The organism is Actinoplanes sp. NPDC000266 (assembly GCF_042899005.1).
Lineage (GTDB): Bacteria > Actinomycetota > Actinomycetes > Mycobacteriales > Micromonosporaceae > Actinoplanes.
Genome location: NZ_JBIAZI010000019.1, coordinates 98,871 through 154,681, shown reverse-complemented (window position 1 = coordinate 154,681; position 55,811 = coordinate 98,871). Strand labels below are relative to the sequence as shown.

Below are 55,811 nucleotides of genomic sequence, written 5' to 3'. Positions count from 1 at the left end.
CCTCACCGGGGATCAGGACCAGGGCGCGCGTCCCGACCGGGATGACGACGTCGAGGCGGAGCTGCCCGTCCGCGCGCTCCCAGGAGACCGAGGCTTCTCCGTACGGCGTGAGGTGGCGGGCCGAGGCGTGGGTGAGGTGCCTGCTCGGCAGCGGCCGCACCTCGATGAGGCGGTAACCGGGCTCGGCCGGGGCCAGTCCCGCGACCCGGCGGTGCAGCCAGTCGGCGACCGCGCCCAGCGCGTAGTGGTTGAACGAGGTCATCTCGCCCGGGTTGATCGAGCCGTCCGGGAGCATGCTGTCCCAGCGCTCCCAGACCGTGGTCGCGCCCATGGTCACCGGGTAGAGCCAGGACGGGCATCCGGTCTGGAGCAGCAGCCGGTACGCCAGGTCGGCCTCGCCCGCGTCGGCCAGCGCGTCGGTCATGAGCGGCGTGCCGACGAAGCCGGTGCTGATCCGGAACCCGGAGGTACGGACCAGATCGGCCAGCCGCTCCGCCGCGTGCTTGCGCTGCTCCTGGGTGGGCAGCAGCGCCCACTGCAGGGCCAGCGCGTACGCCGTCGGCGCGTCGCTGAGCACCCGGCCGCCCGCGGTGACGTACTCCCGGGCGAATGCCTCCCGCACCCGCTCGGCCAGCTCGCCGTACTCCCGCGCCACCTCGGCGTCGCCCACCGCGAGCGCGGCCTTGGCCACCAGCGAGGCCGAGTACGCCAGATGCGCCGTGGCCACCACGTCCGGGTCGGCCTTGGCCCGGAACGGGTCGGCCGGCGGCGCGGCCGGGTCGAGCCAGTCGCCGAACTGGAAGCCGCCGCTCCACAGCAGGTCGGCCCCGGCCAGGCCGGAGATCCGGTCGACCCAGGCCCGCATGCTCGGCAGCTGCCGTTCGAGCAGGCCCACGTCGCCGGTGCGCTGGTAGAGCACCCACGGCACGACGGTCGCGGCGTCGCCCCAGGCCGCGGCGGCCGGGCCGGGCTGGCGGATCACGTCGGGCACCACGTGCGGGACCGAGCCGTCCTTCTGCTGCTCGGCGGCGAGGTCGGCCAGCCAGTTGCCCAGGAAACCGGCCGTGTCGAACAGGAACGTCGCGGTCGGCGAGAAGACCTGGATGTCACCGGTCCACCCCAGCCGCTCGTCGCGCTGCGGGCAATCGGTCGGCACGTCGACGAAGTTGCCGCGCATGCCCCAGACCACGTTCTCGTGGAAGCGGTCGAGCAGTTCGTGCGACGACGAGAACCAGCCCGTGCGGCGCAGGTCGGAGCCGACCACGACCGCCTCGACGTCCTCCGCGCGCAGCCCGCCGACACCGGTCACCTCGGCATAACGGAAGCCGTGGAACGTCAGATTCGGTTCAAGAACAACTTCATCGGAGCCTTCCAGGATGTACGAGTCGGTGGCGCGCGCCGTGCGCAGCGGGCGCACGCCGAGCTCCCCGTCCTCGAGCACCTCGGCGTGCCGGACCACGATCTCGTCGCCGGCCGCGCCGCCGCGCGCCGTCAGCCGGACCCAGCCGACCAGGTTCTGCCCGAAGTCGACCAGGGTCCGGCCGGACGGCGACGTGCTGACCTCGACCGCGGGCACGACCTGGGTGATCCGCACGGGCGGGCCGTCCGGGGCGACCAGCAGCGACAGGTCGGCGTCGACCACGTCGACCGGCGACTCCGGGCCGGGCTCGCGGCGCCGGTCGACGCTCTGGCCGTCGTACAGGTCGTCGGCGGTCACCGAGCTCTCGCGAGCGGTCCACGAGCCGTCGGTGGCGAGCACGTGCACCGCGCCGTCGGCGGTGACGACCTCCAGTTGCGCCAGGAGAGCGAGCCGGTCCCCGTACACACCGTGCTTGCCCTGAAATCCGAGGCGGCCGCGGAACCAGCCGTTGCCCAGGAGCACCTCGAGGCGGTTGGTCCCGGCCGTGACCAGGCCGGTGACGTCGTGGGTCTGGTAGCGCAGGCGGTGTTGGTAGGCGGTCCAGCCCGGGGCGAGCTGTTCGTCACCGACCCGCTTGCCGTTGACGTTCGCGATGTAGAGGCCGTGCGCGGTGACGTACAGCCGGGCCCGGACGACACCCTCCGGGATGTCGACGACGCCGGTCAGCAGCGGGGCCGGCGCGCCCCAGGCGCCGATCTCGCGCGGGCTGACGAAGCGGGCGGTCCAGTCGTCCGGGCTCAGCAGGCCGGCCTCGACCGTGCTCGGCGCGCTCCACTCGCTCCACGTGGTGTCGTCGCCGGCCCGGACCCGTACACCTGCTTTGTCGCGAGCCGCGAGAGGCGCACCCGGCCAGGGCACCAGGATCTGGTCGCCGGAGGCGACCGCGAAGGTCTCGGCCGAGCCGTCGCGCTCGATCTCGATCTCGTAGCGGGTCTGCGCATAGCCCTCGGGGGCGTGAGGCACCTGCCAGGAGAGGCGCGGCGTGGCCGAGCCGATGCCGGTCACGGGACCGGGGTGATGGTCGAAGCGGAGGTCGGTGGGTGCGGCGATGTCCGGCATTTCTCTCCATAGCGTGTGCATGAAACGATTCAAAGGCAGCCGGGACGATCCGGTGATCGATGTTTCGGACTGATGGCGAAACCGTTTCGCTTGGCACCGATCGTGCGTTGTGGCGCAGGCCACGGCATAGCCCGAGATGAACCGGAGGTAGCACGAAATTCACCTGGGGCCTACGGTGAGGCATGACCGACGAGCCCCCCGTCGAGACCACCGGCACGCTGCTGCACTTCATCGAGGGATCAGCCGTGTGGGCCGGGCACTACCTGCACGAGGACGCCCATCCGGTGCACACGCACAGCTTCGTCGAGATCGCGGTGATGACCGGGGGCAAGGGCACCCACCACAGCCTGGCCGGCCGCCACGAGCTGAGCGTGGGCGACGTGGTGCTGCTGCGGCCGGGCGTCTGGCACGGCTACGAGCAGTGCGAGGGCCTCGACCTCTACAACTGCTGCTTCTCCACCGAGCTGATGCAGCGTGAGCTGGCCTGGACCAGGCAGGACCCGCAACTCGGTCATCTGCTGTGGACGGGGCCGTACTCGGGGCAGAGGCGCGGCATCCTCTACGCCCATCTCGAGCCGGACGAGCTGGCCGGATCGCTCGAACACCTCGACGGCCTGCAGAAGCTGCGCTCCCAGCCGCCGGCCCGGTACAGGGGCGACCTGGTCGGCCGGCTCGTGCTCTTCCTCAGCACGCTGGCCCGCGTCGTGGCCGAGTCCGACGACCTGGCCGGCGACGCCGACGGCATCCACCCGGCGGTCCTCGACGCGATGCGGATGATGGAGGCCCGCCCCGGCCATCAGTGGACGCTGACCGAGCTGGCGGCCGAGCTGCATCTCGCGCCCGGATATCTGGTGCGCCTGTTCAAATCGGCCACCGGCCTGCCACCGATGGCCTATCTGTCACGGCACCGCGTCGAGCTGGCGGCGGCCCGCCTGCTGCACACCGACCAGCCCATCAACAAGATCGGCGAGTCGGTGGGCTGGCCCGACCAGAACTACTTCGCCCGCCGTTTCAAGTCCCACTACGGACTGAGCGCCTCGACGTACCGGTCGCGCTTCACCCGTACCGTCAAGCGGTGAAAAGCCTTTCCAGCTGGGCGTCGAGCGCGCCGAGAGCCCGCTCCGGCGTGTACTGCCCGCCCAGCAGATAGAGGCCGAGGCCTTCCATCAGCGCGAGCAGCGCGGCCGCGGCGTTCACATCGCCGCCGGGCAGCAGACCGCCGAGGAAACCGAGGAGTTCCTCGGTCTCGCCGCGCAGGGCCGGCTGCGGGCGGACCGCGGTGTACGCCAGGAAGGCCAGCGCCACCCGGCCGTCCTCCCGGCTCGCCTCGTCGAGCGGAAGCAGAGCGGTGAGCATCGCCCGCACGAGGTCGCGCGGCCGCGGGTCTCCCCCGAGCCGGGCGATCGCCTCCTCGACCCGCCGCTGGCTGCGCTCCTTCACCACCGACAGCGCGAAGGTCATCATCTCGTCCTTGGTGCGGAAGTAGTGCTGCACCATGCCCGCGCTCACGTCGGCCGCGGCCGCCACGTGCCGCAGGCTCACCGCCTCGAGCCCCTGCTCGGCCGCCACCCGCATCAGCGCGTCGGCGATGAGCCGGCGGCGCTCGGTGTGGTCGACCTTCTTCGGCATGCCAGCGATGCTTTCACGCCGCCGCTCGAACGAACTCATCAGGTTCGTCGACATAAATCCGGATGTTCGCCCTCTCCTGGTTGATCACGGCGATGTCCACGCTGGTCTGCCCGCCCATGACGATGTGCACCGCTTCGTCGTCGACCTGCCTCGACTTGTTCGACGGCAGCGACCGGTAGCGCTTGCGCACCGACACCACATCCGCCCACGGCACCGTGAAGTCGACGCCGTTGCCCAGCCGCACCCGGATCCCGTCGTCGGTGATGAGATGCGGATGCCGCTTGAGCCCCGCCGCGAACCCGATCATCCAGAGCACTCCCCACACCCCGAGCACGAGCATGATCCACCGCGCCGGCTCCCACGGCACGACCTTGCGCACGATCAGATCGAAGATCGGGATCTCCACCACCGACAGCCCGATGAACACCCCCAGGATCGGCTTGACGACCCCGTGATAGCTGTACGCCTTCTCGCCCTCCCCGAGGCGCACGGGCCGGCGCAGCACCCACGCGAACAGGTTGCGCCACATCGCCGCCTCCACGGCCAGAATCCGTCTCATCCCCTCGTCACCGTCCCCGCTCGCCCGTCGACCGTCACGACCTCACCCGTCCGGATCCGCTCGGTGGCTCCCGGCACGCAGATCACGGCCGGGATCCCGTACTCCCGGGCCACCGTCGGCCCGTGCGCCATCACCGCCCCCGTCTCCGTGACCAGCGCCGCCGCCGTCAGGAACAGCGGCGTCCAGCCCGGATCGGTGGTCGCGGTCACCAGAACCTCACCCGGCTCGACGTACGCATCGGCCAGATCCCGCACGATCCGCGCCTTTCCCGTCACCCGCCCGGCCGAGGCGGCGACCCCGCGCAGATCCGCCCCGCCGTCGGCCGGCAGCGTCGCCTCGACGTCGGTGCCGTCGGACAGCAGAGCCACGGGTACGACCCGGCGCCGCATCTCCCGGCGGTACAGGGCCTTGCGCGCGGCGATCTCGCCCGCGTCCGGCACGGTCCCGTCCAGCTCGTCGAGCGTGACGAACATGATGTCGGCCGGATCCTCGAACAGCTCAGCGCCGATCAGAAGCAACTGGCGCCGCATCTGCTGAAGCCGGTAGAGCCCGGCGAACTTGCCGGCCTCCCGCAGACCCGCGAGCTCCCGCGCCCGCCCCAGCAGAAACCCGGCGAACCGGTTCCGGCCGCGCACGTCCCGCAGGGCCCGCTCGGCCCGTTCCCCCGCGAGCGCGAACCGCCGGTCGGGCGCCTGATCCGGATCGCCGACCCGCAGATAATTCTGGAGCGCGGCGAAGACCGGCGCCGGATCCTCGGCCCATCGCGGGACACCGATGTCGACCTCGGCCGCCCCGCGATGCCCGTACTCGCTCAGAAAAGCATCAAGCCCGATCTCCGGCAGAGTGCCCGCCGCCCAGCGCCCGGCCAGCTCGGCCGGCGACGCACCGAGCAGCAGGTCGCGATGCTCCCCCAGCCGCTGCGCGAGCCGCCACAAGGCGAGATCCATCTCGATGGTGACGTTGTGCGGCATCCCGCCCAGAACCGTGTAGACGTCGTCCTTGCCCTCGTCCTTGAGGAGATGTTCCGGCACGGTGGCCGCGAGCATGCCGGCCGCGATCGGCCAGACGAGATCCCCGGGCGTCTCGGCGTCATCCCACTCCCGAACAAGTCGCAGCCGCTCGGCCACGGTTCCATGCCCGTTCTCCGATGACGCCGCCCGGAGACGTTCGACGGCCTCCATCGCCCGTCGGCGTGCCGCGGCCGGGCGGGCGAGGGCGCGGGCGATGCCGAAGACGGCGCCGGCCGCCGTGCCGAGCGACGGCCCGCCCCGGCGCTTCGCACGGCCCGGGACAGGCGCGAACCGCGGATCGTCGAGAAGATGCCGTACGGCGGCCTGAGCCCGCGGCCCGAAGTCGACGGCGAGAAGCTTGACGAGCCGCGTGCGGGCCTTCGGATCCCGGACGAGATCGGTCATGTCCCCGTAGAGGCGGCCACCGATGTCGGTGATCGTGACGTTCAGGCCGAGCGGCTTGAGCATCGCGGTCACCAGAGCCTTCAGCGTCGACATGCCCATCGGCGTGACCGGCTGGAGCATCCCCTGCACGTGACCGAACTCCAGATAGACCCGAAGATCCCCGGTCACCGGCGGAAGCGGGAACAAAGTAGTGATCGCCCGGGACTGCAGGAGCCAGAGCTCACCGGCCGCGTCGAAGGCCCACTCGACGTCCTGCGGAACGCCGAAATGCGATTGAAGGCGCTCCCCGACGACACGCAAGGTGGCCAGGGCGGCACTCGGCAGGCAGCCACCGCCGTCGGGGGTGAGGGGCTCCGCCCCCAGAACGTAATGATCGACCGGCCCGGAACCGTCCACGACGGCCGGTCCGGAGCCGGCTGCCGCGTCGACCGTCATCTCGGAGCGGTTTCCGGTCAGGGGGTTGGCCGTGAACAGCACCCCGGCGACGTCAGCATCGACCATGCGCTGCACGACAACCGCAAGATCCCCGCCAACACCACCACCGCAGGCCCGCCCTCCCTGGGGGAGCCCCCGTCGGTCAGTCTGGCCGAAAAACGGGGATCTTGCCGGCGGGGCTGTGGACAACTCATGACTGTGGACAGCCGAGCGGTACGCGGCGGCCCGCTCGCTGGCCGCTGAGCTGCGACAAGTCTCGATGGCCCCAAGCAGTGCGTCGACACCTTCGACGTCGAGCAGGGTTTCGTACTGGCCGGCGAAGCTCGCCTCGAGCCCGTCCTCGTCGGGTGCGCTCGACCGCACGGCGACGCGGCCGCCACCCAGCGCCTCGTACGCCTCGGCGATCTCCGCACGCGGCAGCACGCCGGCCTCGGTCGTGACGCAGAAGCCGGGCGGGACCTGCTCGCCCAGGCGGATCAGATCGCCCAGCGCGGCGCCCTTGCCTCCGACCAGCGGGCGCAGGGCCGCGGAGCAGTCCGCGAGCGCGATGACCAGCACCGTCGTACCCCCGATTCTTTGCATTGCAGTCGTATTGAAACCACCATAGCTCGGATGCAATACGACTGCAATGTCAAAGCTTGGTGTCAACACGCGGTTCACCGCGACGAAACGTTGACTCCGTGCAGGATGCATTTGTACGTTGTGTGCCTCGCTGGTTGTGGCGGCCGCCACGCCATCGACGCGCGCTCCGGTGGTGGCGGATTCCTTCGCTTCCGCCACCACCGGTGAAGCCCCTCCGGTGAAGCCCCTCCGGTGCGGCCAGTGCCGGTGCGACCACTGCCGGCAGTGCCACTCCAAAGAACACCACTCCAAAGAACGCCACTCCAAAAAACGCCTCTCCCAAGAAGGCCTCTCCCGGCAAGGCCATCGCCAAGAAGGCCACTGCCGGCGAAGCCGATGCCGGTGAGACGTGAGCTGGTGGAAGGCGAGCCGGCGGAAGGCGGTCCGGCGCGGCAGGGCACACCGATGGAACGCGAGCCGGTCAATGGGAGGCGGAACGCCGGTGACAGCAGCGGAAAACCCGGTTGGAGCATTTTGCGGGGAAACCGGAACCTCGGCGCCGCCCGGATCGTCTGATCCGGCATGACTCGTCTCCGCAATACCCTCATCGCCGCCGCCACTCCGCTGGCGCTGCTCTGTGCCTGCGCGCAGCCGGACGGGGCGGGGGCGGCGCCTACCCAGTCCGACGCGCAGGCCAGCGCCCCCACGTCCGGAGAGGGGGCGAACTACCTCGTCGCGCGCACCGAGTCGTACGGCGGCTTCGTCCCGCCCGACCGGACCGTCGGGTCCCTGCCCGCCGTCAGTGTCTACGCCGACGGCCGGGTCATCACCGAAGGGCCCGTCCCGATGATCTATCCGGGGCCGGCGCTGCCCAACGTGCAGGTCAGCCAGATCAGTCCCGAGCAGGTTCAGGAGCTCACCCGGCAGGGCGCCTCCGCCGGCGTACAGAACGGCACCGATTTCGGCCGGCCCAACGTGGCCGACGCGCCCACCACCCGGGTCACCGTCCGCACCGAGCAGGGCACCCAGTCGGTGGCCGTCGAGGCGCTGCGCGAAAGCCAGGCCAACGACCCGATGCTCACCCAGCCGCAGCGTGACGCCCGCAAGAAGCTCTCGGGCTTCGTGACGACCCTGACCGGCCTGTCAGGTGCAAGCGGGAGCAAGAATTACGAGCCTGAGGAGATGGCGGCTCTCGCCCGCCCGTACACCGATCCCGGCGGCACCGATCCGAAGAGCCCCGAGATCGCCTGGCCCGGTCCCGCGCTGCCGGGGCAATATCTGAACGCCGCCTTCAAGATCGGCTGTGTCACCGTGAGCGGCGCCGAGCTCGACAAGGTGCTCACCGCGGCCGAGAAGGCCAACGCCATGACGCCGTGGACGTCCGGCGGCGCCAAGTATCTGATCACCTTCCGCCCGCTGCTCCCGGACGAGTCGGGCTGCTCGACCTTCACGGTCACCAAGGGCAACCGATGACGCCGATCGGCGACCCGATCGAGCCGGACCCGGACGACGACCGGAACGACGCAGGGCCGGGACAGGCGGCGCCCGTCCCGGCCCGGCCGGCGTGCCGGCCCGTCCTTACTGAACGCCGAGGAGATCCACGACGAAGATGAGGGTCTCGTTCGGCTTGATCACACCGGCCGCGCCGCGCGAGCCGTAGCCCAGGTGCGGCGGGATGGTGAGCTTGCGGCGCCCGCCGACCTTCATGCCGACCACGCCCTGGTCCCAGCCGCCGATGACCTGGCCGCCGCCGAGCGGGAACTCGAACGCCTCACCACGGTTGTACGACGCGTCGAACTCCCGGCCGGTCGAGTGCGCCACGCCCACGTAGTGGACGCTGACGTACTGGCCGGGCTTGGCCTCGGGGCCGTCACCAACGGTGATGTCCTCGATCACGAGCTCGGCGGGCGGCTCGCCCTCGATCGGGCCGACGTCGGGCTTGTCCATGAGTTCTCCTTCTTGTTTCGTCGAACCCGCCCACTCAATCACAGCGCCCCGGAAGCACCGACGGTGACGTGCTGAACGACTCACGCCGATTCTCCGTATAGCTCGGGGTGAGGATCTCCCGTCTCGCGGCGTGCGCTCTCGCCGCGGCACTCGTCTGGCCGGCCGCGCCGGCTTCCGCGCACGGCGCGCCGACCACACCGATCAGCCGGACCGCCGCGTGCGCGCGGGGCGGCGAGGACACGGGCAGCGCCGCCTGCCAGGCCGCGAAGAAGGCCAACGGCGGCGGTTTCGGCTCGTTCGACAACCTCCGGATCGCCGATGTCGGCGGCCGCGACCGCGAGGTGGTGCCGGACGGCGAGCTGTGCAGCGGCGGCCTGGACGCCTTCAAGGGCCTCGATCTGCCGCGCGACGACTACCCCGCCACCAAGGTCACCGCCGGCGGTTCGCTGAGCGTCCGTTACCGCGCCACGATTCCCCACGCCGGACAGTTCCGGATCTTCATCACAAAAAGCAATTACGACCCCTCCAAGTCGCTGGCCTGGGACGATCTCGGAACCAAGCCGCTTCTCACGGTCACCGATCCTCCGCTGACCGGCGGCGCCTACGCGATGAAGGTCAAACTGCCACAAAGGACCGGACGGCACATTTTGTACGTCGTCTGGGAGACCTCCAGCACGCCGGACACCTACTACTCGTGCTCGGATCTCGTGTTCCCCGCAGCGGCGCCGGCGGCCCCCGCCACAACAAAGGCGACAAAAGCCCCCACGAAAGCCAAGCCCGCAGCGACCAAGCCCGCAGCGACAAAAGCACCGGAGACGACGAATCCGACGACTGACGTGCCCGCGCCCGCGCCGACGCAAGCGCGGGCCGTCCCGGTCGCGGACACCAGCAAGGTGACACTCGGTCACCAGATCATCATCGGTGCGTTGGTGCTCGGCTTCGGCGCCGTGGCGTACGCCGTGGTCACCGGCATTCTCCGCAGACGCCGCGAAAACCGTTGAACCCCACCGGGAACCGCTTCGTACTGATGGTCGTCGACAGCAGGTCCCGTGCCCCCAGGGGACAGACGAAAGGCCGAGCATGAGTCGAGTTGGCTACGGAGAGGCGTCACTCGGAGCCGCGGACCCGGACGCGGAGAGCTCCGACCTGTACGCCTTCGTCAGCCCGGACGCCCCGGAGACCGTGACGATCATCGCGAACTACGGGTTCCTCAACCTCGAGTTCGGCGATGACGTCCTCTACGAGATCCACGTCGACTACAACGGCGACGCCCGGCCCGACCTGACGTACCAGTTCCGGTTCCGCACCGAGCTGCGCAACCGCAACACGTTCCTCTACAACACCGGCCCGATCGAGTCGCTCGACAGCGAGAACTGGAACCGGCGCCAGTTCTACTCGGTGACCAGGGTCGACGCGTACGGCAAAAGCACCGTCCTGGCCACCCGGCTGCCATGCCCGCCGCGCAACCTCGGGGACAGCTCCACCCCCGGCTACGACGCCCTGGCCGCCGCCGCGATCGCCGAGCTGCCCTCCGGCGAGCGGGTCTTCGCCGGCCAGCGGGCCGACGCGTTCTTCGTCGACCCGGCCGCCGTCTTCGAGATCGGCGGCAACACCCGGGCCCTGGCCACCGGCCCGGCCACCGTCAACAGCATCGCGATCCAGCTGCCGCATCCGGGCCGGATGATCGGGGTCTGGACCACCGCGAGCCGCCGTGAGCTGCACAGCAGCGGTGACGACGTGCTGGTCGGCCCGATGGTCCAGGTCGCGCGGCGGGCCAACCCGCTGTTCGCCGAGCTGTTCGTCCCGGCCGCCGACCGGGCCCGCTGGAACGGCATGCCGCCCTCGGACGACAAGCGTTTCGCCGACCTGGTCGAGCACCCCGACCTGGCCGTGCTGCTGCCGGTGGACCACCCCGGGCAGTTCCCGCGCCTCGAGGGGCTGGCCGCGCGGCGGTCCGACCTGGTCGCGATGCTGCTCACCGGCATCCCCGACGGGCTGGTCGACGGCCTGCGAACCTTCACCGGTGATGTGCAGGCCGACATGCTGCGCCTGGACACGACCGTTGCCCCGCCGGGCGAGGAGAACCCGTTCGGCCTGCTCGGCGGCGACTTCGCCGGCTTCCCGAACGGACGCCGGATCGGCGACGACGTCACCTCCATCATGCTGCGCGCCATCGCCGGCGCCACGTTCCCGATGGTCGACGAGACGTACGAGCCGGACGAGGCCGCCACCCGGGCCGGCGCCGACGCTCGTGGCCGTACGCACGACGTGACCTTCCCCTACCTGCGGGCCCCGGAGGTTTTGCCGTGACGCGGTCCGGGCACGGAATAGCCGTGCTCAACATCGGTACCGGTATCGGCGCGCTCGTCATTCGAACGCCGGGCTGCATGCATGGTCATGACATCGAGATCAGCCCGGTGGAGGACCCCGCGCTGCGCACGCAGGCCACGGTCCGTGCCCGCTACGTGCGCGGCGGCGTCAACTACACCGTGGTCGTCGACTGCCTGCGCGAGGGCCGCTACACGATCTGGCGCGACCCGGTGACGCCACTGGCGGAGATCGATGTCCGCGGCGACCGGGTCGCCGAGTTCACCTGGCCGGTGACCGCGCTCGCGGCGTGACCTGTGCCCGGGGCTCAACCGGTCTAGGGTGGACGCCATGGTGGGCGTCAGACAGTCCCGCCCGGTCGCTCCGGGCCTGGACAAGCCCGTGCACGTCTCCCTGTCGACCACCGACATGGACGAGGCGCGGGCGTTCTGCCGCAAGCTGTTCTACGGGCCGTTGCAGGTCAACCCGACCGGCGACGTCTCGCGGTTCGCGTTCAGCGGCGACGTGGTGATGCTCGGCCCGATCACGCTCGGCGAGATCAGCTACGGCTCCGACATCCACGTCACCATCTCCGATCTGGAGACGGCCTATCACGTGCTGGCCCCGGTGACCGGCACGCTCCGGTCACGCCATCGGGGCACGGTGGTGATGGCCGATCCGACGCGGGCCGCGGTCTACCGGCCGGTCGGCGACATCGATCTGGACTGGCCGGGCAGCTGCCGGCTGCTGAGCGTCAAGGTGGAGCGGGCGGCGCTGGAGCGGGAGCTCGACGCGACCCTCGACCAGCAGATCGTCTCGCCCTTGCTGCTCGGTGCGAGCTTCGACCTGATCGACGGCCCGGGGCGGACGTGGGCGTCGCTGGTGCGGCTGCTGCTGGCCGAGCTGCGCCACGCCGACGGGCTGGCGGCCCAGCCGCGGATGGCCGCCCGCTGGCGTGACCTGCTGGTCAGCGGCCTGGCGATGACGGTGGAGCACCCGTACGGCGAGGAGCCGGCCGGCATGCAGGGGCCGAACCGTCCGCGCACGGTGAAACGGACGCTGGACGCGATGCACGCCGAGCCGTGGCGGCCGTACACGGCGAACGATCTGGCGGCGATCGCCGGCGTCGGGGTCCGCGTGCTCCAGGAGGCCTTCCGGCAGCACGTGGGCATGTCCCCGCTGACGTACCTGCGCCGGCTGCGGCTCGACGGGGTGCACGCCGAGCTGTCCCGCTCCGACCCGTGGCAGGTGAACGTGTCCGAGGTGGCCTACCGCTGGGGTTTCACCCACCTCGGACGGTTCGCGGGAGCGTACAAGGCCCGATACGGCGTACCCCCGTCTCAGACCTTGCGGGAACGCCGTTAGAGCTCCACCTTCTGGCCCTTGCCGATGACGACCACGCCGTTGTCGGAGACCGTGTAGAGCTTGCGGTCCCGGTCGAGGTCGACGCCGATCTGCGCGCCCTCGGGGATCACCACGTTCTTGTCGATGATGGCGTTGCGGATGATCGAGCGGCGGCCGACCGACACGCCCTCCATCAGCACCGCGCCCTCGACGTGGGCCCACGAGTTGACCCGTACGTTGGGTGAGATCACCGAACGCTCCACGAGCGAGCCCGACACGACGACACCGGGCGAGATCATCGACTCGATGGCGCGGCCCTGACGGTCGTCGTAGCCGTGCACGAATTTCGCCGGCGGCCACGAGCCGTAGTTCGTGAAGATCGGCCACTCGTGGTTGTACAGGTTGAAGATCGGCAGCGTGGCGATCAGGTCCATGTGGGCGTCGTAGAACGAGTCGAGCGTTCCCACGTCGCGCCAATATCCGCGGTCGCGGTCGGTGCTGCCGGGGATGTTGTTCTCGCGGAAGTCGTAGACGTTGGCCTCGCCGCGCTCGACGAGCATGGGAATGATGTTGCCGCCCATGTCGTGCTTGCTGTCGGGGTCCTTCGCGTCCTTGGTGACGGCCTCGCAGAGGGCCTTGGTGGTGAAGACGTAGTTGCCCATCGACGCGTAGATCTCGTCCGGCGCGTCGGGCAGCCCGTCGACCTCCTTGGGCTTCTCGCGGAAGGCGCGGATGCGCTTGCCGTCCTCGGCCACGTCGATCACGCCGAACTGGTCGGACAGCGATTTCGGCTGGCGGATGCCGGCCACCGTGACCGCGGCGCCCGAGGCGATGTGGTCCTGGACCATCTGCTTCGGGTCCATGCGGTAGATGTGGTCGGCGCCGAAGACGATGACGTAGTCGGGCGACTCGTCGTTGATCAGGTTGAGGCTCTGGTAGATGGCGTCGGCCGAGCCGGCGAACCAGCGCGGGCCGAGGCGCTGCTGCGCGGGCACCGGGGTGACGTAGTTGCCGAGCAGCGTGGACATCCGCCACGTCTTGGAGATGTGCCGGTCGAGCGAGTGCGACTTGTACTGCGTCAGCACAACGATCTTGAGGTAGCCGCCGTTGGCGAGGTTCGACAGAACGAAGTCGATCATGCGGTAGATCCCGCCGAACGGAACACCGGGCTTTGCCCTGTCCGCCGTCAGGGGCATCAGGCGCTTGCCCTCACCACCGGCCAGAACGATTGCAAGGACCTTGACAGCCATGGAAGGACGCTAACTTTCCGCCAGCTCGAACGCCAGCCGAAGAGGGCAACTCGCCGTGATCGTCCCGGCGGACGGCCAGGATACCTGATCTTGAGCATCGATGGGGAGGGAGTACTAGGCTGCGGGGGTGCTTCGAGTCGACCTGATTACGCGTGAATATCCGCCGGAGGTGTACGGCGGCGCCGGCGTACACCTCGAATATCTGACCCGCGATCTGCGGGCCCTGGCCGACGTCCGTGTGCACTGCTTCGGCGCCCCGCGCACCGAGCCGGGCGTGACCGCCTATCCCGAGCCGGCCGAGCTCGCCGGGGCCAACGCGGCCCTGCGGACGATGGGGGTCGACCTCGAGATCGCGGCCGGCACCGAGGGCACCGACATCGTGCACAGCCACACCTGGTACGCCAACTTCGCCGGCCACACCAGCAAGCTGCTGCACGGCGTCCCGCACGTGGTCACCACGCACAGCCTCGAGCCACTGCGCCCGTGGAAGGCCGAGCAGCTCGGCGGCGGCTACGCGCTGTCGTCGTTCTGCGAAAAGGTCGGCATCGAGCACGCCGACGCGATCATCGCGGTCTCCGGCGGCATGCGGCGCGACGTCCTGGCCGCCTATCCGTCGGTCGACCCGGACAAGGTGCAGGTCGTCTACAACGGCATCGACACCGAGATCTACCAGCCCAACCGCGGCACCGACGTGATCGAGCGCCTCGGCATCGACCTGAGCCGGCCCAGTGTGGTCTTCGTCGGCCGCATCACCCGGCAGAAGGGCCTGCCCTATCTGCTGCGGGCCTGCCGCCTGCTGCCCGCCGAGACGCAGATCGTGCTGCTGGCCGGCGCGCCCGACACCAAGGAGATCGCGGCCGAGGTCGAGGGCCTGGCGGGCGAGCTGCGCGCGGCCCGCGACGAAAAGGGCGTCATCTGGGTGCAGGAGATGCTGCCCAAGCACGAGGTCGTCCAGGTGCTCACGCACGCCACGGTCTTCGTGTGCCCGTCCATCTACGAGCCGATGGGCATCGTCAACCTCGAGGCCATGGCCTGCGAGACGGCCGTGGTGGCGACCGCGACCGGCGGCATCCCCGAGGTGGTCCGCGACGGCGAGACCGGCATCCTGGTGCCGATCGAGCAGGTCGACGACGGCACGGGCACGCCGATCGATCCCGAGCAGTTCGTGGCCGACCTCGCCACCGCGATGACTCAGCTGATCGAGGACCCGCAGCGGGCGGCGCAGATGGGCCTGGCCGGGCGGCGTCGCGCGATCGAGCACTTCAGCTGGTCGCACATCGCCGAGGAGACCCTCAAGGTCTACCGATCCGTTCTCTGATGATGTCGCGCGCGACCGCCCGGCCACTGAGCCAGGCGGTCTGCACGCGGGGGCGGCCGAAGGCGTCGCCGCAGAGATAGACGTTGCCCCGGCGGGCGAAACCGTCACGCCCGGTCCGGGGCTGGGCCAGGGGCCACCGGAACAGCTCGACCGTGGGCTCGTCGGTGATGCCGAGCAGCTCGCCGGCCGCGCGGGCGAGTGCCGCCTCACCCCCGTACTCAAATTCTTTGAAGTAGTTCGCCGTTGAATGCGCGACGAGCACCGGGGCACGATCGCCGCGACGGTCGCCGTCGTCGCAGAGCGTGGCCAGCACCGGATGATCGTTCACGAAGGCGCCGGCGAAATCGGGCCAGGACCTTCGGGGGTACGTCAACACGGCCGTCAACACCGGCGACCAGGACTGTTCCCGGGCCTCGGGCAGGTCGGCCAGCTCCAGCGCCTGCGGCCCCGGCATCGCCAGCACCACGACGTCGGCCTCCGGCAACTCCGTCACCTCGGCCCCGAGCGTGACGTCGAGCCCGTCGGCCAGATCTTTGGCCAGGCTGCGCAGGCCACCCGGCGCCGACCAGCGCATCGGCGCGCCGCCGTGCTGACCGCGGAACGTGTCGGTCCATGGGTGGGCGAGCCCGGCGATGCGCCACGACTGGAGCCGGCCCTGGAACGACGGGTCGTCGGCGGTGACGTAGGCGGCGCCGACGTCGACCGGGCGCCCCGCGCGGGTGACACTCGCCAGGCGTCCCCCGACCACGTTGGCACGTTCGAGGACGCGCGTGGGCACACCCGCCGCGACCAGCTCACGAGCGCACGCCAGCCCGCCGATACCGGCACCCACCACCACGACAGTCACACCCCGGAACTCTACGTGCGGCACACTGGTCCCCATGCTCCGCGTCCGCCGCCCACCCGTACGACTGACCCTGACCCTCGCCGCGGTCCTGTTCGCGACCGCTGTGCTAGGGCTGGGGCTCCTGCGAGCGGCGACGTACTCCGCGCCGGCCGCCTATTCGGCCCCGGTCCCGCCGGAGCCCTCGGCCCCGTTCACCGCCACCGGCTCTTGCGGGGTCTATCCGACCAAGGCCACCCGCGAGCTGCGCGGCATGTGGCTGACCACGGTCACGAACATCGACTTCCCGAGCAAGCGGGGCCTGTCCGAGGCGCAGGTCAAGGCCGAATATCAGGGCTGGCTCGACGTCGCGGTGGCCCAGCGGCACAACGCGATCTTCGTGCACGTGCGGCCCTCGGGCGACGCCTTCTGGCCCTCGGAGTACGCGCCGTGGTCGGAGTGGCTCACCGGCAAGCGGGACGGCAAGTCGCCCGGGTGGGACCCGATGGCGTACATGGTCGACGAGGCCCACAAGCGCAACCTCGAGTTCCACGCCTGGTTCAACCCGTACCGCGGCACCCAGCCCGGCCCGGTCGGGCCCGGCGCCGACTTCCGCAAGCTCGCGCCCAACCATCCGCTGATCCAGCACAGCCAGTGGGCCATCGCCTTCCCCAAGGGCAAGGCCGGGCGGCTCTACTTCGACCCGGGCATTCCCGAGGCGCGCAAGTTCGTCGAAGATTCGATGCTCGAGGCGGTCGAGAAGTACGACGTGGACGGCGTGCACTTCGACGACTTCTTCTACCCCTATCCGGTCGCCGGCCAGGACTTCCCCGACGACGCCAGCTACGCCAAGTACGGCGCCGGCCGGTCGCGGGCCGACTGGCGGCGCGACAACGTGAACACGCTGGTCCGCGAGATGAACACCCGGATCAAGGAGCTCAAGCCCTGGGTCAAGTTCGGGATCAGCCCGTTCGGCATCTGGCGCAACAAGTCGACCGACCCCACCGGGTCCGATTCCAAGGGCCTGGAGGCGTACGACGCCATCTACGCCGACACCCGCAAGTGGGTCCAGCAGGGGTGGCTCGACTACATCGTGCCCCAGCTGTACTGGACGATCGGCTTCGACAAGGCCGACTACGCCAAGCTGCTGCCGTGGTGGGCCGACGTGGTGAAGGGCAGCAAGGTGCAGCTCTACATCGGCATGGCCGACTACCGGGTCGGCGAGGAGGGCGACTGGAGCGACCCGGCCCAGCTCGACCGGCAGCTCGCCATGAACGACGAGTACGGCGTGCTCGGCCAGGTGCACTTCAGCGCCAAGCAGATCCGGGGCGACCGGCTGGGCGCGGTGACCCGCTACCGGGACAAGCACTACGCGGCGCCGGCTCTCGTGCCGGTGATGAAGCAGTTGCCGGCTTCACCGCCGCCGGCGCCGAGCCTGACCGGGGCGAAGCGCGCCGACGACGGGTCGGTGCACTTCCAGGCGCAGAGCTCGGGCACGAGCTGGGCCCTCTACCGCGTGAACGGCAAGACGGCCGACCTGGTGGCCACCGGCCGCGGCGGCACCGAGGTCGTCGACCCGGCGCCGCCGTCCGGACCGGTCACCTACTGCCTGGCCGGGGTGGACCGCTCGGGCAACGAGGGCGGCGTCAGCGCGCCGATCGCCGTCGCCGCGTAATCCCACAGCCGGTCGGCCGCGACCGGGTCGACCGACCACTCGGCGACGCCGAACATCGGCTCGGGCCCGCCCGGCACGACCTCGGCGATCTGGTTGTCCTCGTCGAGGTAGACCCCGGAGACCCCCGCGAGCAGCGGGGAGGCGGCCAGCAGGACCTCGCCGGCGGCGCCCTGCTCGGGGGTCTTGTAGCCCTCGGCGTGGATCAGGTTGCCGTGCTCGTCCATCGCGCCCATGGCCCGCATGGTGGCCGGGTCCATGTGACGCTGAAGGTTGGTGTGGATGCGGCCCGGCGCCATCGCGGTGGCGGTGATGCCCCGGCGGCTCAGGGCCACGGCGAGCAGCACCTCGGCCGCCTTGGACTGGCCGTAGGCGACCCACGGGTCGTACGGGCGGCGCTCGAAGTGCGGATCCTCGAAGTCGACGCCGGCCCGCAGCTGAGCGCCGGAGCTGACCAGAACGACCCGGGCGTCGGGGGCCAGGTCCTCCCGCAGCCCGGCGACCAGCGCGAAGTGGCCGAGGAAGTTGGTCGCGAGCTGAAGCTCCCAGCCGTTGGAGGCCAGGCGGCGCTCCGGAACGGCCATGATCCCGGCGTTGGCGATCACCGCGTCGAGACTGCCTGTCCACTTTTTCGTGAAATGAAGCACCTTAGTGACATCGCCCAGGTCGAGCTCCTGCCGCGCCGGGGTGATGACCTCGGCCCCCGCCTCCCGCAGCGCTGTCGCCGCGGCCCGGCCCAGACCCGATCCGCCGCCGGTGATCAGGATGCGCTTGCCGGTGAGGTCGACGCCCGCGAGCACCTCGGCGGCGGTGCTGGTGGCGGTGAACGGGATGGTGATTGCTGTCATGACCAGAGTCTGCGCCCAGATCGCTGGACGATGAATAGTTCAGGGTCCAGGATAGTTTCGTGAGCGTCCAAACGGCCGATCCTCTACAGGATGTCCTCGCCCTGGTGGGCACGACCAGCCAGCTGTCGGTGGGCTTCGCCGCCGGCGGCGACTGGGCGGTGGCTTTCGCGCCGCCTCCGGCGGTCAAATTCAATGCCGTACGCCGGGGAAACTGCCTCCTTCTCGTCGACGGGTTCACCTACCACCTGTCCCCCGGCGACTGCTTCCTGCTGACCCGCCCCCGAGCGTTCACGCTGGCCAGCTCCCCCGACATCCCTCCGGTCCCCGCGGGCCCTCTGTTCGCCGTCGCCACCGACGGCACAGCCCGCGTAGGGACAGCCGACTCCGTCTTCATCCTCGGCGGCCGGTTCGGCTTCGGGGAGCGCGCCGAGGAGCTGCTGCTGAACGCCCTGCCGCCGGTGGTGCACGTGCCCGGCGACTCCCCGGCCGCCGCCACGGTGCGGTGGGCGCTCGACCAGATCGACGCCGAGCTGCGCGACCACCCGCCCGCCGCCGGCCTGGTCACCGACCACCTGGCCCAGGTGATGCTGATCCACCTGCTGCGCCTGCACTTGAGCGCCCACCCGCCCGCCGGCTGGCTGTCCGGCCTGTCCGACCCGGTGGTGGCCCCGGCCCTGCGAGCGATGCACGCCCGCCCGGCCCACCCATGGACCGTCGCCGAGCTGGCCGCCGTCGCCGCCGTGTCCCGCTCCACCCTGGCCGCCCGCTTCAAACAGACGGTCGGCCAGGGCCCTCTCGACTACCTGACCCACTGGCGCATCGAGCTGGCCTCGGCCCGCCTGCGCCGCTCCGAGGGAACCGTGGCCGCCATCGCCCACCACGTGGGGTACAGCTCCGAGAGCGCTTTGAGCACCGCCTTCAAACGCGTCACAGGCACGTCCCCCCGCGACTACCGGAGCCGTTATTGATGCTCCCGTTCATCTTCCTCGACGTCGACGGCGTCCTGCTCCCCTTCGCACCCCGCCCCATGTCAGCGCCCGACCACGCCCGAACAACGCCCCGCCGGAACCTGGCGCCCGCCGGCCCCTTACCGACCCACCTCAACCCCACACCCGGCACCGCCCACCCCCGGCCGGCCCATCCCAGCCCAACACCCGACACCGACCACCTCCCGTCGGCCCACCCCAGCCCCTCTCACCTCTTGCCGGCCCACCCCAACCCCTCTCACCTCTTGCCGGCCCACCCCACCCCCGCGCTTGACACCACCCATCCCCTGCCGACCCACCCCGCGCCCGACACCGCCCACCTCGACTCCACGCCTGACCCCAACCGCACCTGCCGCTGTCCTAGCGGCGCGGAAGGTGGAGGCGCGGAAGGTGGAGGCGCGGAAGGTGGAGGCGCGGAAGGCGGAGGCGCGGAAGGCGGAGGCGCGGAAGGCGGAGGCGCGGAAGGCGGAGGCGCGGAAGGCGGAGGCGCGGAAGGCGGAGGCGCGGAAGGCCTGGGCGGACCAGAAGGCCCGGAAGACCCGGCAGGGGCGGAAGGCCCGCCAGGAGCACAAGGCCAGCCAGGAGCAGAAGGCGCGGAAGACCCGAAAAGTGCGGAAGGACCGGAAGGCAGGGAAAGCCGGGCTGGCACGGAAGACCCACCACACGCGAAAGCCGCGGAAGACCCGCCAGACACGGAAGCCGCGGAAGGCCGGGCCGGCGCGGACAGCCGGGCCGGCGCGGACAGCCGGGCCGGCACGGACAACCGGACCGGCACGGACAACCGGGCCGGCACGGACAACCGGACCGGCACGGACAACCGGACCGGCACGGACAGCCAGGGCGGCGCGGAAGGCACGGGAAGCGCGGAAGGCGCAGAGCGGGCGGCAAGCGCCGAAGGCGCAGAGCGGGCGGAAGGCGGTGAAGGTGGACCGCTGCTGGGACGGCTTGATCCTGCCGATGGGTCTCGGCTGCTTGGGCTTTCCGGGGTTCTGGTCTGGGCCACCACCTGGATGGCGGAGGCCAATGACGTCATCGCGCCGCGGCTGGGGCTGCCGGCTCTTCCGGTTCTTGAACTGCCCGGCGAGACTGAAGCGGCGCCGCTTCGTGGGCTGCACTGGAAGACCGCTTACATCGTCGCGCATGCTGCGGGGCGGGACTTTGTCTGGCTCGATGATGAGATCTCCGACGTCGACCGCTGGTGGGTCGAGGCTGCTCATCCGGCGGCGGCCCTGCTGCACCGGGTGGATGCGCGGGCCGGGCTGACGGAGGCCGATTTCGCGGTGGTCGGCGCGTGGCTCCGGGAAAGGGCCGTGCCCGGATAGTTCTGGCGGGCCACGGGGTACATAGTGTGCCATGGGCACCGACGGGCTGTACCGCGCGCAGCAGGCTCAGGACCGCGCCGCCGAGCATTTCCAGCGGCTCGCGCAGAGCGCGGAGGCGATGGCCGAGACCGCCGAGGCCAGCGCCGAGGTGCATGACCGGATGGCCGCTACGCGGCCCGACGCGGCCGAGCACGCCGCCCGCGACCGGCTTCTGGCCGCGGCCGAACGGCAGGCGGCCGAGGCGTTCCGCGCCCACCGGCTGCCGTCGGACAAGGTGCGCGCGGCCATCCGCTCGACCCGGGTGGCCGGGTCCGACGGGCAGGAGCTGATCGACCACGAGCAGCGCATCGCCGAGCTGGAGATGCGGACCGAGCAGCTGGACACGCGGGAGCAGCACCTCCAGGAACGGCAGGGCTGGCTGGACGAGCAGGAGGCCTACCGTGCCGAACGCCGCCAGGACCGGGACCGGCGCGCCGACGAACGGGAGGCGCACGCCGACGAGCGTGATTCGAGCGCCGACGAGCGCGACCGGGCCGCCGACGCGCGGGAGTCCGGCGCCGATCAGCGTGAGCGGGACGCCGACCAGCGGGAGATCGACTTCGAGGTGGATCAGACCCGGCTCGCCGAAGGCTAGGAAACTTTCGGGGTCCGGCCCGTGCTTCCGCGGACCACCAGTTCGGTGGCGAGGATCAGGCGGTTGCTCGTGGGCTCGGCCCCGCCGGCGGCGGCGATGACCATCGAGGCGGCCGCGGCGGCCATCTCGCCCAGCGGCTGGCGGACCGTCGTCAAGGCCGGAATCGCCCACTGGATCGACGGCAGGTCGTCGAAGCCGACGACGCTCAGGTCGTCCGGGATGCGCAGGCCGGCGGCGGCCGCCGCCTGATAGACGCCGAGCGCCTGAGCGTCGTTGAAGGCGAAGACCGCGGTCGGCGGTGAGTCGAGCGCCAGCAGCTCACGCGTGAAGACGAGGCCGTCGTCGACGTGGAAGTCGCCCTCGCGGATCAGGGCCTGGTCGATGCCGAGGCCGGCGTCGTCCAGGGCCGCCCGATAGCCGTCGAGGCGGGCCCGGCTGGACAGTATGCGGGCCGGGCCGGTGATGGCCGCGATCCGCTGGTGACCGAGATCGATCAGGTGTCGGGTGGCCGCGAAACCGCCGCTCCAGTTGCTGGCACCGACCGACGGGAGCTCGTGCACGGGCTCGCCGGTCGGGTCCATCAGCACCAGCGGGATGCCCCGGTGGTGCAGCTGCCTCTGCTGGGCGTCGTCGAGGCCGGAGAACACGCCGATCACACCGATCGGGCGGCGGGCCAGCACCCCCTCGATCCAGCCGCGGCCGGGGGTGGTCTTGCCCTGCGCCTGTGAGAGCACCACGGCCAGGTCGTGCTGGGCGGCCACCTGCTCGACGCCCTTGATGATCTCCATGGCGTACGCGCCCTCGAGCTCGTGAAAGACCAGCTCGAGCAGGGACGTGGTCTGCGCCCGCTTCTTCTGCCGGCGGTAGCCGTGCTGCGAGATCACGCCCTCGACGAGCGCCCTCGTGTCCGGCGCGACCTCGGACTTGCCATTGACCACCTTGGAGACGGTCGCGATCGACACCCCGGCGTGCTGGGCGATCTCGGCGATGGTCAGCGGGCGCTGGCCGCCGTCGGCAAGTGAAGTCATGGCGGCAGTGTAGCGCCCGATTTTTTCGGCGCTAGTACCGAAATTTACTCTTGACGTGGCGAAGAGCACGCTCTTAACCTCCCGCAGTAACGATCGGAAACATCGCCGAAAATTTCGCAGGGAGACACAGTGAGAGCTCGTACAGCAGCCGCGATAGCGATGGCGACCGTCCTGGCCCTGGCCGGGTGCGGGGGCAGCGACGGAAAAGAGGCCGGGCCCACCGGCGACGGCAAGTCGTTCGAGTTCTGGTCGTTCACCGGCATCAACCAGAAAGCGAGCGTCGAGGAGTACAAGAAGACCCACCCCGACGTCGACATCAAGCTCACCGAGGTCGGCACCTCCGTCGAGACCGCCCAGTCGCTGACCACCGCGCTGGCCGGCGGCAAGGTTCCCGACCTCGTCCTGATCCAGGGCGACGACCTGCCCAAGTTCGTCCAGCAGGCGCAGAACTTCTACGACCTGAACAAGCTCGGCGCCGACCAGATCAAGGGCGATTACCTGGACTGGGTCATAGCGCAGAGCACGGCCAAGGGCGGCCAGATCATCGGCATCCCGACCGACGTCGGCGGCATGGCCGTGGCGTACCGCAAAGATCTCTTCCAAGCGGCCGGGCTTCCTACCGACCGCGAGTCGGTCTCCAAGCTCTGGCCCACCTGGGACGCCTTCATCGCGACGGGCGAGAAGTACAAGGCCAAGACCGGCAAGCCGTTCGTCGACAACGCCGCCACCAGCGTCTTCTACCAGGCCGTCAACCAGGGCCCGGAGAAGTACTACGACTCCGACGGGAACGTCGTCTACTCGACCAGCCCGCAGGTGAAGACCGCGTTCGACCTGGCCGTCAAGACCGCGCAGGCCGGCATCACGGCCAAGCAGAGCTCGTTCTCCAACGGCTGGAGCGCCGGCATGGCCCAGGGCGCCTTCGCCACGATCGCGGCGCCGTCCTGGATGCTGAACACCATCCGCTCGAACGCCCCCAAGACTGAGGGCAAGTGGGACATCGCCACGATCCCCGGCGACTCCGGCAACTGGGGCGGCAGCTATCTGGCCATCCCGGCCGGGGCCAAGAACGCCAAGGCGGCGTGGGACTACATCACCGCGATGCAGTCGCCGGAGAGCCAGCTCGCCCACTTCGTCGACTCGGGCGCGCTGCCCACGACCCCGTCGGTCTACACGGACGCCAAGCTCACCGGCAACAAGGACCCGTTCTTCTCGGACGCGCCGACCGGTGAGATCTACACGAAGTCGGTGCAGGGCCTACAGCCGTTCGTGATCGGCCCGCAGACCAGCGAGATCGGCCAGGAGTTCCAGAACGCCATCACCAATGTCGAGCAGGGCAAGGGCGACGCCGCCACGGCCTGGGACGACGCGCTCAAGAACATCAAGACGGCCATCGGCAAGTAGATGACCGCCACACTCGCCCCGCCGGCGCCGGCTGCGACAAAGCCGGCGCCACGGGAAACAAAAAGGGACAAATACGCTCCGTACGCCTACATCGCGCCCTTCTTCGTGATCTTCGGCGTCTTCGGGCTGGTGCCGCTGCTGTTCACCTTCTACGTATCGCTGTTCGACTGGAACCCGATCGGGGACCACGTCTTCGTCGGGCTCGACAACTTCCGGCGGCTGTTCGACGATCCCCGCTTCTACAACGCGGTCCGCAACACGCTCAGCATCTGGCTGCTGTCGACCATCCCCGAGCTGCTGATCGCGCTCGGGCTGGCCCACCTGCTCAACCACGTACGGCTGAAGTGGGCCGTGTTCTTCCGGATGTCGATGCTGGTCCCGTACATCACCTCGGTGGCGGCCACGGCGATCGTCTTCCTCCAGCTCTTCGACCGCGACTACGGCATGCTGAACTGGCTGCTCGGGCTGGCCGGCATCGGCCCCATCGATTTCGTGCAGTCGACCTGGGGCAGCCACGTGCTGATCGCCGTGATGGTCGCGTGGCGCTGGACCGGATACAACACGCTGCTCTATCTGGCCTCGTTGCAGGCGGTGCCGCGGGAGATTTACGAGGCGGCGTCCGTCGACGGCGCCGGGGCGTGGGCGCAGTTCCGCCGCATCACCATTCCATCGCTACGGCCGGTCATCGTCTTCACCGTGGTCACGTCGACCATCGGCGGCCTGCAGATCTTCACCGAGCCACTGCTGCTGAACCAGGCCGCGCCGCTGACCTGTGGACCCGTACGGCAATGCCAGACCTTGACCTTGTTCCTCTACGAGCAGGGCTTCGGGCAGTTCCAGTTCGGATACGGCTCGGCCATCGGTGTGGCGCTGTTCGTGATGGTGATCGTGCTGGCCGGCACCAACTACATGCTGACCCGAGTCCGGCGGGAGCGCTGAGATGAGTACCAAGAACGAGCGGGTGCGCTGGTGGACGTACGCCGGGCTGGGGCTGGCCGCGCTGATCAGCGTCTTCCCCCTCTACTGGATGTTCGTGGTCGCGACGACCGACACGGCAACGGCGACGCGACAGCCGCCGGCGGTCGTGCCGGGCGGCAACTTCTTCCACCTGGCCGATCTGGTCTTTCAGACGGTTCCATTTGTACGGGCCCTGGTGAACAGCTTCGTCGTGGCGATCGCGATCGGCGTGGGCCAGGCGGTGCTCTGCTCACTGGCCGGGTTCGCCTTCGCGAAGCTGCGGTTCCGGGGGCGCGGCGCGCTGTTCCTGTTCGTCATCCTCACCATGACCGTGCCCACCCAGCTCTCGATCATCCCGCAGTACATGATCATGTCGCAGCTGCACTGGGTGGACACGCTCCAGGCGCTGATCGTCCCGGGGCTGGCGAGCGCGTTCGGCATCTTCTGGATGCGCCAGCACCTGGCGACCACGCTCAGCGACGAGCTTCTCCAGGCGGCCCGCATCGACGGGGCCACGACCTGGCAGGTGTTCTGGCGGATCGCGTTCCCGCTCGTGCGCCCGGCCGCCTTCGTCCTCGGCCTGCTGGGCTTCGTGACCTCGTGGAACGACTTCCTGTGGCCGTTCGTCGTACTGAAGTCGCCGGAGATGTACACCGCCCAGATCGCCATCAAGGCTCTGCAGAGCAACTACGACGTCGATCTCGGGCTGGCCATGTCGGGCTCCTTCCTGGCCACGATCCCGCTGCTCGTACTGTTCGCCTTCGTGGGCCGCAGGATGGTGGCCGGAATCATGGACGGGGCGTTCAAAGGATGATCATCGACCTCTCTCCCGAGCAGCTGGCGACGTACCGCAGCTCGGTCACCGCGCCGGGCGACTTCGACGCCTTCTGGGCCTCGACGCTCGCCGAGCAGGGCGACATCGACGTACGGATCCGGGAGGTTCCGGCGCTTCTGAAGAGCATCACGACGTACGACCTGACCTTCCGGGGTTTCGGCGGACAGGACATCCACGCGTGGCTGCGGGTGCCGGCCGGGGCCGAGGGACCGCTGCCGGCCGTCGTGCAGTACGTCGGGTACGGCGGCGGGCGCGGTCATGAGCTGGAGAACCTGCTCTGGGCCTCGGCCGGCTACGCCCATCTCCAGATGGACACCCGGGGACAGGGCTCGGGCTGGAGCCTCGGCGTCACCCCCGACGAGGCGCCGTCGCCGCCGCAGGTGCCGGGCGTGCTGACCCGCGGCATCCTCGACCCGGCCACCTATTACTACCGGCGGCTGTTCACCGACGCGGTCCGGGCCGTCGACGCCGCCCGCTCCCTCGACGTGGTCGACAACGAGCGGGTCCACGTCGTCGGCGGCAGCCAGGGCGGCGGCATGTCCCTCGCCGTGGCCGGCCTGCGCCGGGACCTGGCCGGGGTGGTGGCCTTCGTGCCGTTCCTGTGCGATTTCCCGCGCGCGGTGCGGGTCACCGACGCCTTCCCGTACCGGGAGATCATCAACTATCTGGCCGTGCACCGGGGCGAGGAGGAGCAGGTGTTCCGGACGCTCGCCTACTTCGACGGCGTCAACTTCGCGGCGCGGGCCACGGCCCCGGCGCTCTTCTCGGTCGCCCTGCGCGACGCCACCTGCCCGTCCTCCACCGTGTACGGCGCGTTCCACAACTACGGGGGCCCCAAAGAGATGAAGGTCTGGGAGTACAACGGCCACGAGGGCGGTGGCATCCTCGACGAGGAGAACGCCCTGCGGTTCCTGGCATGAACAACCCGATCCTGCCCGGTTTCCACCCCGACCCGAGCATCTGCCGGGTGGGCGGGGACTACTACCTCGTCTGCTCCAGCTTCGAATACGCGCCCGGCGTGCCGATCTTCCACAGCCGGGACCTCGAGCACTGGGAGCAGATCGGCAACGTGCTCGACGGCCCGCTCCCGGCCGGGACCCCGTCGTCCGGGGGCATCTACGCGCCGACGATCCGGCACCACGACGGCCTGTTCTGGGTCATCACGACCGACACGACCGGCGGCGGCACCTTCATCGTCACCGCGGCCGACCCGGCCGGCCCGTGGAGCGAGCCGGCGTGGATCGACCTGCCCGGCATCGATCCCGACCTGGCCTGGGACGCCGAGGGCAACTGCTGGGCGGCGGTCTCGGGCATCGAGATCGCCCGCATCGACCCGGTGGCGGGCAAGGTCCTCGACGGGCCGCACCCGGTCTGGTCGGGCACGGGCCTGCAATATCCGGAGGCGCCGCATCTCTACCGGGTCGGCGAGTGGTGGTACCTGATGATCGCCGAGGGCGGCACGGAACGCGGTCACACGGTGGCCATCGCCCGCGCCGGTCACCCGCTCGGCCCGTACGAGCCGGCCCCGGGAAATCCGATTCTGACCCACCGCAGCACGGACCTGGAAGTGCAGAGCACGGGCCACGCCGACCTGGTCGAGACCCCGGACGGCGAGTGGTGGATGGTGTTGCTGGGCACGAGGCCACGCGGCAAGACGCCGTCGTTCCACGTGCTGGGCCGCGAGACGTTCCTGACCCGCGTGCACTGGGAAGGCGGCTGGCCCGTGGTCGCGCCGGTCGTCCCGTCGCCCCCGGTGATCAACTTCCGGGACGACTTCGACGCGGCGGTCCTGGCGCCACAATGGATCTCACCACGACGGCGCCCCGATCACTCGCTCTCCGAGCGGCCGGGCTGGCTGACGCTGCACGGTTTCCTCGGCCGGCGCCAGCAGCAGCACGACACGCGGGTCACCACCCGCCTCGACCCGGGCTCGGCCACGGCCGGGCTGTCGATCCGCATGGACGACACGCACCACTACGACCTGGAGATCTCCGAGGGTCAGGCCCGGGTGGTCGTACGCATCGGCCCGCTCCGCCAGACCGTGGCCGCCCAGCCGGTGCCGCCCGGCCCGGTCGACCTCACGGCCGACATCCGCACCGCCGACACGGGCCCGGACACGATCACGTTCCACATCGGAGACGGTCCCGCCCTGGCCACGCTCGACGGCCGCTACCTCTCGACGGAGGTGGTCACCGGCTTCACCGGCCGGGTGATCGGGCTGTACGCCTCCGAGGGCACCGCCGCTTTCGACTTCTACGCCGTCACTCCGTCAGGGCCAGCCGCACCCGCGTGACGTGCGGGGCCGGCTCGGCGTCGATCCGGGCCGACTCGGCCTCGGTGAGCACGACCTCGGCGGCCAGCTGAGGCCGCCGCCGGAGCATCTCGGCCCGCAGGCCGGAGGGCGGGTGCGAGGCGTAGAGGGACGCCTCGGCGCGGTGGGTCCGGCGCGACATCTGGGTCAGCAGCTCATGGTGAACGCGTTGAGGTCGTACCCCAGAAGGAAGATCCTCGGCGCCGGGGCGCCCACCGCCGCCGCGACCCGCTCCACCAGGCCGGCCAGGGCCGGCGTCCGGGCCGGATCGAGCATGACGACGCCGCCCGGCGCGACTCCGTTTACGTGTGTGGGGAAGCACTCTCTGTTCACCCGGAATCTTCCGGTACGGCGTCGAAGGGTCGTAACGTGGCGCGGTGACATCTGTGAAGCAGGAGCGGGTCGACAAGGTCACCCGGCGGGTCAGCGGCGCCGAGCGCACCTTCGCGGCCCGGCACCCCGCGCACGCGGCTCCCATCCGTGCCTCGCTGGGCCGGCTGCGCGACGTCCTGGAGCGCGCCCACGAGAAGAGCGACCTGGCCACCGAGCGCGAGTGGTCGGCGTACATGGCCTCCCTCGACCAGGGCCTGGCCGAGCTGGACGTCGAGGTGAGCCGGGCCGCCGAGGGCCGGGCCACCCGCAGCGTCGAGGACGTGCTGGCCCACCACACGTCGGCCCTCGAAGAGGCCGGCTGGCGCCTGCAGTTCTCCCTGACCAAAAGCTGAGGTGTGGGCGTACGGGGACCAGATCCTTTACCGCTACGGCCGCGGCGGCCGGGCCCGCTTCGTGCGCGCGGGCCGGGTGATCGCCGACGACCCGGCCGGCCTGGTGCTCTGGATCGGCCCCGGCTCACCGCAGATCGAGTCGGTGCCCGCCGACGGCCGCGCCCTGCGCGACATCCCCGTGGGCGAGAGATTCGACGTCCCCCGCGTGCCGAAGCGGACGACGTGGCGCGGGCCGGGCGTCGTCCAGTTCGTGCCGCCGGCCGGGGAATGGACCGTGTCGTGGTTCTTCACCGGCGCCGGCGATTTCGCGGGCTGGTACGTGAATCTCGAGACCGAGCGCGTCCGGTGGGCGGGCGGCGTCGACAGCAGCGACCGCGCGCTCGACGTGTGGATCGCACCCGATCGGGTGGCGCGGTGGAAGGACGAGGACGAGTTCGCCGAGCTGACCGGGCGGCCCGGCCGGTGGAGCGCCGAGCAGGCCGTCGCGATCCGCCGGACCGGCGAGGAGCTGATCGCGCTCGCCGCCGCCGGTGAGGCGCCGTTCGACGGGCGCTGGACCGATTACCGGCCGGATCCGTCGTGGCCGCCGGTGGTGCTGCCGGACGACTGGGACCGGCCGCACTCAGTCCTGTTCCCGTAGGAGCGCCCACACCACCTTTCCCTCGTGGGTGGGCAGGGCGCCCCAGCCCTGTGAAGCGACGCGGATGATGTGCAGGCCCCGTCCGCCGTTGGGTTCGGGCATGTGGGGGTCGCGGTCGTAGACGGCCAGGTGCAGATAGGTGGTGCGGCGTGAGACCGGGCGGCGGACCTGGCCCCGGTGGGAGATGACCACGTCTATCTCGGTGCCGGCGTGCTGGACGGCGTTGCTGACCAGCTCGGTCGCGACCAGGCGGGCCCGGGGCAGCAGCATCGGCATGCCCCACTCCTCGCAGGCGGCGGTGACCAGCTGACGGGCGCTCGCGGATGAGGACGGGCGGGGCTGCAGCTGCAGGCGTACCTGGGAAGTCATGGTCCGATGGCTGGTGATGGCGGTGCGGGCCGACCGGATGGAGGCGAACCGCGGCATCCGGGCCAGGCCGGACGTCAGGTTGGGGGCGGCCATGCAGGTCACCACGGGCACGGGCGGTTCCATGCGCTCGCCCTGGGCGGCGGCCGTCAGCCACAGCGAGGTGCTGCCGGCCCGCGGATCCTCGAACGCGGACAGGTCGAGCACCAGCCCGGCCGGATGACCGGCCAGGCACTTGTTGAGCATCCGGTACGACTCGAGCCAGACCTGCCGGTTCCAGCGCCCGCGCACCCTCATCTCGATGATGCCGGTGTCGTGGTCCACCACCGCCGTGACGGCCCCGTCGTTGTGTCGACCCACGGACCGGGCATATCACGCCGACGCAACACCAGCCAATCCCCTCCGCGACCATTCCGTCACCATTCGTGACACTGAATGTGCAAATTGCAGTGCGCGTTCTCCCCTCGATCGCTATAAATCACCCATGCGCATCGAACTGGCCACCGGCGACATCACCACGTCGGCCACCGACGCGATCGTCAACGCGGCCAACTCCTCATTGCTCGGAGGCGGCGGCGTCGACGGCGCCATCCACCGCAAGGGCGGGCCCGCCATCCTCGAGGAGTGCCGGGCCCTGCGCGCCTCCCACTACGGCCGGGGGCTGGCGGCGGGCCAGGCGGTGTCCACGACGGCCGGCCGCCTGCCGGCCCGCTGGGTCATCCACACGGTGGGCCCGGTCTACAGCACCGACGAGGACCGCTCCCCCACGCTGCGCGCCTGCTACACCAACTCCCTGAAGGTCGCGGCCGGCCTGGGCGCCCGCTCGGTGGCGTTCCCGCTGATCTCGTCGGGCATCTACCGCTGGCCCAAAGAGGACGCCATCGCCCAGGCCCTGACCGCCATCGAGTCGTCGGACGCTGGCGTCGACACCGTCCACATGGTCCTGTTCGACGACGAGACCCGCCGCCTCGCGGAGAAGGTCCATGGACTTCGCTGACGCCTACGACGAGCTGAACGCGGACGACCACGACTACCGCTTCTACGCGGCACTGGCCGGCGACCTCGGCGCGACGAGCGTGCTCGACCTCGGGTGCGGGACGGGCACGCTGGCGCGTTTGCTTGCGGCCGGTGGGCGTACGGCTGTGGGAATCGACCCTGACCCGGAAATGCTCAGGGTGGCCCGCAGCCGGCCGGGCGCCGGCAGCGTCGACTGGCGCCTGGGTCACAGCGACGTGGCCGACCCGGAATCGGCCGACTTCGCGGTCATGTCCGGCCATGTGGCGCAGGTGTTCCTGGACGGCGAAGCGTGGGCCCAGGCCCTCCGCGATCTGCGCCGAGCCCTCGTACCCCTAGGAACTCTGGCTTTTGAATCCCGCCATCCGGCGGCGAAGGGCTGGGAGCGCTGGACGAGGGAGGCGACGCTGCGCACGCTGGACGGCCACATCGAGTTCTGGCACGAGACCGTCGAGGTCGCGTTGCCACTGGTCACGTACGACACGTTCACCCTCGACCGCCGCACGGGCGAGCGCGAGGTGACCCGCGACGTGCTCGCCTTCCGCGACGTCGCCACGTTGGAGCGTTCCCTGGAGGAGACCGGTTTCGAGGTGACGCACCGCTTCGGCGGCTGGGACAGGCAGCCCCTGACCGCCGAGTCACGCGAGATCATCCTCGTCGCTCAGGCCAGGAGCTGACGGGCGCCGTCCAGCACTCGTGTCGGGTCGGGGCTGCGGTAGATCGCTTGCATGACCGCCTCGCAGGCGTCGCTCAGGGTGTCGAGGCCGACGGCGGCGTTGAAGAGCACCTCGGCCGCGAGATTCTGGGCCGCGGCGAGGTTGTGCTCCTCCATCGGCATGGGCGGAAGCGTCTGCTGGATCTCCCAGGTCTCGAGCGGCCTCCCCTCGCGCAGGGCGGCGAGGGCGGGACCGGACCAGGGCTGGGACATCAGCTGGGCGTCGTCGAGGACACGCTCGACCGCCCACGCGGCCACGGCGCGCCGCTGCTCGTCGCCGGCCTCGGTGAGGGCCTCGACGAGCGCGGGGTCGAGCCGCCAGAGCGACGCCGCGTACCAGCCGGCCTCGCGCAGGCGGGGATCGTCCGGGACGTCGCCCTCCCAGATCTCGTCGAGCTCCTCCTCGGTCTCCTCGGCCTGCCGCTCGGCGCGGCGCCGCCGCAGGTCTGCGACCCGGCCGGCCAATTCGTCGCGGGTCAGGGGCGGCTCGGGTCCTTCGCGGTGCCAGTACGCGGCGTACTCGCTGTTCTGCCGCACGACGCGGTCCACGGCGGTGGCCGGCCAGAACTGCAGCAGATAGCGCCCGCCGGGCTCCTCCTCGTCGCGGTCGCGCTGCATGTCGGCGGCGCAATAGCGCGCACGGTAGACCCCCGGCGGCAGATCGACCGGCCCGGCCGACGAGTCGAAGCCACCGAGCGCCAGATCCTCGGCGGTCGTCGCGTACAGGACCTCCACGACGTCCCGCCACTCGTCACCGAGTTCCGGCTCGGCCGCGTGGAGCTCGACGCGTACGTGCACCTCGCCCGTGTGCAGCCCGGTATGCATGTGCAGCACCCCGGGAACCGCCGCCCCGCACAGCCCGTTGACCTGTCCCCGCGCCGCGTCCTCCGGGACCGCCTCGTTCTCCCCCAGGGTCAGGAACCCGTAGTGCACGTGCAGGGGCGTATCCAGCAGAACCTCGACCAGCATTCCCCGATCATGCCAACCCGGGACCGCCAAGATGATCACCTTTCGGGAGCCCAGGCGCCGGTGGCCGGTCCGCTGAGCGGGCCGGCCACCTTTCTTGAGGGGGCGGAGAGAAAGCTTTACTTCACCGAGCCCAGCGACAAGCCCTGGACCAGTTTGTCCTGGGCGGCGAAACCGGCCACCAGCACCGGCAGGGAGACCACGAAAGCGGCCGCGCACAACTGGGCCAGGAACAGGCCCTGGCTGGTCACGAACGAGGTCAGGAAGACCGGGGCGGTCTCGGCGACCGTCGCCGTCAGCACGCGGGCGAACAGCAGCTCGTTCCAGCTGAAGATGAAGCAGATCAGGGCCGTGGCCGCGATGCCGGGGGTCACCACCGGGGCGATGACCGAGCGAAGGGTCTTGATCAGGTTGGCGCCGTCCATCTGGGCCGCCTCGAGCATCTCGACCGGGACCTCGGACAGGAAGGAGCGCATCATCCACACCGCGATCGGCAGGTTCATCGACGTGTAGAACAGGATCAGCAGCCAGATGTTGTCGAGCAGGCCCGTGTTCTGGGCGAACAGGTACAACGGCAGCAGGCCGGCCACCACCGGGAGCATTTTGGTGGAGAGGAAGAAGAAGAGGACGTCGCTCCACTTCTGGACCGGCTTGATGGACAGGGCGTACGCCGCCGGAATGGCCAGCAGGAGCACCAGCGCCGTCGACAGGACGCTCGCGGTCAAGGAGTTCAGCAGCGGCGGCCACGGCGACGCGCCGCCGGAGAAGAACTCCCGGTAGCCCTCCAACGTCAGCGGGGCGAAGACCGACGGCGGGTTGGTGGCCGCGTTCGCCTCGGAGTGGAACGAGGTCAGCACCATCCAGACCACCGGCAGGACGAACAGGATGCCGACGATCCAGGCCAGCAGGGACAGCCAGGCCCCGCCGCGCTCCTTCTTCTTCTCCGGAACCGTCGCGACGGCGGTCATCGGCCTGCCTCCTGCTTGAACAGCGACGACACCGTGCGCAGGGCGAACGTCGCGATGATGATGGTGCCGATGACCACGATGACCGCGGCGGCGGAGGCCCGGCCGTAGTCGTGGGCCTGGTAGAAGATCTGGTAGATCGTGTACGGCAGGTTGGCCGTGCCCAGGCCGCCCGAGGTGATCGTGAAGACGGCGTCGAAGTTCTGGACGATGTAGATCGAGCCCAGCAGCGCGCCCAGCTCCAGGTATTGCCGCAGGTGGGGCAATGTCATGCTGCGGAAGATCTGCCAGTTGTTGGCGCCGTCGATGCGGGCCGCCTCGATCACGTCCAGCGGTCTGCCCTGCAGGCCGGCCAGCAGGATCAGCATCATGAACGGGGTCCACTGCCAGACCAGGGAGAAGATGACCGCCCACAACGGCATGTTGCTGATCCAGTCGGGCTGCGGTGGGTTGTCCGAGCCGAACAGACTCCAGATCCAGGTCAGGGCGCCGTTGAACAGGCCGTACTCGGGGTTGTAGAGCGCGTGCTTCCAGATCAGGGCCGCCGCCACCGGCACGACCAGGAACGGAGCGATCATCATCGTGCGGACCGCGCCCCGGCCCCGGAACTTGCGGTCCAGGAGCAGGGCGATGCCCAGACCCAGGACCAGGCTGATGAGTACGACTCCAGCGGTCAGCAAAATGGTCGTCCAGACCGCGTCGCGCATGTTGACGTCGGTGAAGACGCGCACGAAATTGTCGAAGCCGGCGAAGCCGCGCTCCTCGGGGTAGTACGCGTTCCAGTCCATGAACGAGATGACCAGGGTGGCCACGAACGGCAGCTGGGTCACCACGATCATGAAGATCAGGGCGGGCATCAGCGGGGCGCGGCGGGCCCAGGCCGACGTGCGGCGGGCGACGCCGGACGGGGGTGGGCCCTCGGTGCCGACGCGCGACTTCTCGGCTACGGAAGTCATGGCTATCCCTCCCGTGACTGGTAACGCTCGGAGACGTCCTCGGCCAGGCGCTGGCCGCGTTTCAGCGCGTCCTCCACGCTCATCTGGCCGGCGATGGCCGAACTCACGTACTGCGACACCTGCGTGCCCAGGTCGGTGAACTCGGGGATGTCGATGAACTGGATGCCGATGGCCGGGCGCGGCTGCACGCCGGGGTTGCGCGGGTCGGCGCTCTCGATGGCCGACCTGGTCGGCTCGGCGAAGGCCGAGGCCACCTTCAGATAATCCTGGTTCTCGTACGTCGAGGCGCGCTTGCCGGCGGGCACGCTGGACCACCCGACCTGCTGGCCGACGAGCTCCTCGTACTCCTTGCTGGAGGCCCAGGAAATGAACTTCCAGGCGTTGTCCTTCTTCTCGCTGGCCTGCTGGATGCTCCACGACCAGGCGTAGAGCCAACCGGACGACCTGGTCTTCTCGACGGGAGCCGCGACGTAACCGATCTTGCCTTTGACCGGCGAGTCGTCGGCCTCGAGCGAGCCGGCGGCGCTCGTGGCGTCGTACCACATGGCGACGTTGCCCTGGACCAGGTTGTTCAGGCACTCGGTGAAGCCGGCCTGCGGGGCGCCGTTCTCGCCGTGCGCCCGGACGAGGTCGACGTAGAACTTGGTGGCCGCGGTGAACTCGGGTGAGTCGACCTTGGCCGTCCAGTCCTTCTCGAACCAGGTGCCGCCGAACGTGTTCACGACAGTGGTGAGCGGGGCGAAGATCTGGCCCCAGCCGGGCTGGCCGCGCAGGCAGATGCCGCGCATGCCGGGCTGCTTGTTGTCGACCTGGGCGGCGATCTGGGCGACCTGCTGCCAGGTGGGATTGGCCGGCATCTGTACGCCCTGGGCCTCGAGCACGTCCTTGCGGAACATCAGGAACGACGACTCGCCGTAGAAGGGCTCGCCGTAGAGCTTGCCGTCGTCGGCGGTCAGCGAGGTCGTCATCGGCTTGAGGATGTCGGCCTGGTTGAACGCCGTGTCGGCGGCCACGTAGTCGTCGAGCGGGGCGATCCACTTCGACTTCGCGTAGATCGGGATCTCGAAGTTGCTGAGCGAGGCCACGTCGTACTGCCCGGCCTGGCTGGAGAACTCCTGGCTGATCTTGTCGCGGACGTCGTTCTCGGGCAGCACCGTGAAGTTGACGTTGATGCCGGTCTCTTTGGTGAAGTGGTCCGCGGTGAGCCGCTGCAGGTCGATCATCTGCGGGTTGTTCACCATCAGGACGTTGATGCTGTTCGGGCCTTCGCCGCCGGGCCCGCCGCCCCAGCCCGCGCACCCGCTCAGGGCGAGGAGGGCGGCGGCGGAAGCGGCGAACAGGGCGCGGACGGTCCTACCTGACATGAGGCCTCCCCAGCGAGGCTCGGCGCCCTGTGACGCCGGTTACACCGGACCTCAGTAGATGCCTGAGATCGACACCATGTCAACCGTTCGTCACGTTCCGTTGGATAAACGGGCATCGACACCTAGGCCGTTAGTCCTATGTCGACGCCACTCGGGCCTCGGCGCCGAGAACCGAGACGACGTCGCCCGGGTGCAGCTGGCGGCCCCGGCGGGTGTCCACCTCGCCGTTCACCGATACGTCGCCGGAGGCGATGAGGACCTTGCCCTCTCCCCCGGTGTCGATGAGGTCCGCGAGCTTGAGGAACTGTCCGAGTCTGATCATGTCGCCGTCGATGGGTACGTCACGCATGCGTTCATGATGGTCCACCCCGTGCCGAAAACTTTGCCGGACTCGTTGAACCTTTCCGGCGTGTGATCCGAACTACCCCCTGTGAGGCACTTCCACCTGGCCCGCCGCGCGGGCGTCCCCACCGCCGCCGCGCTGTTCGGCGTACTCATCGCGGCACCCGCCCTGGCCGACGTGACGGTCTCTCCCCCCAGCGCCCCGCAGGGCGAGGGCGAGAACCTGACCTTCCACGTCACCAACACCGGCGACCAGCCGATCCACGCGATCACGCTGAAGCTGCCGGACGACACCCCGGTGGCCGAGGTCTATCCGCTCTCGGTCGACGACTGGGGCCCGAAGATCGAGATGCGGGACCTCTCGACGCCGTTGCCGACCATCCACGGCGACACCAAGGCCACCGAGACCGCCGCCTCGATCACCTGGATCGCGATGCCCGGCAAGGACCTCGCTCCCGGCCAGGGCACCGACGTGCGCGTGGCCATCGGGCCGCTGCCGACCCTCTCGTCGATGCGGTTCACGGTCGTGACGACGTACGGCAACGGCAAGCCCGGACCCTCGATGCCGCCGGCCGACCTGACGCTCACGCCGGGCACCGGAGGTGCCCCGGCCGGGCACAACGCACACGGCGGGGGTACGACGGCGACCGGCACCGGCAGCGACGCCGAGGCGCAACTGTTCGCGCAGACCGTGGCCGACGCCGAGCGCGGGCCCTCGATCTGGTCGATCGGCGGCTGGGTCGTGGCCGGGCTCGTGCTGCTGGGCGGGGCGGTCGTCATGTTCCGCGGCCGGCACCGGGCCGAGCAGGACGACGACGAGCCCGACGACGAGCTGGAAGAGGTCAAGGAAGAGGAGAAGGAGCCGGTCACGGCCGGCGGCTCCAGCAAGTGGGCCTTCAAGGGCTGATCACAGGCTCCCGCGATGGTGGACGCGGGAAAACGTCGTGATGGCGCGCGTGGGGCGCGGCGCACGACCGGCGAGTGGGACCGTTGGGCACGGTTCGCGACTCGCGGACGAGGGGTGGGGACGACAGTTCCCACCCCTCGAGTACGTCTCACACTGAAACGGTTCGGGGACTGCGCAGGGCGTCGATGATCTCCTGCTGGACCCGGTCCGAGTCCTCGTGCGGCACCTGGCAGGTGCCGGCGGCCACGTGACCGCCGCCGCCGTAGCGCAGCATGACCTCACCCACGTCGACCGGCGAGGTGCGGTCGAGGATCGACTTCCCGCAGGCGAAGACGGTGTTGAGCTTCTGCCGGCCCCAGATGATGTGCATCGAGACCCGCGACTCCGGGAACAGGGCGTACACCATGAACCGGTTCCCGGCGTGGATCACCTCCTCCTCCCGCAGGTCGACCACGACCACATCGCCCTCGAGGTGGCTGACCCGCTTCAGCTGCTCGACGAACAGGTCGTACTGGGCCTGGAAGAGCTCGGCCCGCTCGGCCACGTCGGGCAGGGCCAGGATCTCGTTGACGTCCTGATGCTCGATGCAGGCGTCGATCAGCTGCATCATCAGCTGATAGTTGGAGATCCGGAACTCGCGGAAGCGCCCCAGGCCGGTCCGGCTGTCCATCAGGAAGTTCAGCAGCGTCCAGCCCTCGGGATGGAGAATGTCGTCGAGCTCGTAGTGCGCCGAGTCGGCCTGGTCGACCGCCTTCATGAGGTCGTCGGAGACCTTGGGAAAGCGCTGCGCGCCCCCGAAGTGCTCGTAGATGACCCGGGCGGCCGACGGCGCGTCGGCGTCGATCACGTGATTGGCCAGGTTGCCCTCGTTGCGCAGGGTCTCGGAGTGGTGATGGTCGAAGACCATGTGCGCGCCCGGGGCGTACGGCAGGTTGGTCAGGATGTCGCCCGAGGTGACCTCGACCTCGCCGTCCTGGACGTCCTTCGGGTGTACGAATTTGATCTCGTCGATCATGTCGAGGTGGCGCAGCAGGACCGCGCAGACCAAGCCGTCGAAATCGCTTCGGGTCACGAGCCGGTACTTCACGGGATCCCCCTCGGTGGATGCTTCACCCTATTTTGCCACTTTTGTCGCTGTATCCCGCGTCGCATCGAGGGATGGATCTGAACCGCGGGGGGTCAACTCTGCGTAGGGTCATCCCGGAAGGTCCCGACGGTCGAAGGACACGCAGAATCATGGACAACGTCCCTCAGCTCATCCAGGAGCGCAGCGCTCCGCCCGCCACGCTGGTGATCTTCGGCGCGTCGGGCGACCTGACCCGGCGCAAGCTGCTCCCGGCCGTGGAGAGCCTGGCCCGGCACAACCGCCTTCCCGGCGAGTTCGCCCTGGTCGGCGTGGCCCGCACGCCGATGGAGGACGAGCAGTTCGCCGCCAGCGCGCTCGACGGGCGCACGCTCAGCGACAAGGCCCAGCTCGCCGGCGGCATCCGTTATGTCTCGGGTGGGTACGACGACCCCGAGACGTACAAGCGCCTGGCCGAGACCCTCGACGAGCTCGACGCCACCCGCGGCACCTCCGGTAACCGCCTGTTCTACCTGTCCACCCCGGCCGAGGCGTTCAAGCCGGTCATCAACGGGCTGGCCGGGGCCGGGCTCAACCACGCGCCCGAGGGCTCCTTCTCCCGGCTGGTCATCGAGAAGCCGTACGGCCGCGACCTGCCCACCGCCCGCGAGCTCGACGGCGTCGTGCACAGCGCGTTCGACGAGAACCAGGTCTTCCGCATCGACCACTACCTGGGCAAGGACACGGTCCAGAACGTCCTGGCCCTGCGCTTCGCCAACTCGATCTTCCAGCCCATCTGGGACCGCTCCTGGGTCGACCACGTGCAGATCACGGTGGCCGAGACGCTCGGCGTCGGCACCCGCGGCGGCTTCTACGAGCACGCGGGCGCCATGCGCGACATCGTGCAGAACCACGTGCTCCAGGTGCTCGCGCTGGCCCTGATGGAGCCGCCGGCGTCGTTCGAGGCCGAGGGCCTGCGCAACGAGAAGGCGAAACTGCTCCAGGCGATCCGGCTCCCCACCAACCGCGACATCGCCGACCTGGCCGTCCGCGGCCAGTACACGCGAGGCGGCACCCGCGAGGAGCTGATGGCCGGCTACCGCGAGGAGACCGGCGTCGACCCGCTGTCGCGCACGGAGACGTACGCGGCGATGCGGCTCAACGTCGACAACTGGCGCTGGGCCGGCGTGCCGTTCTACGTCCGCACCGGCAAGCGCCTCCCGGCCCGCGTGACCGAGGTCGCCCTGCAGTTCCAGCGGCCGCCGCACCTGCCGATCCCGGCCAACCAGCTCACCGACCTCGAAGCCGACGCGCTCATCCTGCGCATCCAGCCCAACGAGGGCATCTCGCTGCGCTTCGGGGCCAAGGTGCCGGGCCACTCGTTCCGGGTCCGCACGGCCAGCATGGACTTCTCGTACGAGCAGACGTTCGCCGAGGAGTCGCCCGAGGCGTACGAGCGGCTGCTGCTCGACGCCCTGGTCGGCGACTCCACGCTCTTCATCCGGGCCGACGAGGTCGAGCAGTCGTGGCGCGTGGTCGACCCGATCATCGAGCACTGGGCCAACGACCACTCGCCGATCCCCACCTACGAGGCCGCCTCGTGGGGCCCGGCCGACGCCGACCGCCTGATCGGCCGGTCGGGCCGGGCCTGGAAGAACAGCATCTGACCGACAACCTCAAGCACGAACAGAACTTTCGACGCTGCGCAACCACGCACCGAACTTCGCCCGTCGATGTCGAGGGCGCCGAAAATGACTAGGCGGAGCCGAAGCCATTTTCGGTGTCCTCGACATCGGCCTTCTGGGGCGAAGTTCCCGCCGTGCGGAGCGCGGCCAAAGCCAGCACAGCGTGGTCGTTCATGTTCGTCTCGGAGTGGATCACTTCGAGGATCGTCCGGTCCGTGTCGATCACGAAGGTCATCCGCTTCGTGCTCAGCGGGCCGAGCGGAAGTCTGCGCTTGACGCCAAGGGCCGCCGCGACGCTGTTGGACGGGTCGCTGAGCAGCGGGTAGTCGAAGTCGTGCTTGTCCGAGAACTGCTTCTGCTTCGCGACCTCGTCGCGGCTGATGCCCACGCGCTGAGCGCCGGCGTCGCGGAACTCGGCCGCCAGGTCGCGGAAGTTGCAGGCCTCGGCGGTGCAACCGGTGCTGAGAGCGGCGGGATAGAAGAAAAGGACCACGGGCCCGTCGGCGAGCAGAGCGCTCAGCCGGCGCGGCGTGCCGTCCTGGTCGGGGAGCTCGAAGTCGTCGACGACATCACCCTTGTTTGCCATGGCAACAAGCTACTGCCCGGTAGCCGATTCGGCCATTGCGGCCCGCCTCCCCTAGGCTGAGAACTCCATCGAAGCCCCACCGGAAAGCGACACCCCCCATGCAGGTCTCGGTCGCGCACTACCCCCCGAACACGGCCGTGCTCGTCCTGCGCGGTTCCCTCGACATCGACACCGCGCCCGCACTCAAGGCGAACCTCACCCGGCTCGTCGAACGCCCCGCGCCCCGGGTCGTGGTCGACGTGGCCGGCCTCGACTTCTGCGACTCCATGGGGGTCGGCGTGCTGGTGAACGCGCACGCCCGCGCCTCCGAGCGCGACGGCTGGGTGCGGCTGGCCGCCCCGTCCGGTTTCCTCAGGCGCCTGTTCGACACCTTGGGCCTGACGGACTACCTCGCGCTCTATCCGGATGTGGAGGCCGCCCTCAAGGAGTGACGGCCTCCATCCGTACGACTAGCTGGTGACGCCGAAGACGATGCGGCCCAAGGTGTCCTCGGTGCCGGTGAAGCCCTCGGCGGGCAGGAAGGCGTCCTCGCCGAAGTCGACGTCGATGTCGTCCGCGGTGCCGCCGACGCCGTCCGGGCCCACGCCGAACAGGGTGGCGAAGCCGGTGCCGCCCGCGTCCTGAAGGTTCGGGACGGCGTCCTGGTTGTCGGTGTGGAAGTCGCCGAAGAAGTGCCCGGCCTCGTGCGAGATCACGTTGCTCAGCGCCTGGGCGACGAAGCGGATCCGGTCGCTCTGCGGCGTGAGGTAGCGGTTCAGCGAGGCCGCCGAGTCGGTGCCGGGCGCGCTGAGCACGTCGAGCAGCACGAGCGCGGTCTCCTCGGTCTCGAAGTTGCCGGGGTCGATGCTCTGCGCGATGCCGATCGTGTCGACGCCCGACTCCTCGATGGTGCCGCCGACCACGACGCGGCTGACGTTCGCCTTGCCCCAGACGTCGGCGTTGTCCTTGCTGTTGGCAATCTTGATCTTGAAGCGGCTGTTGAGGCCGCTCTGCTCGAGGTCGGTCTTGATGTTCTCGGTGACCCCGGCGACCACGGCGTCGATCACCGCGTCCTCGTCGGCGCGGGTCAGGCCCCAGCTGGTCAGGAAGGCCGAGAACGCGGTCAGGTCGCGGTTGCCGGGCCCGCCGAAGACGCCGGTGTTGACCCGGGCCCCGTCGAAGTCCAGGTACAGCGTCTGCACAGGCTTGGCGCCCTGCAGCACCGGGCGGTACGCCTCGACCGTGATGTCGTACGCCCCGGAACCGCTGGCCACGCCGATGTAGTGCCAGCCCGCCTTGGTCGCCACGTAGTCGGTGACGGCGTTGCCGCCGGCCGGCAGCGGCGAGTCGACCGGGTAGATGTACGACGCGTCCTGGTCGGAGCCGTGCACCTCGCGCGGCACGGTGTCGTACACGGTCAGATAGGTGGCCGAGCCCTTCACCGATCCGCCGATGATGTCGCCGGCCCTCAGCTTGACCGCGAAGAAGTCCTGGTCGACGCCGCCCGAGGTCAGCGTCAGGGTGTACGGCCCCTCGGTCGGCGGGGTCGGGTCGCCGATGCCGCCGCCGCTGCCCGAGTCGAACGGGTCGGCCGGCAGGCCGCCGTACGCGGAGACCGCCAGGTAGAAATCGCCGCCGGTGGTGACCCGGTAGCTGATCCGGCTGTCGATCCCGGTGAAGTCGTCGTTGACGGCCAGCACGGTGCCGTCCGGGGCGAACAACTGGAGCACGGTGTCCAGCGGTCCGGCCGGGGTGGCGGTCGTGATGGTCAGCACCTTCCCGGCCGGGGCGGTGAGCTTGTAGAAATCGAAGTCGTTGCTGCCGTCGCCGGTCTGCCGGCCGTGCGGACCGTCACCGATCTGCGACTCGATGACCGCGCCGCTGCGGCCGGACCCGATACCGGTGGCGCCGGCCAGCGGGATCGCGCCGTTGTCCTCGGGCGGGGCGGCCACCGTCGGCGTGGACACGACCTCGTTGTCGAGGCTGCCGAGGATGCGGATGTTCGGGTACTGCCCGGATCCCGTGCCGTAGCCGTTGATCCGCTGGGCGTTGACCGGGATGTCGTTCCCGCCGGACGTGCCGTCGAGCTCGTCCTCGTCGACCACCACGGCCGGGGTGGCGGCCTTGGCCGAGGAAGCGGCGAGGGACTTGACGCGCTGGGACTGCTTGGCCTTGGACTGGGTCTTCATGTAGTTGGCCCAGCCCGAGTAGTCGACCTTGGCGGCGTCGGTCACCTCGGCCAGGTACGGGTTCACACCCTTGGGCTTGGAGCCGTACGGCGCCTTGGGCACGACGCCGATGCCGACCGCCAGCGAGGCCTTGTCGGCCGCGGACAGCTCGTCGGATTTCGGTTCGGCTTGGGCCGCGCCCGGCGTGATGAGCGCCAGGCCGAGCGCGGTCGCGGACAGGGCAGCGATGCTTCGTCGCATTCAGTTCCCCCTTCAGCGCATCCATGACCCCCGTCACGGATGGCATCCAGGACGTTACTGAAGACGACCATCAATATCTATGCATGTCGATAATGCTTAACAGGCTCTACAAACCGTCGCCTCTAGAGTGACGGTGTGGAACTCGTCCTCGACACCGATGACCCGCTGGCGGTCGCCGCGGTCAGCGCTGTCCACGCCGGTGATGTGACGGCTCTCCAGCGGCTGCTGGCCGAGCAGCCCCGGCTGGCGACGGCCCGGCTCGGTGACCATGACGGCGGGATGTCACGCACCCTGCTGCACGTGGTGGCCGACTGGCCGGGTCACCGTCCGAACGGCGCGGCGACCGTGGCCGCGCTGATCGCCGCGGGTGCCGACGTGAACGCCCGGTTCACCGGGCCGCACACCGAGACGCCGCTGCACTGGGCGGCCAGCAACGACGACGTCGCGGTGCTCGACGCGCTGCTCGACGCGGGCGCCGACATCGACGCGACCGGCGCGGTGATCGCCGGAGGCACACCGCTGGACGACGCGACCGCGTTCGCGCAGTGGCGGGCCGCGCGGCGGCTGGTCGAGCGCGGCGCGCGGACCAGCCTGGGCCACGCCGCGGCGCTGGGGCTGATGGACCGGCTGCGCGGGTACTTCGCCGGGGCGACGGCGCCGGAAGCGGATGAGATCAACGCGGGGTTCTGGAGCGCCTGCCATGGCGGCCGGCAGCAGGCCTGCGCGTTCCTGCTCGAGCACGGGGCCGACATCAACTGGCTTCCCGGATGGGAAAGGGCGACCCCGCTGGACGCCGCTCTGCGCGGCGGCGCCACCGGCCTGGCGGACTGGCTGCGGGGCCGGGCCGCCGTCACCGCCGCCGAACTCGGCCGGGCGTCAGGCTAACGTCTGCCGTACGGACTCGAGCGCGGCCACCGCCGCACCGCGCGCGCCGGCCATGTCGAGGTCGGCCACGAGGGCGAACTGGGCGGCCGCCTGCTGTTCGGCTCGCAGCTCGGTGCTCTCGCGCACGGCGTTCAGGAACCACTGCCGGAAGCGCGGCGCGGCCTCGACCACGCCGCCGCCGAGCAGGTACGCGTCGGGGTCGGTGAAGTTGGCGGCGATCGTGAACAGCTTGCCGATCGCCTTCGCCTGCTGGCCGAACACCGCCAGCGCGAGCGGGTCGTCCTTCTCGCCGTAGCCGCGCAGCAGCTTGGCCGCCTTGGGGATCGGCTCCGCCGCCAGGGGGTGGTCGGGGAACTTCGTCAGCCAGTACGGCAGCAGGTTCTTCTTGATGCCGGTCAGCGAGGCCAGGCTCTCCACGTCGCCCTCGAAGCCGCAGTTGCACTGCGGCACCGGCTGGCCGTCCTCGAGCACGCCGTGCAGGGGGATCTGCACGTGGCCGAGCTCGCCCGCCATGCCGGCCGCTCCGCTGACCACCTTGCCGTTCTCGACCACGCCGCCGCCCAGGCCGGTGCCGACGATCGCCGCCACCGACGATTTCGTGGCCGCCTCGTCGCCGAACAGGCGGTAGTGCGCGTACAGAGCCGCGGCGTTCGCGTCGTTCGCGTAGAACACCGGCAGGCCGATGCGGGCCTCCAGGGCGCCCCGGATGTCGAAGCCGTGCCACGACTTCTGATTGAAGTTGGTCGAGCCCTTCGACGAGATCACGCCGGTGGCGCTGGCCGGGCCCGGCGTGTCCAGCCCGACCGCGCGGACCAGGGTCAGCGGGGTGCTGGTCAGTTCGAGGATGTTGTGGAAGGCCTCGGCCAGCGCCTCGATGGCCGACTCGGGGCCCTCGGTCACCAAGCTCGGATTTTCCACGAGGTTGTCGACCAGATATTGCCCCGTGGCATCCAGCACGGTGGCGTTGTTGCAGGTCCCGCCGTTGTCGAGACCGACGACGACCCAGGAGGACGGGGTGCGTACCGATTCAGCCTGATCCACAGGCCTGAGCGTACGTCCGACTCGTGCCGCGCGGTACGGGTGCGGGCGGATTGCGGGTGCGTTAGTCACGGTTGCAGGCGCGACTCCCGCGGCCGTACGGGCCGAAGGGCCTGGCATGACGACCCGACGCACGCTTCTCGCCGCCGGTGCCGCCACCGCAGTCGCTGTTGTCGCCGCTGCTCCGGCGAGCGCGGCTCCAGCGAATGACCTGATCTCCGCCGACCAGATCGCCCACCTTCTGCGCCGCGCCACCTTCGGCCCGACCGCGGCCTCGCTGGCCGAGGCCCGCAAGCTGGGCGCCGCGGGCTGGCTCGACCGGCAGCTCAGCCCCTCGAACATCAACGACGCCGCCTGCGATGCCCTGCTCGCCCGGCTGCCGCTGGCCGGCGCCTCCATCGCCACCGTGCGGGCCAAGCTGCCCAAGAACTCGTACGACGCGTTCAAGCAGCTCGGCCGGGCCGCCGTGGCCCGCGCCGCGTGGAGCGAGCGGCAGCTGTTCGAGAGCACGGTCGCCTTCTGGGCCAACCACCTGCACGTCGCCGCGCCCTCCAGCGGCGTCTGGGACAGCCGCTCCGACTACGACACCCAGGTGCTGCGCAAGCACGCCTTCGGCCGGTTCGCCGACATGCTCAAGGCGTCCATGCGCCACCCGGCCATGCTCACCTTCCTCGACAACCGCAGCTCGACCAAGGCCAACCCGAACGAGAACTACGCCCGTGAGCTGATGGAGCTGCACACCGTCGGCCTGATCTACTCCGAGGCCGACGTGCAGGCCGGCGCCCGCCTGCTCACCGGCCTGACCGTCACCGCGTCCGGCGGCTACGTCTACGACGGCGCCAAGCACGTCACCGGCGCCGTCGAGATCCTCGGCTTCAAGCACGCCAACGCGACCGCCGGCGGCGGCGAGGCGGCCGCCCTGGCCTTCGCCGACCACCTGGCCAAGCACCCGGCCACCGCGCAGCGCCTGGCCGTCAAGCTGTGCCAGCGCTTCGTGGCCGACGAGGCACCGGCCTCGCTGGTGACCAAGCTGGTCAAGGTCTACCTCGACAACGACACCGCCATCGTGCCGGTGCTGCGCGCCCTGTTCACCTCGCCCGAGTTCGTGGCCTCGATCGGGGCCAAGGTCCGCACCCCGTTCGAGGACCTGATCGCCACGATCCGGGCGCTCGGGCTCGGCCCGGAGGCCTCCGGCGTCAAGGCGCTCGACGCGCTGTACAACGCGGCCGTCAACGCGGGCAACGCCCCGTTCCGCTGGGCCCCGCCCAACGGCTATCCCGACGTGGCCGTGGCCTGGTCGTCGCCGTCCGGCTTCCTGCTCAGGTGCAACAACCACCTCAACCTGGCCGCCGGCTGGTACCCCAGCCAGCTCACCCGCCCCGCCGACCTGCTCAAGTCCCTCGTGCCCACGCTGCCCAAGACCTACGGCGCTCTGGTCGACGCGCTGGCCGTACGGCTCATCGGGTCCAAGCTCCCGGCCGCGCACACGGCCGCCGTGCTCAGTGTCGCGGGCAAGCTGCCGACCAGTCCTCTGACCGCGTCCGACAAGTCGCTTGCGGGCCACGCGCCGTACCTGATCGCCCTGGTCCTCGACTCGCCGTCCTTCCAGCTGAGGTGAAGCCGATGTTCTCCTTCGACTGCCGCGAGAAGCAGGTCAGCCGCCGCACCGTCCTCGGGGGCGCCCTGGCCGGCGTCGCCGCCGCCGGGATCTCCACCAAGATGGCGTACGCCGCGCCCGGTTACAGCGGCGACACGCTGGTCGTGCTGTCGCTGCGCGGCGGGTTCGACGGGCTGTCGGCCATCGTCCCGATCGGCGACGCCGACTACTACAAGGCGCGGCCGTCCATCGGCGTGCCCAAGAGCCAGGTCATCGCCGGCGACGGCACCTTCGGCCTGAGCCCGGCGCTGGCCCCGCTGCTGCCGCACTGGCAGAGCGGCAAGCTGGCCGCGGTGCACGCCGTCGGGCAGCCCAACCCGACCCGCTCGCACTTCGCGGCCATGGACGCGATGGAGAACGCCGCGCCCGGCACCTCGATCCGCACCGGCTGGCTCGACCGGATGCTCGGCGTCACCGGCGCGTCCGGACCGCTGGCCGGGGTCTCGGTCGGCAATGCCATGCCACACCGGTTGTACGCGGGTCCCGGCCAAGACGTCTCGATGGCCTCGATCGACGGCTTCACCCTGGCCGGTGACTCGGCCAAGCGCCCGCGGGCGGCCGCGCTGCGGGCCATGTACGCCGACGCGCCCGCCCTGCAGGCCGGTCAGGCGCTCGCCGCCGACCAGGCGCTGACCGCCACCGCCTCGCTGCGGGGCGCCACCTACACGCCGGCCAACGGGGCGGCCTATCCGGCGACCGAGCTGGGCACGGCGCTGCGCGACGTGGCCCGCCTGATCAAGGCGAAGGTGGGCCTGGCCACGGCCACCGTCGACTGCGGCGACTGGGACATGCACGAGGGGCTCGGCACCGGGGTCAAGGGCCAGCGGATGTACGACAACCTCAACGAGCTGGCCCTGGCCCTGGCCGCGTTCGCGGCCGACCTCGGCCCCGAGGGCATGGCGTCGGTGACCCTGCTGACGATCAGCGAGTTCGGCCGCCGGGTGGCCGAGAACGGCTCGCACGGCGTCGACCACGGGCACGGCAACGCCATGCTGGTGCTGGGCGGAGGCGTACGAGGGGGAAAGGTCTTCACGAAGTGGCCCGGTCTTTCGCCCGGCGCGCTGGTCGCCGGTGACCTGGCCGCCACCACCGACTATCGCTCCGTGATCGGGGAGATCCTGCAGAAACGCTGCGGCGTCGGCTCACTGTCGCAGGTCTTCCCGGACGTCTCCCCGTCCTCCTTCGGGCTGACATCGGCACGCTGATTCCTCGGACGTTTAGGTGTACGACACTTTCCCGTCGCCCGGACGAGTTGTGCTGGGTGAGTGTGCGATTCCCTCCCCCTCTAGGCTGGCCCGTGATGCAACAAGGTAACGGGCACGTCGTGGTGGACGTGGGACAGGACGACGGCTTCGTCTCGCTGCGGCGCTCGGCTCGCCCGCGCGCCGAGCGGTACGAGCTGGGCCGCTCGCTGCGCGAACGGGCGCACCGTTCGGAGATGGCCTTCTGGACGCCGCCGCCGGGCCGGGCCGACCCGGTCGAGCAGATCATCGAGGCCAACCTGGGCCGTCAGCCGTGGCTCGTCCCGGTCCGGGTGGGGCGGATGATCTCTTCGCCGTACGCCTACCTGCGCGGCTCGGCCAACGTGATGGCCGACGACTTCGCGGGGCTGCCGTCCACCGGCATCACGCCGGTCATCTGCGGCGACGCCCACCTGGGCAACTTCGGCTTCTACGCGTCGCCCGAGCGGGAGCTGGTCTTCGACCTCAACGACTTCGACGAGGCCCACCCCGGGGCGTGGGAGTGGGACCTGCGCCGGCTGGCGGTGAGCGTCTACGTGGCCGGCCGGCAGAACGGCTTCCGCGAGGGCGCCTGCGCCGACGCGGTCGAGCACTGCGTCGAGGAATATCAGGTGCAGATCGCCCACCTGGCCGAGCAGCCGCTGCTGGCCCGCTCCTTCGACCAGCTCGACGTCGACAAGCTGCGCTCGGCGGCCACCCGGGCCAGTTTCCGCGACGAGATCGAACGGGCGGCCCGCCGCGCCCGCCGCCGCACGAGCGACCGCGCGCTGCCCCGCTTCACCGAGCGCCGCGACGGCACGGCCAAGCTGGTCGAGGAGCCGCCGCTGATCACCCGCCCCAGCGACCAGGAACGCGACCAGCTGGCCGAGGCGCTGGACGGCTATCTGAACACGCTGCCGCCGCACTGGGCGCGCATCCTGGCCGGATATCGCATCGTCGACATCGCGCACAAGGTGGTCGGGGTGGGCTCGGTGGGCCTGCGGGCGTACGTGGCCCTCTGCGAAGGAAGCAGCTCCGACGACGTGGTGTTCCTCCAGCTCAAGCAGGCCCGCCGCTCGGTCATCGCCCGCCACCAGCACGGCGACTCGGCCTGGCACCGCCACCAGGGCCAGCGGGTGGTCGAATATCAGCAGGCCCTGCAGACGGTGTCGGACCCGCTGCTGGGCTGGACGACGGTCGGCGACACCCAGTTCTACGTACGGCAGTTCCGCGACATGAAGGGCGCGATCGTGGTCGAGGGCATCGACGCGGGCGCCCTGGCCGACTACGCCGGCATCTGCGGCTATCTGCTGGCGAAATCACACGCCCGCACCAGTGGCGCCTCGATGATCGCCGGGTACATAGGCGGCAGCGGCAAACTGGCCGAGGCGCTCTGCCGCTTCTCCCGCGCCTACGCCGACCAGGTGGAGAGCGACCACGCGGCGCTGTCCGCCGCCGTACGACAGGGCCGGCTCCCGGCCGAGACAGTGTGAGAGGACCATCGTTGAGCGGCCGAGTGTCCCTGGACAACCAGGAACTGCTGGACTTCTGGACCGAGCGTCACCTGTGCACGCTGACCACCCTGCGGGCGGACGGCTCCCCGCACGTGGTCGCGGTCGGCGCCACCCTCGACCCGGCGTCGGGCCTGGCCCGGGTCATCTCGTCCTCGACGTCGGCCCACGTGCGCCACGTCCGGAACGGCCAGACGAGGGTGGCGATCTGCCAGGTCGAGGGCCCGCGCTGGAGCACGGTCGAGGGCCTGGCCGTGGTCCGCGACGACCCCGGCGCGGTGACCGAAGCCGAGAAGCGCTACGCGGTCCGCTACCGAACGCCGCGCCCCAACCCCCAGCGCGTCGTCATCGAGGTCGACATCAAGAAGATCCTGGGTTCAAGCCGCTTCACGGCCTGAGACATAACGCGCGCGGTCGGAAGACCACCTCGTCGACGTACCGATGCGCCATCAGGTCGACCCGGAACCGCACCTCGAACGAGTCGGCCGCCGGCCACACTCCGACCGAGAAGGTGAGTTCCGTTGCCGGAGCGGGCGCGGGAATCATGACCAGGAAACTCCGCCCGGCGCCGGCGCCAGTCGCCGCCGCGACGGCCGTGATCGCGAGGTAGGACGCCCCGACCATCATCCCGGCGCCGGGCGTGACCGCACCGGCGAAATGCCGGGCGGCACTCCACGCGGCCTGCTCGGCGACATTCTCACGGAACTCTCGAAGCCCGTCCGCGATCGGGCAGTGGTCCTCGGTGGAGGCCTCGTAGCGGTTCGTCACATATTCAGCGGCCCATGCGGAGTGAACCGACCGGTGGACTCCCGGGGCGGGAGGCCGGTGTTCCGGCGTCGACCCGGGCTCGGGGTGCTTCGGCCTGCCGAACTCGATGCCCATGAGTGCACTCTCCCACTACCGCACCCTGCTGGTCAGGGCCGGTTGAACACGCCCGACGGGTCGTTGCGTGCTCGCAAATGCCGCACACGGGCGGTGTTGGCCAGGTAGTAGGCCTTGTCGGGCAGGCCGGGCACGGGGAAGTTCGGGTACGCGCCGCCGGTGCCGGACGGGTGGGTCAGCTCGTACGAGTCGTCCAACCACCCGCTGGGGTGATCGTTCGCGGCCACTGTGGCGGTCTGTTTGAGCAGGAAACGGGCGTCTCGGTGGGGGAAGGCCGTGGCGGTGGCCGGCACCCGGTTGTACGCGCCACCCCACGGCGTGAAGTCGAGCTCCCGCTCCTCGCCGGGGCGCCGGTCGGCGAGCAGGCGGGTGAGCAGTTCGATGGACGGGACGGGCCCGCGGAAATACTCCGACCTCGGATAGGCGGATCGGTCGTCGGGCCTGTCCTCGCCGGCGAGCCAGCGCTTGGTGGCCCGGTGGGTGCCGTGCTGCCGTTCGTCGGTCGTCGCCGCCGCGCCCAGACGCCGGATCAGGGCGTCCACCGCCGCGTGATCGGGCGCGGCGCCGAAGACGGTCACCGTGGGCGGCCGCTCCGGGGCGGGCGGCGCGGTGATCACCAGGCTCGGTGCCACGGCCTCGTCCAGATTTGGCAGCAGGTGCTGCCAGGCGTCGAGCACGGTCGCGGCGGCGGCCGCCGGGAAGGTGAGCCGGAAGGCGGTCGAGTCGGGGGCGGGCACGGTCCGGAAGGTCAGCGAGATCACCACGCCGGGGGCGCCCCCGCCGCGGAGCAGCCACAGCAGATCGTCGTCGGCCTCGACCACCTGACCGTCGGCCCGCACCATCGTCGCGGCCACCAGGCTGTCGCAGGTCAGGCCGTACCGGCGGCCGAGGATGCCCAGGCCGCCGCCCAGGGTCAGGCCGGCGACGCCGACCGTCGGGCCGCACCCGGCGGCCAGGGTCCGGCCGTGCGCGGCCAGCGCGTCGTACACCTCGGCCAGCAGCGTGCCGCCGCCGATCACGGCCCGGTCGCCGTCGGTCCGTACGCCGGTCATCGGGCCGAGGTCGATCAGCAGGCCGTCGGTGCTGGACCTTCCGGCGAAGCAGTGCCCGCCGCCTCGTACGGCCAAGGAAAGCCCTTTGTCCTGGGCTTCGGCGATGGCGGCGGCCACCTCGGCCGGCCCGGCGCAGCGCACCACCGCGGCCGGCCGGATGCCGGCGAAGCGGGCGAGAACCATCAGCGGACCCACACTCTCAGGTCGCCCACGGGCTCGAAGCCGCCGTCCAGCGCGGCGGCGAGCGCCTCCCCGCGTTCGTAGCCGACCAGCGGACGGCCCGGGAAGTACACGCCGACGGCTTCGGCCAGCTCCGCCCAGTCGACGCGATGTCCCGGCACGGCCCACACGTTGGACACGTCGACCGCGCCGCTGCCGAGCCGGGCGACCGCGCCCGCGACGAGATGGCCGTCGACACGGCGGCCGAGAACGCGGAAATGCGCGCGCCGCAGCAGCGGTGGCAGCAGCACCTCCCGCGTGTCGTGCCGGCCCGTCCACTCGGCCAGCTCGCCCGCGGCGGTGACCGCGGTCCAGCCGGCGGGCGCCGCGCGGCGCCACTCCGTCCGGGCTTCCCGGTGGATCCACGTAGCCGAGAACAGCAGGTTCATACCCGCGCCGGTCAGGTCCATCGTCGCGAAGCTGTCCTTGACCCCGCCGTGCTCCCGGCCGTCGAGGCGGGCGAGCACCTGGTCGGCGCCCACCTCGGGTTCGACGACGACCGCGTCGGAGTGCAGGGGCGGCGGCGGGCCGAGAGCGCTCCACAGCCCGCCGTCCAGCATCGAGCCGACCCCGTGCAGGGCACAGAGGTCCTCGTACCAGCACACACTCGCGTCGACAGCGCCACGAAGCCGGGAATCCATGCCCCCATCCTGCCCCGCCCCCGGGCCGGCGTCAGCGTCGCCGGTCCTGGCCGCTGAGCGCGGCGGCGACATTCGACAGGGCCCGCCCCAGGTCGGGGAGGGTGAGGTGGCCGAAGCCGACGCGGACGATGTGGTCGTCCTCGCCGAACCAGGCGCCGGGGGCCACCCGGGTGTCCGCCTCGCGGAGGGTGGCGTGGAACTTCGCCACGTCCAGGCCGGCCGGCAGGCGCAGGCAGCACAGGGGGCCGCCGTCAGGGGTGACGATCTCGACCGGATTGTCGGCCGCCCAGGCCAGGAGCAGGTCCAGGGCCTCGCGCAGGAACGGGCCGCTCGTGGTGCCCCGCTGCAGGACCCGGGTGGCCAGGTGCTCGTCGATCGTGGAGCAGGCGATGGTGGTCTCGAACTTGGCCGTGCGGGCCTGCTCGTACAACTCGGGGTCGGTGGTGGTCAGCCAGCCCAGGCGCAGGCCGGGAGCACCGTGCGCCTTGGAGACCGAGGAGCACGTGACGACGGCCGGAGAGAGGGCCGCCGCCGAGGGCGGGACCGGGGCGTCGCCGTAGACGGACTCGCGGTAGGTCTCGTCGATCAGGATGCGGCAGCGGGGAGCGCGGCGGGCCACGAGGCCGGTGAGAGCTTCCAGGTCGCGTGCTTCGACGCGTACACCGGAAGGGTTTTGGGGTGAGGCCAGCGAGACCAGATCGGTGGCCGGGTCGAGCGCGGCTTCGATGCGGTCGAGGGGCAGGCGGTACGCCTCGTCGAAGCGGGCGCTGACGATGTCGACGCGGGCGCCGCGGGACTCGGGGAATGAGCGCGCGGGCGGGAAGCAGGGGCCGACGAGGAGCACGCGTTTGGCCGGCAGGAGGGACATGGCGTGGATGGCGCCCACCGTGATCAGCACGTCGTCGCTGGTCACGCCCGTGCTGTCGGCGATCAGCGTGCGCAGTGCCAGGTCGCCGCGGGTGGTGCCGTAGCCGAGCGGGAGGTCGGCCAGGCCCTTCAGGTCGTCGTCGGTGAAGCGCAGCGGCGGGCAGGTGCTCTCGGCCAGGTCGTAGCGGACTGTGCTGTCGATCAGGGCGGTCATCGCGCTCATACGACCGATCGTCGCGATCGGGGTCTCGCCAGGGGAGGGCCAATGCCCCTAGATTGGTCTGTCGATGGAACCAATCGTTGAGCGCCTGGGCCGCTGGGCCACCGGGCGCGGCGCGCTCTACCTGCTGCTCGCGGCCCGTATCCGCACCCTGATCGGCGAGGGTGAGCTGCCGCCGGGCACGCTGCTGCCGCCGGACCGGGCGCTGGCGTCGGCGCTCGCGGTGGGGCGGAGCACGGTCGTCGCCGCGTACGACCTGCTCGTGGCCGAGGGCCGCATCGTCCGCCGGCAGGGCAGCGGCACCCGGGTCGCCGGTCCGCCCTCGGGCGCCGCGCGCCCGACCACCGAGGCGCCCGCGTTCCTTCACCTGCTGGAGCCGCGCGACGGCGTACTGATGCTGGCCTGTGCCGCACCCGACGCTCCCCCGCCCGCGCTGCTGACGGCGTACACCGCGTCGATGGAAGATCTGGCGGCCATCACTGGCGACATCGGCTATCACCCGACCGGCCATCCGGCGCTGCGCAAGGCCCTCGCCGAGCGCTACAACGAACGGGGCCTGCCCACGACGCCCGATCAGATCATGGTGACCACGGGCGGCCAGCAGGCGCTGACGTTGCTGGCCAAGGCTTTGATCCGCCCCGGCGACCGGGTGATCGTGCAGGCGCCCACCTACTTCGGCGCCATCGAGGCGTTCCGCGAGGAGGCCGCCGTCCTGCGGACCGTGCCGGTCGATCTGCGGGGATTCACCAAGGTCAACCCCAGTTTGGCGTACGTCATCAGCACCTTCCACAACCCCACGGGCGCCGTCCTGCCACCGGGCGAACGGCACCGCACCGCCCAGGCCAGCTTCCCGCTGATCGACGACGAGGCCCTGGCCGACCTGGGTTTCCCGGGGCACGAACCGCCGCCGCCCCTGGCTGCCTACAACGACGAGGTCATCACGATCGGCTCCCTGAGCAAACTGATCTGGGGCGGCCTGCGCGTCGGCTGGATCCGGGCGCCGGCCGCGCTGATAGCCCGCCTGGCTCGCATGCGCACGGTCTTCGACCTGGGCGGAAACGTCCCGGCCCAGCTGGCGGCGGCCCACCTGCTCCCCCGGCTGGGCCCGGAGCTGGCCCGCTCGCCCCAGCTCCGGAAATCTCGCCACGACCACCTGAGGGACGAGCTGGCCCGGCACCTGCCGTCCTGGGAAGCCCCACCCGTCGAGGGAGGCCAGACGCTGTGGGTGCGCCTCCCGCACGGCGACGCACAGTCCTTCGCCCAGCAGTCCCTGCGCCACGGGGTGGCGGTGCTGCCCGGCCCGGGCCTCGACCCGTCGGGCGGCAGCCAGGACCGCCTGCGCCTGCATTTCCTGGCCACACCGGAAGACCTGACCGAGGCCGTACGGCGCCTGGCCGCGGCCTGGTCCACATATGATCCGAGGCCGGCCCCCTATCCACCAGCAATGGCCGTCTAGGTAAATCAACGCTCGGCCTCCTTTCCCGTGGATTAATAATGACCGGAAACACTTCTCATGTCGCCACCCCGACGCATTGCCGCAATTTTCGATTGGCATGATCCTTTCTTTGTTCTCGATCTTCGGGGTGCGGGATAATGGCTTATGACGCAGCTGGGGTTCTTCTCGAGGTCGGTTATTGCCGCTATGCGGGATTGGTCGGGGGTGCCGAGTCATTCGCCGGAGATGGTGGAGTTCCGGCGTGGTCAGGATGAGCGGCGGCAATGGGAGCTCAAACGACGCCATGCGTTGAAGTTGTGCCGGTTGCATGGTTGTTCGCGGTTGTGCGGGGAGTTGGGTCTGCATGATCCAACCGAGCGGATACCGCCGCTGATAGGGGATGACGACGTTACGAGTGTGCGGCGGCCCGTGCATCAGGAGGCTTCGGGTCTCCCGCAAGACATGCCACCCGCCGCGGCTGTCCGCCCCACGGAGAATCCGGTCGAGGTCGGGGCCAGTGTGCGAGTCGAGCCGGCAGTCCAGGCCGAGGAAGTAACGCGGGCAGAACCGGCGGGCCAGGGCCAAGAACCGGCGGTCCAGGCCGAGGCGGCCGTGCAGCCGGAGTCCACGGCCCAGGCCGAGGTCATCTCGCGAGTGGAGTCCATCGGACACGGCGAATCTCGGTGCCTCGCCGTGGACCTCCGCCGTCGGCGTCCGCGCCGGCCAGGATCGCACGGCGCGGGCGGACGCCGCACGCGTGCGGCGTCACCGGCATCTGTGGCATCACGGAATCGTCGGCGACCCCCGAGCCGCGACCGTGGCGATCCTTGCGGCACCTGAAGCATTGCCTCGGCCGCCTCGTTGGATGAATCGCTGAGCGGCGCGTCCGGGGATCAATCGGCTACGTGGGCGGTGTTGTCAATCCAGTGCGTGGCCAGGGCCCTGTCGCCGGTGATTTTCATTTCGGTGGCCTGGGTCATTGTGAGGCGGCGGGTCATGGTCAGCAGCAGCTGGCCGGCCGGGGCGGACACTGTCACGTCGGCCGGGTGGTTCGCGGGCTCCCACGTGGCGCCGGAAGGGTCGCGCTTGATGAACCAGGCCGCCTCGATGTCGGTGGCCTGCCACTGCAGGCTCTGGCCGGTGCCTCTCAGGGCTTGGGCGGACTCGGGGCGCCGCGCCTCCCACGTGGGGGACGTGAGCATCGCCAAGTGGTTGGTGATGAGGGCGGCGGCGATGTCGGCCTCCACGTCGGGCCGGTGGCCGGCTGCGTTGGCGGCGTCGGCGCCGTGGACCACTGACTCGTTGAGCATGCTGGACAGCCAGAACTCTGTGCCAGAGCGCTCGTCGCCGGCCGCGTTGAAGATCGGGACGTCGAGGGCCAGGGCCTTTGTCACCCGGTCGGCCGATTCGGCCAGCCACGC

Annotated in this window: 55 protein-coding genes (2 of these 55 cut by a window edge); 29 read left to right on the top strand and 26 right to left on the bottom strand. The window is 70.4% G+C overall.

From position 1 onward, the window contains the following. On the bottom strand, positions 1-2,479 hold the 5' portion of the coding sequence (locus ACFY36_RS48530; RefSeq protein ID WP_499752715.1) for an alpha-L-rhamnosidase. 314 nt of this gene lie to the left of the window's left edge; 2,479 of the gene's 2,793 nt are visible here — the first part of the coding sequence; its start codon is at positions 2,477-2,479; its stop codon lies beyond the left edge, outside the window. 182 nt (positions 2,480-2,661) lie between these two features. Between ACFY36_RS48530 and ACFY36_RS48525 the strand changes: the two genes are divergently transcribed. Next, positions 2,662-3,558 (top strand): helix-turn-helix transcriptional regulator, encoded by an 897-nt coding sequence (locus ACFY36_RS48525; protein WP_499752714.1) that lies wholly within the window; start codon positions 2,662-2,664, stop codon positions 3,556-3,558. Here ACFY36_RS48525 and ACFY36_RS48520 read toward each other — a convergent pair. From ACFY36_RS48520 to ACFY36_RS48510, 3 genes are read right to left on the bottom strand one after another with little or no spacing between them, the layout of a single operon-like run. Further along, the gene (locus tag ACFY36_RS48520; protein WP_499752713.1) at positions 3,548-4,108 is read right to left on the bottom strand and encodes a TetR/AcrR family transcriptional regulator; all 561 of its coding nucleotides are present in this window, start codon (positions 4,106-4,108) and stop codon (positions 3,548-3,550) included. The genes ACFY36_RS48525 and ACFY36_RS48520 overlap by 11 nt on opposite strands. Before the next feature lie 13 nt (positions 4,109-4,121). Then, entirely contained in the window at positions 4,122-4,667 is a 546-nt protein-coding gene (locus tag ACFY36_RS48515) for a PH domain-containing protein (protein ID WP_499752712.1), read from the bottom strand. Further along, entirely contained in the window at positions 4,664-7,099 is a 2,436-nt protein-coding gene (locus ACFY36_RS48510; RefSeq protein WP_499752711.1) for a PEP/pyruvate-binding domain-containing protein, read from the bottom strand. The genes ACFY36_RS48515 and ACFY36_RS48510 overlap by 4 nt, the downstream gene beginning before the upstream one ends. A 561-nt stretch (positions 7,100-7,660) precedes the next feature. Between ACFY36_RS48510 and ACFY36_RS48505 the strand changes: the two genes are divergently transcribed. Next, complete coding sequence (locus tag ACFY36_RS48505; protein WP_499752710.1) at positions 7,661-8,551, top strand: hypothetical protein; 891 nt, start codon at positions 7,661-7,663, stop codon at positions 8,549-8,551. A 105-nt stretch (positions 8,552-8,656) separates the two neighbouring features. On the opposite strand, the gene ACFY36_RS48500 is transcribed toward ACFY36_RS48505, so the two are convergent. After that, the gene (locus ACFY36_RS48500; protein WP_097320959.1) at positions 8,657-9,025 is read right to left on the bottom strand and encodes an FKBP-type peptidyl-prolyl cis-trans isomerase; all 369 of its coding nucleotides are present in this window, start codon (positions 9,023-9,025) and stop codon (positions 8,657-8,659) included. A gap of 107 nt (positions 9,026-9,132) precedes the next feature. Between ACFY36_RS48500 and ACFY36_RS48495 the strand changes: the two genes are divergently transcribed. From ACFY36_RS48495 to ACFY36_RS48480, 4 genes are all read left to right on the top strand, one after another. Next, the gene (locus ACFY36_RS48495) at positions 9,133-10,026 is read left to right on the top strand and encodes a lytic polysaccharide monooxygenase auxiliary activity family 9 protein (RefSeq protein WP_499752709.1); all 894 of its coding nucleotides are present in this window, start codon (positions 9,133-9,135) and stop codon (positions 10,024-10,026) included. 79 nt (positions 10,027-10,105) lie between these two features. Further along, positions 10,106-11,335, top strand: coding sequence for a DUF4331 domain-containing protein (locus ACFY36_RS48490; protein ID WP_499752708.1), 1,230 nt, complete (start codon positions 10,106-10,108; stop codon positions 11,333-11,335). After that, positions 11,332-11,646, top strand: coding sequence for a phospholipase (locus ACFY36_RS48485; protein WP_499752707.1), 315 nt, complete (start codon positions 11,332-11,334; stop codon positions 11,644-11,646). Before ACFY36_RS48490 ends, ACFY36_RS48485 begins: the two co-directional genes overlap by 4 nt. Before the next feature lie 37 nt (positions 11,647-11,683). Continuing rightward, positions 11,684-12,697, top strand: a complete 1,014-nt coding sequence (locus tag ACFY36_RS48480) for an AraC family transcriptional regulator (RefSeq protein ID WP_499752706.1) — start codon at positions 11,684-11,686, stop codon at positions 12,695-12,697. On the opposite strand, the gene glgC is transcribed toward ACFY36_RS48480, so the two are convergent. Next, the gene (gene glgC / locus ACFY36_RS48475) at positions 12,694-13,926 is read right to left on the bottom strand and encodes a glucose-1-phosphate adenylyltransferase (protein WP_499752705.1); all 1,233 of its coding nucleotides are present in this window, start codon (positions 13,924-13,926) and stop codon (positions 12,694-12,696) included. The genes ACFY36_RS48480 and glgC overlap by 4 nt on opposite strands. Positions 13,927-14,053: 127 nt before the next feature. Here glgC and glgA point away from each other — a divergent pair, with 127 nt between their 5' ends. Then, positions 14,054-15,244, top strand: a complete 1,191-nt coding sequence (glgA, locus tag ACFY36_RS48470) for a glycogen synthase (protein ID WP_499752704.1) — start codon at positions 14,054-14,056, stop codon at positions 15,242-15,244. Here glgA and ACFY36_RS48465 read toward each other — a convergent pair. Beyond that, the gene (locus ACFY36_RS48465) at positions 15,219-16,091 is read right to left on the bottom strand and encodes an NAD(P)/FAD-dependent oxidoreductase (protein WP_499752703.1); all 873 of its coding nucleotides are present in this window, start codon (positions 16,089-16,091) and stop codon (positions 15,219-15,221) included. The two genes, glgA and ACFY36_RS48465, sit on opposite strands and share 26 nt — an antisense overlap. A 34-nt stretch (positions 16,092-16,125) precedes the next feature. Here ACFY36_RS48465 and ACFY36_RS48460 point away from each other — a divergent pair, with 34 nt between their 5' ends. Next, a complete protein-coding gene (locus tag ACFY36_RS48460; RefSeq protein WP_499752702.1) occupies positions 16,126-17,742 on the top strand; it encodes a glycoside hydrolase family 10-like protein in 1,617 nt (538 codons plus the stop codon). Here the strand turns inward: ACFY36_RS48460 and ACFY36_RS48455 are convergent. Next, on the bottom strand, positions 17,670-18,587 hold the full coding sequence (locus ACFY36_RS48455) for an SDR family NAD(P)-dependent oxidoreductase (RefSeq protein ID WP_499752701.1): 918 nt from the start codon (positions 18,585-18,587) through the stop codon (positions 17,670-17,672). The two genes, ACFY36_RS48460 and ACFY36_RS48455, sit on opposite strands and share 73 nt — an antisense overlap. A 59-nt stretch (positions 18,588-18,646) precedes the next feature. Here ACFY36_RS48455 and ACFY36_RS48450 point away from each other — a divergent pair, with 59 nt between their 5' ends. The 3 genes from ACFY36_RS48450 (at position 18,647) to ACFY36_RS48440 (ending at position 21,529) form a co-directional block, all read left to right on the top strand. After that, on the top strand, positions 18,647-19,555 hold the full coding sequence (locus ACFY36_RS48450; RefSeq protein WP_499752700.1) for an AraC family transcriptional regulator: 909 nt from the start codon (positions 18,647-18,649) through the stop codon (positions 19,553-19,555). 1,028 nt (positions 19,556-20,583) lie between these two features. Then, positions 20,584-20,895: a hypothetical protein gene (locus ACFY36_RS48445; RefSeq protein ID WP_499752699.1), complete on the top strand. Its 312-nt coding sequence runs from the start codon at positions 20,584-20,586 to the stop codon at positions 20,893-20,895. A 31-nt stretch (positions 20,896-20,926) separates the two neighbouring features. Then, positions 20,927-21,529: a hypothetical protein gene (locus ACFY36_RS48440; protein WP_499752698.1), complete on the top strand. Its 603-nt coding sequence runs from the start codon at positions 20,927-20,929 to the stop codon at positions 21,527-21,529. Here the strand turns inward: ACFY36_RS48440 and ACFY36_RS48435 are convergent. Then, positions 21,526-22,557: a LacI family DNA-binding transcriptional regulator gene (locus ACFY36_RS48435; RefSeq protein ID WP_499752697.1), complete on the bottom strand. Its 1,032-nt coding sequence runs from the start codon at positions 22,555-22,557 to the stop codon at positions 21,526-21,528. The genes ACFY36_RS48440 and ACFY36_RS48435 overlap by 4 nt on opposite strands. Before the next feature lie 129 nt (positions 22,558-22,686). Between ACFY36_RS48435 and ACFY36_RS48430 the strand changes: the two genes are divergently transcribed. From ACFY36_RS48430 to ACFY36_RS48410, 5 genes are read left to right on the top strand one after another with little or no spacing between them, the layout of a single operon-like run. Further along, positions 22,687-23,958 carry an ABC transporter substrate-binding protein gene (locus tag ACFY36_RS48430; RefSeq protein WP_499752696.1) on the top strand — a complete coding sequence of 424 codons (1,272 nt, stop codon included), beginning with the start codon at positions 22,687-22,689 and terminating at the stop codon, positions 23,956-23,958. After that, positions 23,959-24,897 carry a carbohydrate ABC transporter permease gene (locus ACFY36_RS48425; protein ID WP_499752695.1) on the top strand — a complete coding sequence of 313 codons (939 nt, stop codon included), beginning with the start codon at positions 23,959-23,961 and terminating at the stop codon, positions 24,895-24,897. 1 nt (position 24,898) lies between these two features. After that, on the top strand, positions 24,899-25,729 hold the full coding sequence (locus tag ACFY36_RS48420; RefSeq protein WP_499752694.1) for a carbohydrate ABC transporter permease: 831 nt from the start codon (positions 24,899-24,901) through the stop codon (positions 25,727-25,729). Next, positions 25,726-26,670 carry an acetylxylan esterase gene (locus ACFY36_RS48415; protein ID WP_499752693.1) on the top strand — a complete coding sequence of 315 codons (945 nt, stop codon included), beginning with the start codon at positions 25,726-25,728 and terminating at the stop codon, positions 26,668-26,670. Before ACFY36_RS48420 ends, ACFY36_RS48415 begins: the two co-directional genes overlap by 4 nt. Further along, the gene (locus ACFY36_RS48410; protein WP_499752692.1) at positions 26,667-28,043 is read left to right on the top strand and encodes a glycoside hydrolase family 43 protein; all 1,377 of its coding nucleotides are present in this window, start codon (positions 26,667-26,669) and stop codon (positions 28,041-28,043) included. The genes ACFY36_RS48415 and ACFY36_RS48410 overlap by 4 nt, the downstream gene beginning before the upstream one ends. Here ACFY36_RS48410 and ACFY36_RS48405 read toward each other — a convergent pair. Both ACFY36_RS48405 and ACFY36_RS48400 read right to left on the bottom strand, forming a co-directional pair. Beyond that, complete coding sequence (locus ACFY36_RS48405) at positions 28,012-28,203, bottom strand: hypothetical protein (RefSeq protein WP_499752691.1); 192 nt, start codon at positions 28,201-28,203, stop codon at positions 28,012-28,014. The genes ACFY36_RS48410 and ACFY36_RS48405 overlap by 32 nt on opposite strands. 5 nt (positions 28,204-28,208) lie before the next feature. After that, the gene (locus ACFY36_RS48400) at positions 28,209-28,394 is read right to left on the bottom strand and encodes a hypothetical protein (protein ID WP_499752690.1); all 186 of its coding nucleotides are present in this window, start codon (positions 28,392-28,394) and stop codon (positions 28,209-28,211) included. Between the two features lie 44 nt (positions 28,395-28,438). Between ACFY36_RS48400 and ACFY36_RS48395 the strand changes: the two genes are divergently transcribed. Continuing rightward, complete coding sequence (locus tag ACFY36_RS48395; protein WP_499752689.1) at positions 28,439-28,786, top strand: hypothetical protein; 348 nt, start codon at positions 28,439-28,441, stop codon at positions 28,784-28,786. 1 nt (position 28,787) lies between these two features. Then, positions 28,788-29,426, top strand: a complete 639-nt coding sequence (locus ACFY36_RS48390; RefSeq protein WP_499752688.1) for a ribonuclease FAU-1 family protein — start codon at positions 28,788-28,790, stop codon at positions 29,424-29,426. Here ACFY36_RS48390 and ACFY36_RS48385 read toward each other — a convergent pair. Continuing rightward, on the bottom strand, positions 29,409-30,152 hold the full coding sequence (locus tag ACFY36_RS48385; RefSeq protein ID WP_499752687.1) for an ATP-binding protein: 744 nt from the start codon (positions 30,150-30,152) through the stop codon (positions 29,409-29,411). The genes ACFY36_RS48390 and ACFY36_RS48385 overlap by 18 nt on opposite strands. Positions 30,153-30,276: 124 nt before the next feature. Between ACFY36_RS48385 and ACFY36_RS48380 the strand changes: the two genes are divergently transcribed. Both ACFY36_RS48380 and ACFY36_RS48375 read left to right on the top strand, forming a co-directional pair. Continuing rightward, on the top strand, positions 30,277-30,789 hold the full coding sequence (locus ACFY36_RS48380) for an O-acetyl-ADP-ribose deacetylase (RefSeq protein ID WP_499752686.1): 513 nt from the start codon (positions 30,277-30,279) through the stop codon (positions 30,787-30,789). Continuing rightward, positions 30,776-31,483, top strand: coding sequence for a class I SAM-dependent DNA methyltransferase (locus tag ACFY36_RS48375; RefSeq protein ID WP_499752685.1), 708 nt, complete (start codon positions 30,776-30,778; stop codon positions 31,481-31,483). The genes ACFY36_RS48380 and ACFY36_RS48375 overlap by 14 nt, the downstream gene beginning before the upstream one ends. Here ACFY36_RS48375 and ACFY36_RS48370 read toward each other — a convergent pair. The 5 genes from ACFY36_RS48370 to ACFY36_RS48350 form a co-directional block, all read right to left on the bottom strand. After that, positions 31,468-32,490, bottom strand: a complete 1,023-nt coding sequence (locus ACFY36_RS48370; RefSeq protein WP_499752684.1) for a hypothetical protein — start codon at positions 32,488-32,490, stop codon at positions 31,468-31,470. The two genes, ACFY36_RS48375 and ACFY36_RS48370, sit on opposite strands and share 16 nt — an antisense overlap. 116 nt (positions 32,491-32,606) lie before the next feature. Beyond that, the gene (locus ACFY36_RS48365) at positions 32,607-33,455 is read right to left on the bottom strand and encodes a carbohydrate ABC transporter permease (RefSeq protein WP_499752683.1); all 849 of its coding nucleotides are present in this window, start codon (positions 33,453-33,455) and stop codon (positions 32,607-32,609) included. After that, positions 33,452-34,408 carry a carbohydrate ABC transporter permease gene (locus ACFY36_RS48360; protein WP_499752682.1) on the bottom strand — a complete coding sequence of 319 codons (957 nt, stop codon included), beginning with the start codon at positions 34,406-34,408 and terminating at the stop codon, positions 33,452-33,454. The genes ACFY36_RS48365 and ACFY36_RS48360 overlap by 4 nt, the downstream gene beginning before the upstream one ends. A 2-nt stretch (positions 34,409-34,410) precedes the next feature. Continuing rightward, positions 34,411-35,772 carry an ABC transporter substrate-binding protein gene (locus ACFY36_RS48355; RefSeq protein WP_499752681.1) on the bottom strand — a complete coding sequence of 454 codons (1,362 nt, stop codon included), beginning with the start codon at positions 35,770-35,772 and terminating at the stop codon, positions 34,411-34,413. A 136-nt stretch (positions 35,773-35,908) separates the two neighbouring features. Then, on the bottom strand, positions 35,909-36,121 hold the full coding sequence (locus tag ACFY36_RS48350; RefSeq protein ID WP_499752680.1) for an RNA-binding S4 domain-containing protein: 213 nt from the start codon (positions 36,119-36,121) through the stop codon (positions 35,909-35,911). Positions 36,122-36,202: 81 nt separating this feature from the next. Here ACFY36_RS48350 and ACFY36_RS48345 point away from each other — a divergent pair, with 81 nt between their 5' ends. Then, on the top strand, positions 36,203-37,021 hold the full coding sequence (locus ACFY36_RS48345) for a DUF1775 domain-containing protein (RefSeq protein ID WP_499752679.1): 819 nt from the start codon (positions 36,203-36,205) through the stop codon (positions 37,019-37,021). Between the two features lie 148 nt (positions 37,022-37,169). On the opposite strand, the gene ACFY36_RS48340 is transcribed toward ACFY36_RS48345, so the two are convergent. Then, positions 37,170-38,108 (bottom strand): exopolyphosphatase, encoded by a 939-nt coding sequence (locus tag ACFY36_RS48340; RefSeq protein WP_499752678.1) that lies wholly within the window; start codon positions 38,106-38,108, stop codon positions 37,170-37,172. Between the two features lie 149 nt (positions 38,109-38,257). Between ACFY36_RS48340 and zwf the strand changes: the two genes are divergently transcribed. After that, the gene (zwf, locus tag ACFY36_RS48335) at positions 38,258-39,751 is read left to right on the top strand and encodes a glucose-6-phosphate dehydrogenase (RefSeq protein ID WP_499752677.1); all 1,494 of its coding nucleotides are present in this window, start codon (positions 38,258-38,260) and stop codon (positions 39,749-39,751) included. Between the two features lie 88 nt (positions 39,752-39,839). Here zwf and ACFY36_RS48330 read toward each other — a convergent pair whose 3' ends face one another. Then, positions 39,840-40,355: a peroxiredoxin gene (locus ACFY36_RS48330; protein WP_499752676.1), complete on the bottom strand. Its 516-nt coding sequence runs from the start codon at positions 40,353-40,355 to the stop codon at positions 39,840-39,842. A gap of 98 nt (positions 40,356-40,453) precedes the next feature. Between ACFY36_RS48330 and ACFY36_RS48325 the strand changes: the two genes are divergently transcribed. Beyond that, complete coding sequence (locus ACFY36_RS48325; protein ID WP_498687606.1) at positions 40,454-40,786, top strand: STAS domain-containing protein; 333 nt, start codon at positions 40,454-40,456, stop codon at positions 40,784-40,786. A gap of 18 nt (positions 40,787-40,804) precedes the next feature. On the opposite strand, the gene ACFY36_RS48320 is transcribed toward ACFY36_RS48325, so the two are convergent. Next, positions 40,805-42,763, bottom strand: coding sequence for a PPC domain-containing protein (locus ACFY36_RS48320; RefSeq protein WP_499752675.1), 1,959 nt, complete (start codon positions 42,761-42,763; stop codon positions 40,805-40,807). 135 nt (positions 42,764-42,898) lie between these two features. Between ACFY36_RS48320 and ACFY36_RS48315 the strand changes: the two genes are divergently transcribed. Beyond that, the gene (locus ACFY36_RS48315) at positions 42,899-43,648 is read left to right on the top strand and encodes an ankyrin repeat domain-containing protein (RefSeq protein ID WP_499752674.1); all 750 of its coding nucleotides are present in this window, start codon (positions 42,899-42,901) and stop codon (positions 43,646-43,648) included. On the opposite strand, the gene ACFY36_RS48310 is transcribed toward ACFY36_RS48315, so the two are convergent. Further along, a complete protein-coding gene (locus ACFY36_RS48310) occupies positions 43,640-44,689 on the bottom strand; it encodes an ROK family protein (RefSeq protein WP_499752673.1) in 1,050 nt (349 codons plus the stop codon). The two genes, ACFY36_RS48315 and ACFY36_RS48310, sit on opposite strands and share 9 nt — an antisense overlap. A 115-nt stretch (positions 44,690-44,804) precedes the next feature. Here ACFY36_RS48310 and ACFY36_RS48305 point away from each other — a divergent pair, with 115 nt between their 5' ends. The 4 genes from ACFY36_RS48305 (at position 44,805) to ACFY36_RS48290 (ending at position 49,472) form a co-directional block, all read left to right on the top strand. Continuing rightward, a complete protein-coding gene (locus tag ACFY36_RS48305) occupies positions 44,805-46,304 on the top strand; it encodes a DUF1800 domain-containing protein (RefSeq protein WP_499752672.1) in 1,500 nt (499 codons plus the stop codon). Between the two features lie 5 nt (positions 46,305-46,309). Next, entirely contained in the window at positions 46,310-47,548 is a 1,239-nt protein-coding gene (locus ACFY36_RS48300) for a DUF1501 domain-containing protein (protein ID WP_499752671.1), read from the top strand. Between the two features lie 95 nt (positions 47,549-47,643). Next, positions 47,644-49,056: a DUF2252 domain-containing protein gene (locus ACFY36_RS48295; protein WP_499752670.1), complete on the top strand. Its 1,413-nt coding sequence runs from the start codon at positions 47,644-47,646 to the stop codon at positions 49,054-49,056. Between the two features lie 11 nt (positions 49,057-49,067). Continuing rightward, entirely contained in the window at positions 49,068-49,472 is a 405-nt protein-coding gene (locus ACFY36_RS48290) for a TIGR03618 family F420-dependent PPOX class oxidoreductase (RefSeq protein WP_499752669.1), read from the top strand. Here ACFY36_RS48290 and ACFY36_RS48285 read toward each other — a convergent pair. The 4 genes from ACFY36_RS48285 to ACFY36_RS48270 all read right to left on the bottom strand — a co-directional run bounded on the left by ACFY36_RS48285 (position 49,462) and on the right by ACFY36_RS48270 (position 52,958). Continuing rightward, positions 49,462-49,842, bottom strand: a complete 381-nt coding sequence (locus tag ACFY36_RS48285) for a hypothetical protein (RefSeq protein WP_499752668.1) — start codon at positions 49,840-49,842, stop codon at positions 49,462-49,464. The genes ACFY36_RS48290 and ACFY36_RS48285 overlap by 11 nt on opposite strands. A 146-nt stretch (positions 49,843-49,988) precedes the next feature. Continuing rightward, the gene (locus ACFY36_RS48280) at positions 49,989-51,191 is read right to left on the bottom strand and encodes an FAD-binding oxidoreductase (protein ID WP_499752667.1); all 1,203 of its coding nucleotides are present in this window, start codon (positions 51,189-51,191) and stop codon (positions 49,989-49,991) included. After that, positions 51,191-51,868, bottom strand: a complete 678-nt coding sequence (locus ACFY36_RS48275) for a hypothetical protein (protein ID WP_499752666.1) — start codon at positions 51,866-51,868, stop codon at positions 51,191-51,193. The genes ACFY36_RS48280 and ACFY36_RS48275 overlap by 1 nt, the downstream gene beginning before the upstream one ends. A 31-nt stretch (positions 51,869-51,899) precedes the next feature. Beyond that, positions 51,900-52,958 carry a pyridoxal phosphate-dependent aminotransferase gene (locus ACFY36_RS48270; protein WP_499752665.1) on the bottom strand — a complete coding sequence of 353 codons (1,059 nt, stop codon included), beginning with the start codon at positions 52,956-52,958 and terminating at the stop codon, positions 51,900-51,902. Between the two features lie 64 nt (positions 52,959-53,022). On the opposite strand from ACFY36_RS48270, the gene ACFY36_RS48265 reads away from it, so the two are divergent. Next, positions 53,023-54,411, top strand: coding sequence for an aminotransferase-like domain-containing protein (locus ACFY36_RS48265; protein WP_499752664.1), 1,389 nt, complete (start codon positions 53,023-53,025; stop codon positions 54,409-54,411). An 872-nt stretch (positions 54,412-55,283) separates the two neighbouring features. Here ACFY36_RS48265 and ACFY36_RS48260 read toward each other — a convergent pair. Next, positions 55,284-55,811, bottom strand: partial view of a maleylpyruvate isomerase family mycothiol-dependent enzyme gene (locus ACFY36_RS48260; RefSeq protein WP_499752663.1) — the 3' portion only. Its footprint extends 252 nt past the window's final position; the window shows 528 of its 780 coding nt (coding positions 253-780); its start codon lies off the right edge, out of view; its stop codon occupies positions 55,284-55,286.

Coding starts and splice junctions, on each gene's coding strand:
- ACFY36_RS48525 (WP_499752714.1), top strand. CDS start 2,662: ATGACCGACGAGCCCCCCGTCGAGACCACCGGCACGCTGCTGCACTTC.
- ACFY36_RS48520 (WP_499752713.1), bottom strand. CDS start 4,108: ATGCCGAAGAAGGTCGACCACACCGAGCGCCGCCGGCTCATCGCCGAC.
- ACFY36_RS48515 (WP_499752712.1), bottom strand. CDS start 4,667: ATGAGACGGATTCTGGCCGTGGAGGCGGCGATGTGGCGCAACCTGTTC.
- ACFY36_RS48510 (WP_499752711.1), bottom strand. CDS start 7,099: ATGCAAAGAATCGGGGGTACGACGGTGCTGGTCATCGCGCTCGCGGAC.
- ACFY36_RS48505 (WP_499752710.1), top strand. CDS start 7,661: ATGACTCGTCTCCGCAATACCCTCATCGCCGCCGCCACTCCGCTGGCG.
- ACFY36_RS48500 (WP_097320959.1), bottom strand. CDS start 9,025: ATGGACAAGCCCGACGTCGGCCCGATCGAGGGCGAGCCGCCCGCCGAG.
- ACFY36_RS48490 (WP_499752708.1), top strand. CDS start 10,106: ATGAGTCGAGTTGGCTACGGAGAGGCGTCACTCGGAGCCGCGGACCCG.
- ACFY36_RS48480 (WP_499752706.1), top strand. CDS start 11,684: ATGGTGGGCGTCAGACAGTCCCGCCCGGTCGCTCCGGGCCTGGACAAG.
- glgC (WP_499752705.1), bottom strand. CDS start 13,926: ATGGCTGTCAAGGTCCTTGCAATCGTTCTGGCCGGTGGTGAGGGCAAG.
- ACFY36_RS48460 (WP_499752702.1), top strand. CDS start 16,126: ATGCTCCGCGTCCGCCGCCCACCCGTACGACTGACCCTGACCCTCGCC.
- ACFY36_RS48455 (WP_499752701.1), bottom strand. CDS start 18,587: ATGACAGCAATCACCATCCCGTTCACCGCCACCAGCACCGCCGCCGAG.
- ACFY36_RS48445 (WP_499752699.1), top strand. CDS start 20,584: ATGGCGGAGGCCAATGACGTCATCGCGCCGCGGCTGGGGCTGCCGGCT.
- ACFY36_RS48440 (WP_499752698.1), top strand. CDS start 20,927: ATGGGCACCGACGGGCTGTACCGCGCGCAGCAGGCTCAGGACCGCGCC.
- ACFY36_RS48435 (WP_499752697.1), bottom strand. CDS start 22,557: ATGACTTCACTTGCCGACGGCGGCCAGCGCCCGCTGACCATCGCCGAG.
- ACFY36_RS48425 (WP_499752695.1), top strand. CDS start 23,959: ATGACCGCCACACTCGCCCCGCCGGCGCCGGCTGCGACAAAGCCGGCG.
- ACFY36_RS48420 (WP_499752694.1), top strand. CDS start 24,899: ATGAGTACCAAGAACGAGCGGGTGCGCTGGTGGACGTACGCCGGGCTG.
- ACFY36_RS48415 (WP_499752693.1), top strand. CDS start 25,726: ATGATCATCGACCTCTCTCCCGAGCAGCTGGCGACGTACCGCAGCTCG.
- ACFY36_RS48410 (WP_499752692.1), top strand. CDS start 26,667: ATGAACAACCCGATCCTGCCCGGTTTCCACCCCGACCCGAGCATCTGC.
- ACFY36_RS48405 (WP_499752691.1), bottom strand. CDS start 28,203: ATGTCGCGCCGGACCCACCGCGCCGAGGCGTCCCTCTACGCCTCGCAC.
- ACFY36_RS48380 (WP_499752686.1), top strand. CDS start 30,277: ATGCGCATCGAACTGGCCACCGGCGACATCACCACGTCGGCCACCGAC.
- ACFY36_RS48375 (WP_499752685.1), top strand. CDS start 30,776: ATGGACTTCGCTGACGCCTACGACGAGCTGAACGCGGACGACCACGAC.
- ACFY36_RS48370 (WP_499752684.1), bottom strand. CDS start 32,490: ATGCTGGTCGAGGTTCTGCTGGATACGCCCCTGCACGTGCACTACGGG.
- ACFY36_RS48365 (WP_499752683.1), bottom strand. CDS start 33,455: ATGACCGCCGTCGCGACGGTTCCGGAGAAGAAGAAGGAGCGCGGCGGG.
- ACFY36_RS48360 (WP_499752682.1), bottom strand. CDS start 34,408: ATGACTTCCGTAGCCGAGAAGTCGCGCGTCGGCACCGAGGGCCCACCC.
- ACFY36_RS48355 (WP_499752681.1), bottom strand. CDS start 35,772: ATGTCAGGTAGGACCGTCCGCGCCCTGTTCGCCGCTTCCGCCGCCGCC.
- ACFY36_RS48350 (WP_499752680.1), bottom strand. CDS start 36,121: ATGCGTGACGTACCCATCGACGGCGACATGATCAGACTCGGACAGTTC.
- zwf (WP_499752677.1), top strand. CDS start 38,258: ATGGACAACGTCCCTCAGCTCATCCAGGAGCGCAGCGCTCCGCCCGCC.
- ACFY36_RS48330 (WP_499752676.1), bottom strand. CDS start 40,355: ATGGCAAACAAGGGTGATGTCGTCGACGACTTCGAGCTCCCCGACCAG.
- ACFY36_RS48325 (WP_498687606.1), top strand. CDS start 40,454: ATGCAGGTCTCGGTCGCGCACTACCCCCCGAACACGGCCGTGCTCGTC.
- ACFY36_RS48320 (WP_499752675.1), bottom strand. CDS start 42,763: ATGCGACGAAGCATCGCTGCCCTGTCCGCGACCGCGCTCGGCCTGGCG.
- ACFY36_RS48305 (WP_499752672.1), top strand. CDS start 44,805: ATGACGACCCGACGCACGCTTCTCGCCGCCGGTGCCGCCACCGCAGTC.
- ACFY36_RS48300 (WP_499752671.1), top strand. CDS start 46,310: ATGTTCTCCTTCGACTGCCGCGAGAAGCAGGTCAGCCGCCGCACCGTC.
- ACFY36_RS48295 (WP_499752670.1), top strand. CDS start 47,644: ATGCAACAAGGTAACGGGCACGTCGTGGTGGACGTGGGACAGGACGAC.
- ACFY36_RS48280 (WP_499752667.1), bottom strand. CDS start 51,191: ATGGTTCTCGCCCGCTTCGCCGGCATCCGGCCGGCCGCGGTGGTGCGC.
- ACFY36_RS48275 (WP_499752666.1), bottom strand. CDS start 51,868: ATGGATTCCCGGCTTCGTGGCGCTGTCGACGCGAGTGTGTGCTGGTAC.
- ACFY36_RS48270 (WP_499752665.1), bottom strand. CDS start 52,958: ATGAGCGCGATGACCGCCCTGATCGACAGCACAGTCCGCTACGACCTG.
- ACFY36_RS48265 (WP_499752664.1), top strand. CDS start 53,023: ATGGAACCAATCGTTGAGCGCCTGGGCCGCTGGGCCACCGGGCGCGGC.